At 72.2% G+C, this 56,251-nt stretch carries 49 protein-coding genes and 1 riboswitch (1 of these 50 cut by a window edge); of the genes, 26 read left to right on the top strand and 23 right to left on the bottom strand.

The features are described 5' to 3' along the window. On the bottom strand, positions 1-857 hold the 5' portion of the coding sequence (locus AMY39116_RS0333310) for a threonine synthase (protein ID WP_020421928.1). It extends 364 nt beyond the left edge of the window; only the first 857 of its 1,221 coding nucleotides appear in the window; its start codon is at positions 855-857; its stop codon lies off the left edge, out of view. Between the two features lie 10 nt (positions 858-867). Beyond that, positions 868-2,271 (bottom strand): serine/threonine-protein kinase, encoded by a 1,404-nt coding sequence (locus tag AMY39116_RS0333305; protein ID WP_020421927.1) that lies wholly within the window; start codon positions 2,269-2,271, stop codon positions 868-870. Positions 2,272-3,456: 1,185 nt separating this feature from the next. Between AMY39116_RS0333305 and AMY39116_RS44895 the strand changes: the two genes are divergently transcribed. Next, a complete protein-coding gene (locus AMY39116_RS44895; RefSeq protein WP_051123648.1) occupies positions 3,457-5,232 on the top strand; it encodes a DivIVA domain-containing protein in 1,776 nt (591 codons plus the stop codon). 943 nt (positions 5,233-6,175) lie between these two features. On the opposite strand, the gene AMY39116_RS0333290 is transcribed toward AMY39116_RS44895, so the two are convergent. Then, positions 6,176-6,784 (bottom strand): hypothetical protein, encoded by a 609-nt coding sequence (locus AMY39116_RS0333290; protein ID WP_020421926.1) that lies wholly within the window; start codon positions 6,782-6,784, stop codon positions 6,176-6,178. 110 nt (positions 6,785-6,894) lie between these two features. On the opposite strand from AMY39116_RS0333290, the gene AMY39116_RS0333285 reads away from it, so the two are divergent. The 3 genes from AMY39116_RS0333285 to AMY39116_RS0333275 all read left to right on the top strand — a co-directional run bounded on the left by AMY39116_RS0333285 (position 6,895) and on the right by AMY39116_RS0333275 (position 10,061). Next, entirely contained in the window at positions 6,895-7,332 is a 438-nt protein-coding gene (locus tag AMY39116_RS0333285; protein ID WP_020421925.1) for an Hsp20/alpha crystallin family protein, read from the top strand. 96 nt (positions 7,333-7,428) lie between these two features. Continuing rightward, a complete protein-coding gene (locus AMY39116_RS0333280) occupies positions 7,429-8,793 on the top strand; it encodes an FAD-binding oxidoreductase (protein WP_020421924.1) in 1,365 nt (454 codons plus the stop codon). Positions 8,794-8,798: 5 nt separating this feature from the next. Next, a complete protein-coding gene (locus AMY39116_RS0333275) occupies positions 8,799-10,061 on the top strand; it encodes an aspartate aminotransferase family protein (RefSeq protein WP_027936444.1) in 1,263 nt (420 codons plus the stop codon). Between the two features lie 607 nt (positions 10,062-10,668). Here the strand turns inward: AMY39116_RS0333275 and AMY39116_RS0333270 are convergent. Both AMY39116_RS0333270 and AMY39116_RS0333265 read right to left on the bottom strand, forming a co-directional pair. Continuing rightward, positions 10,669-11,235 (bottom strand): NADPH-dependent FMN reductase, encoded by a 567-nt coding sequence (locus AMY39116_RS0333270; RefSeq protein ID WP_039791897.1) that lies wholly within the window; start codon positions 11,233-11,235, stop codon positions 10,669-10,671. A gap of 518 nt (positions 11,236-11,753) precedes the next feature. Continuing rightward, the gene (locus AMY39116_RS0333265) at positions 11,754-12,374 is read right to left on the bottom strand and encodes an NAD(P)-dependent oxidoreductase (protein ID WP_020421921.1); all 621 of its coding nucleotides are present in this window, start codon (positions 12,372-12,374) and stop codon (positions 11,754-11,756) included. A 56-nt stretch (positions 12,375-12,430) separates the two neighbouring features. On the opposite strand from AMY39116_RS0333265, the gene AMY39116_RS0333260 reads away from it, so the two are divergent. Next, positions 12,431-12,811, top strand: a complete 381-nt coding sequence (locus AMY39116_RS0333260) for a helix-turn-helix domain-containing protein (RefSeq protein ID WP_020421920.1) — start codon at positions 12,431-12,433, stop codon at positions 12,809-12,811. 575 nt (positions 12,812-13,386) lie between these two features. Here the strand turns inward: AMY39116_RS0333260 and AMY39116_RS0333255 are convergent. Continuing rightward, positions 13,387-14,394 carry a Glu/Leu/Phe/Val dehydrogenase dimerization domain-containing protein gene (locus tag AMY39116_RS0333255; protein ID WP_039791896.1) on the bottom strand — a complete coding sequence of 336 codons (1,008 nt, stop codon included), beginning with the start codon at positions 14,392-14,394 and terminating at the stop codon, positions 13,387-13,389. A 79-nt stretch (positions 14,395-14,473) separates the two neighbouring features. On the opposite strand from AMY39116_RS0333255, the gene AMY39116_RS0333250 reads away from it, so the two are divergent. Next, positions 14,474-14,935 (top strand): Lrp/AsnC family transcriptional regulator, encoded by a 462-nt coding sequence (locus AMY39116_RS0333250; RefSeq protein ID WP_020421918.1) that lies wholly within the window; start codon positions 14,474-14,476, stop codon positions 14,933-14,935. On the opposite strand, the gene AMY39116_RS44040 is transcribed toward AMY39116_RS0333250, so the two are convergent. From AMY39116_RS44040 to AMY39116_RS0333230, 4 genes are all read right to left on the bottom strand, one after another. Continuing rightward, positions 14,929-15,543, bottom strand: coding sequence for an SDR family oxidoreductase (locus AMY39116_RS44040; RefSeq protein WP_039791895.1), 615 nt, complete (start codon positions 15,541-15,543; stop codon positions 14,929-14,931). The two genes, AMY39116_RS0333250 and AMY39116_RS44040, sit on opposite strands and share 7 nt — an antisense overlap. Continuing rightward, a complete protein-coding gene (locus tag AMY39116_RS44035) occupies positions 15,540-18,374 on the bottom strand; it encodes a BTAD domain-containing putative transcriptional regulator (RefSeq protein WP_020421917.1) in 2,835 nt (944 codons plus the stop codon). The genes AMY39116_RS44040 and AMY39116_RS44035 overlap by 4 nt, the downstream gene beginning before the upstream one ends. A gap of 86 nt (positions 18,375-18,460) precedes the next feature. Continuing rightward, a complete protein-coding gene (locus AMY39116_RS0333235) occupies positions 18,461-18,904 on the bottom strand; it encodes a DUF6401 family natural product biosynthesis protein (protein WP_020421916.1) in 444 nt (147 codons plus the stop codon). 28 nt (positions 18,905-18,932) lie between these two features. Further along, positions 18,933-21,284, bottom strand: coding sequence for a Tex family protein (locus AMY39116_RS0333230; RefSeq protein WP_020421915.1), 2,352 nt, complete (start codon positions 21,282-21,284; stop codon positions 18,933-18,935). A gap of 156 nt (positions 21,285-21,440) precedes the next feature. Between AMY39116_RS0333230 and AMY39116_RS0333225 the strand changes: the two genes are divergently transcribed. Together AMY39116_RS0333225 and AMY39116_RS44890 are read left to right on the top strand one after the other, a co-directional pair. Continuing rightward, on the top strand, positions 21,441-21,689 hold the full coding sequence (locus AMY39116_RS0333225) for a hypothetical protein (protein WP_020421914.1): 249 nt from the start codon (positions 21,441-21,443) through the stop codon (positions 21,687-21,689). A 45-nt stretch (positions 21,690-21,734) separates the two neighbouring features. Next, positions 21,735-22,688 (top strand): hypothetical protein, encoded by a 954-nt coding sequence (locus tag AMY39116_RS44890; protein ID WP_020421913.1) that lies wholly within the window; start codon positions 21,735-21,737, stop codon positions 22,686-22,688. Between the two features lie 18 nt (positions 22,689-22,706). On the opposite strand, the gene AMY39116_RS0333215 is transcribed toward AMY39116_RS44890, so the two are convergent. Continuing rightward, complete coding sequence (locus AMY39116_RS0333215; RefSeq protein WP_020421912.1) at positions 22,707-23,120, bottom strand: MarR family winged helix-turn-helix transcriptional regulator; 414 nt, start codon at positions 23,118-23,120, stop codon at positions 22,707-22,709. Positions 23,121-23,177: 57 nt separating this feature from the next. Here AMY39116_RS0333215 and AMY39116_RS0333210 point away from each other — a divergent pair, with 57 nt between their 5' ends. From AMY39116_RS0333210 to AMY39116_RS0333195, 4 genes are read left to right on the top strand one after another with little or no spacing between them, the layout of a single operon-like run. Beyond that, positions 23,178-23,744, top strand: a complete 567-nt coding sequence (locus AMY39116_RS0333210) for a non-oxidative hydroxyarylic acid decarboxylases subunit B (protein ID WP_020421911.1) — start codon at positions 23,178-23,180, stop codon at positions 23,742-23,744. Between the two features lie 10 nt (positions 23,745-23,754). Further along, entirely contained in the window at positions 23,755-25,176 is a 1,422-nt protein-coding gene (locus AMY39116_RS0333205) for a non-oxidative hydroxyarylic acid decarboxylases subunit C (RefSeq protein WP_020421910.1), read from the top strand. Between the two features lie 10 nt (positions 25,177-25,186). Further along, positions 25,187-25,411, top strand: a complete 225-nt coding sequence (locus tag AMY39116_RS0333200; protein ID WP_020421909.1) for a non-oxidative hydroxyarylic acid decarboxylases subunit D — start codon at positions 25,187-25,189, stop codon at positions 25,409-25,411. Continuing rightward, entirely contained in the window at positions 25,411-25,635 is a 225-nt protein-coding gene (locus tag AMY39116_RS0333195) for a hypothetical protein (protein WP_020421908.1), read from the top strand. The genes AMY39116_RS0333200 and AMY39116_RS0333195 overlap by 1 nt, the downstream gene beginning before the upstream one ends. A gap of 128 nt (positions 25,636-25,763) precedes the next feature. On the opposite strand, the gene AMY39116_RS0333190 is transcribed toward AMY39116_RS0333195, so the two are convergent. After that, entirely contained in the window at positions 25,764-26,174 is a 411-nt protein-coding gene (locus AMY39116_RS0333190) for a hypothetical protein (RefSeq protein ID WP_020421907.1), read from the bottom strand. An 86-nt stretch (positions 26,175-26,260) separates the two neighbouring features. On the opposite strand from AMY39116_RS0333190, the gene AMY39116_RS0333185 reads away from it, so the two are divergent. Next, positions 26,261-27,007: an alpha/beta fold hydrolase gene (locus tag AMY39116_RS0333185; protein WP_020421906.1), complete on the top strand. Its 747-nt coding sequence runs from the start codon at positions 26,261-26,263 to the stop codon at positions 27,005-27,007. Then, a complete protein-coding gene (locus AMY39116_RS0333180; protein WP_020421905.1) occupies positions 27,007-28,242 on the top strand; it encodes a cytochrome P450 in 1,236 nt (411 codons plus the stop codon). The genes AMY39116_RS0333185 and AMY39116_RS0333180 overlap by 1 nt, the downstream gene beginning before the upstream one ends. On the opposite strand, the gene AMY39116_RS0333175 is transcribed toward AMY39116_RS0333180, so the two are convergent. From AMY39116_RS0333175 to AMY39116_RS0333155, 5 genes are read right to left on the bottom strand one after another with little or no spacing between them, the layout of a single operon-like run. After that, the gene (locus tag AMY39116_RS0333175; RefSeq protein WP_020421904.1) at positions 28,208-28,993 is read right to left on the bottom strand and encodes a LamB/YcsF family protein; all 786 of its coding nucleotides are present in this window, start codon (positions 28,991-28,993) and stop codon (positions 28,208-28,210) included. The genes AMY39116_RS0333180 and AMY39116_RS0333175 overlap by 35 nt on opposite strands. Further along, positions 28,990-32,571 carry a cobaltochelatase subunit CobN gene (locus tag AMY39116_RS0333170; RefSeq protein ID WP_020421903.1) on the bottom strand — a complete coding sequence of 1,194 codons (3,582 nt, stop codon included), beginning with the start codon at positions 32,569-32,571 and terminating at the stop codon, positions 28,990-28,992. Before AMY39116_RS0333170 ends, AMY39116_RS0333175 begins: the two co-directional genes overlap by 4 nt. Before the next feature lie 51 nt (positions 32,572-32,622). Next, positions 32,623-32,862, bottom strand: a complete 240-nt coding sequence (locus tag AMY39116_RS0333165; protein WP_020421902.1) for a helix-turn-helix transcriptional regulator — start codon at positions 32,860-32,862, stop codon at positions 32,623-32,625. Further along, positions 32,859-33,704 carry an ABC transporter permease gene (locus AMY39116_RS0333160; protein ID WP_020421901.1) on the bottom strand — a complete coding sequence of 282 codons (846 nt, stop codon included), beginning with the start codon at positions 33,702-33,704 and terminating at the stop codon, positions 32,859-32,861. The genes AMY39116_RS0333165 and AMY39116_RS0333160 overlap by 4 nt, the downstream gene beginning before the upstream one ends. Further along, the gene (locus AMY39116_RS0333155) at positions 33,701-34,606 is read right to left on the bottom strand and encodes an ATP-binding cassette domain-containing protein (RefSeq protein ID WP_020421900.1); all 906 of its coding nucleotides are present in this window, start codon (positions 34,604-34,606) and stop codon (positions 33,701-33,703) included. Before AMY39116_RS0333155 ends, AMY39116_RS0333160 begins: the two co-directional genes overlap by 4 nt. A 112-nt stretch (positions 34,607-34,718) precedes the next feature. Between AMY39116_RS0333155 and AMY39116_RS0333150 the strand changes: the two genes are divergently transcribed. Genes AMY39116_RS0333150 through AMY39116_RS0333140 form a run of 3 tightly spaced genes read left to right on the top strand, consistent with a single transcriptional unit; the run spans position 34,719 to position 37,872 of the window. Then, positions 34,719-35,765: a nitrite/sulfite reductase gene (locus tag AMY39116_RS0333150; protein WP_020421899.1), complete on the top strand. Its 1,047-nt coding sequence runs from the start codon at positions 34,719-34,721 to the stop codon at positions 35,763-35,765. Continuing rightward, on the top strand, positions 35,762-36,385 hold the full coding sequence (locus AMY39116_RS0333145; RefSeq protein WP_020421898.1) for a precorrin-8X methylmutase: 624 nt from the start codon (positions 35,762-35,764) through the stop codon (positions 36,383-36,385). Before AMY39116_RS0333150 ends, AMY39116_RS0333145 begins: the two co-directional genes overlap by 4 nt. Continuing rightward, a complete protein-coding gene (locus AMY39116_RS0333140; protein WP_020421897.1) occupies positions 36,382-37,872 on the top strand; it encodes a precorrin-2 C(20)-methyltransferase in 1,491 nt (496 codons plus the stop codon). The genes AMY39116_RS0333145 and AMY39116_RS0333140 overlap by 4 nt, the downstream gene beginning before the upstream one ends. Positions 37,873-38,145: 273 nt before the next feature. Here AMY39116_RS0333140 and AMY39116_RS0333135 read toward each other — a convergent pair whose 3' ends face one another. From AMY39116_RS0333135 to AMY39116_RS0333125, 3 genes are read right to left on the bottom strand one after another with little or no spacing between them, the layout of a single operon-like run. Then, entirely contained in the window at positions 38,146-41,316 is a 3,171-nt protein-coding gene (locus AMY39116_RS0333135; RefSeq protein WP_020421896.1) for an arabinosyltransferase domain-containing protein, read from the bottom strand. A gap of 52 nt (positions 41,317-41,368) precedes the next feature. Further along, positions 41,369-42,031 (bottom strand): 5,6-dimethylbenzimidazole synthase, encoded by a 663-nt coding sequence (bluB, locus tag AMY39116_RS0333130; RefSeq protein ID WP_020421895.1) that lies wholly within the window; start codon positions 42,029-42,031, stop codon positions 41,369-41,371. Then, a complete protein-coding gene (locus AMY39116_RS0333125; RefSeq protein ID WP_369794379.1) occupies positions 42,028-42,777 on the bottom strand; it encodes a cobalt-precorrin-6A reductase in 750 nt (249 codons plus the stop codon). The genes bluB and AMY39116_RS0333125 overlap by 4 nt, the downstream gene beginning before the upstream one ends. An 11-nt stretch (positions 42,778-42,788) precedes the next feature. Between AMY39116_RS0333125 and AMY39116_RS0333120 the strand changes: the two genes are divergently transcribed. Continuing rightward, positions 42,789-43,856, top strand: a complete 1,068-nt coding sequence (locus tag AMY39116_RS0333120; protein WP_020421893.1) for a cobalt-precorrin-5B (C(1))-methyltransferase — start codon at positions 42,789-42,791, stop codon at positions 43,854-43,856. A gap of 150 nt (positions 43,857-44,006) precedes the next feature. Here the strand turns inward: AMY39116_RS0333120 and cobM are convergent, their stop codons facing one another. Both cobM and AMY39116_RS0333110 read right to left on the bottom strand, forming a co-directional pair. After that, positions 44,007-44,786 (bottom strand): precorrin-4 C(11)-methyltransferase, encoded by a 780-nt coding sequence (gene cobM / locus AMY39116_RS0333115; protein ID WP_020421892.1) that lies wholly within the window; start codon positions 44,784-44,786, stop codon positions 44,007-44,009. After that, positions 44,783-45,943, bottom strand: coding sequence for a bifunctional cobalt-precorrin-7 (C(5))-methyltransferase/cobalt-precorrin-6B (C(15))-methyltransferase (locus tag AMY39116_RS0333110; RefSeq protein WP_020421891.1), 1,161 nt, complete (start codon positions 45,941-45,943; stop codon positions 44,783-44,785). Before AMY39116_RS0333110 ends, cobM begins: the two co-directional genes overlap by 4 nt. A 61-nt stretch (positions 45,944-46,004) precedes the next feature. Then, a riboswitch (cobalamin riboswitch) is annotated at positions 46,005-46,064 on the top strand. Between the two features lie 78 nt (positions 46,065-46,142). Between AMY39116_RS0333110 and AMY39116_RS0333105 the strand changes: the two genes are divergently transcribed. From AMY39116_RS0333105 to AMY39116_RS0333070, 8 genes are all read left to right on the top strand, one after another. Continuing rightward, positions 46,143-48,089 carry a putative cobaltochelatase gene (locus tag AMY39116_RS0333105; protein WP_020421890.1) on the top strand — a complete coding sequence of 649 codons (1,947 nt, stop codon included), beginning with the start codon at positions 46,143-46,145 and terminating at the stop codon, positions 48,087-48,089. Then, the gene (gene cobO, locus AMY39116_RS0333100; protein ID WP_020421889.1) at positions 48,089-48,703 is read left to right on the top strand and encodes a cob(I)yrinic acid a,c-diamide adenosyltransferase; all 615 of its coding nucleotides are present in this window, start codon (positions 48,089-48,091) and stop codon (positions 48,701-48,703) included. Before AMY39116_RS0333105 ends, cobO begins: the two co-directional genes overlap by 1 nt. Beyond that, positions 48,697-50,031 (top strand): cobyrinate a,c-diamide synthase, encoded by a 1,335-nt coding sequence (locus tag AMY39116_RS0333095; protein WP_020421888.1) that lies wholly within the window; start codon positions 48,697-48,699, stop codon positions 50,029-50,031. The genes cobO and AMY39116_RS0333095 overlap by 7 nt, the downstream gene beginning before the upstream one ends. Further along, positions 50,024-51,043, top strand: coding sequence for an Rv2231c family pyridoxal phosphate-dependent protein CobC (gene cobC, locus AMY39116_RS0333090; protein WP_020421887.1), 1,020 nt, complete (start codon positions 50,024-50,026; stop codon positions 51,041-51,043). The genes AMY39116_RS0333095 and cobC overlap by 8 nt, the downstream gene beginning before the upstream one ends. Positions 51,044-51,091: 48 nt before the next feature. Beyond that, positions 51,092-51,760: a Crp/Fnr family transcriptional regulator gene (locus tag AMY39116_RS0333085; protein WP_027936439.1), complete on the top strand. Its 669-nt coding sequence runs from the start codon at positions 51,092-51,094 to the stop codon at positions 51,758-51,760. 108 nt (positions 51,761-51,868) lie between these two features. Then, positions 51,869-52,702, top strand: coding sequence for a hypothetical protein (locus AMY39116_RS44025; RefSeq protein WP_020421885.1), 834 nt, complete (start codon positions 51,869-51,871; stop codon positions 52,700-52,702). Positions 52,703-52,734: 32 nt separating this feature from the next. Next, the gene (locus tag AMY39116_RS0333075) at positions 52,735-54,609 is read left to right on the top strand and encodes a hypothetical protein (RefSeq protein ID WP_157358778.1); all 1,875 of its coding nucleotides are present in this window, start codon (positions 52,735-52,737) and stop codon (positions 54,607-54,609) included. Further along, complete coding sequence (locus tag AMY39116_RS0333070; RefSeq protein ID WP_157358777.1) at positions 54,606-55,607, top strand: hypothetical protein; 1,002 nt, start codon at positions 54,606-54,608, stop codon at positions 55,605-55,607. The genes AMY39116_RS0333075 and AMY39116_RS0333070 overlap by 4 nt, the downstream gene beginning before the upstream one ends. 13 nt (positions 55,608-55,620) lie before the next feature. Here AMY39116_RS0333070 and AMY39116_RS0333065 read toward each other — a convergent pair. Beyond that, a partial coding sequence (locus AMY39116_RS0333065; protein ID WP_020421882.1) for an adenosylcobinamide-GDP ribazoletransferase occupies positions 55,621-56,251 on the bottom strand: 631 nt, incomplete at its 5' end.

The raw sequence follows: 56,251 nt of genomic DNA, 5'->3' as shown, positions 1-56,251 counted from the left end.
GCGCCGCGCTGGAACGCGTCCACGATCGGCGCGCACCCGGTGGCCTGGACCGCGACCAGCCGCGGCAGCTTGCCGTCCGGGATCCAGCCCAGCTCACGCATCTCCAGCAGCGCCTTGTGGATGCCGATGATGCCGACCCCGCCGCCGGTCGGGTACACGATCACGTCCGGCACGCGCCAGCCGAGCTGCTCGGCGATCTCGTACCCCATCGTCTTCTTGCCCTCGATGCGGTACGGCTCCTTGAGCGTCGAGACGTCCTGGTAGCCGCCGCGTTCGGCGACGGCGTCGCGGATCAGCTTGCCGGCGTCCGAGATCAGGCCGTCGACCAGGTACAGCTCGGCGCCGCTGACCTGGCACTCCGCCCTGGTGATCGCCGGCGCGTCGACCGGCATCGCGATCAGGCTGCGCAGGCCGGCGCGCGCGGCGTAGAGGGCCCAGGCGGCGCCGGCGTTGCCGTTGGTGGGCATCGCTATCCCGGTGACGCCCAGCTCGGCGGCGCGGGACACGCCGACCGCGGCGCCGCGCGCCTTGAACGAGCCGGTCGGGACCAGGCCCTCGTCCTTCATCAGCAGGCCGGGCACGCCGACCTGCGCGCCGTAAGTGGGCAGCAGCAGCAGCGGCGTCACGCCCTCGCCGAGGGAGACCACGTTCGCGGCCGACCGGACCGGCAGGACCTCGTGGTAGCGCCACAGGGTCGGCTCGCGCCCGGCGATCTCGTCCCTGGTCACCGTGGTGGCGGCCAGGTCGTAGCGGGCGAGCAGCGGTGAGCCGCAGGTGCAGAGGCCCTGCACGCGGTCCGCGTCGTGGGTCAGGTGGCAGCGGGGGCAGTCCAGGTGGGAGAGCGCGGAGTAGGCCACGCCTCCCGTTCTACCGGACCAGGGTGTCGGTGTTGATCAGCCACTTGCCGTCGCGCTCGATCATGCCCAGGTGGTGCCGCTCGCGGGAGTGCGAGCCGCCCTTCACGAAATCGACCGTGACCTCGACGGTGCTGGCGTCGATCTGCCGTGGTCCGCCGACGATGGTGACGGAGCTGATGCTGGACCAGAAGTTGACGTAGCGGGTCTTGCCCTGGGCTTGCAGCCCCGGGCCGAGCCGCTCCCAGCCGGCGTCGGTGTTGCCCGGCATCATCGCGTAGTAGTCGCTGACGGCCTGGACCGCGGAGGCGGTGGCCGGGGTCGGGCTCGGGCTGCTGGTCGCCGTCTTGGTCACGGTGGTGACGCTGGTCGACGGCGGGGCCGGGCTGTTCGTCGCGGACGTGGGGGAAGGCGGGGCCGAGGCCTGGTCGGCGGGCGCGTCGTTGTCCCCGGTCGAGGCGGGCAGCAGGATGACGAGCGCGACGACCAGGGCGGCGACGACGGCCAGTGCGGCGCCGGCGTAGGCGAATCTTCGCCGCGACGGTCTCTGCGGCGGCACCGGGTCGACCTTGGTCGTGGCCGTCATCAAGGCGAGTTTGCCCAGCTCAGCGGCCAGTTCGGCCATCGTGGGACGGGCCTTGGGGTCGACGTCGAGCATCCGGGTGAGCACGCCGGTGAGCGGCCCGGCGTGCTCCGGCGGAGCGACGCGGCCGGCGGCGGCCGCGTAGAGCAGCGCCATCTGGTTGTCGGTGTCGCCGTAGGGCATGCGGCCCTCGACCGCGGCGTAGAGAGTGGCGCCGAGAGAGTAGACGTCGGACTCCGGGCCGGGTGTCTCGCCGCGCGCGGCCTCGGGGGAGAGGAACGCGGGGGTGCCGGCGAAGCGGCCGCTGCCGGTCAGGGTGCCGTCGTCGGCGGCCTTGGAGATGCCGAAGTCGGTGATCTTCGCGATGCCGTCCTCGCCGAGCAGGATGTTGCCCGGCTTGACGTCGCGGTGCACGATGCCGGCCGCGTGGGCCGCGGCCAGGGCGGACGCCGCGTGCGCGCCGATGCGGGCGACCTCGCCTGGCGGGAGGCTGCCGCGCTCGGCGAGGACCTCGGCCAGGCTGTGCGAGGGCAGGTACTCCATCACCAGCACGGGCTTGCCGTCGTCGTCGGCCACGTCGAACACGGTGATGGCGTGCGGGTGCTGGAGGCGGGCGGCGAGGCGGGCCTCGCGGAAGGAGCGCTTGCGGGCCTGCTCGGCCTCTTCCGGGGTGAGCCGCGGCGGTAGCAGAAGTTGTTTCACCGCAACGGTCCGGTCGAGTAGCTGATCGTTCGCTTCCCAGACGACGCCCATCGCGCCCCCGCCGATGTGACGCTGCAGCCGGTACCGGCCGGCGATCACGCGCGGGTTGTCCTGCCCCTCGGTCTCCGTCACCCCGGCAAGGCTACGGTGTCGGCTCCACACGCCGCGCGGCAAACACCTCGAAACGGTCCAGGCCACCCGCGCCGGGCGGTTGCGAACTGCCCGAACCCGCTGGCCCGGACCAATCCAGGTCGCTCTGACCTGCACTGATCCCGGCCGCTGCGCCCCGCGCCCACCCGGTCCGCCGACCGGGGAGCCGGTGACGTGCGGGACCCGGGAACCCGCCAACCGCCCGGCATCCGGCCGCCGTGTTCGGCTGCCTGGCCGCCGTGTCCGGCCGTCCGGCCAATCGCCCGGTCAACCGCCTGGCCACCCGACCCATCGCCCAGCCACCACACCCAACCGCCCACGCCCGCCCAACAGTCCAGCCGCCCGGCCAGGCGCCTGGTCAACCGCCCGGCCGTCCGGCCACCACGCCCAGCCGCCCGCCAACCGCCTGGCCACCACGTCGGCCGCCTGGCCACCACGTCTGGCCCTCCGGCCAACCACCACCCCCAGTAGCCCGGCCAACCTTCCAGCCGCGCGGCCACCACGCCCGGCCGCCCGGCCGACCGCCCAGCCGCCCGGCCAACCGCCCAGCTGCCCGCCCAACCGTCCAGCCGCCCGTCCACCACGCCCGGCCAACCGCCCACGCCGCCCGGCCAACCGCCCAGCTGCCCGCCCAACCGTCCAGCCGCCCGTCCACCACGCCCGGCCAACCGCCCACCCCCCCGGTCAACCGCCCGGCCGCCTGGCCACTAAGTCCGGCCTCATGGCCACCACGCTCCCGGCGTCCGGGCTGTTCCGTTGCCGGGAGCTCGTTGGCATGTCGCCGCCGGCTCGTGGCGGGTGGTCCATTCGTCGTTTCGCGCCCGCTTTTGGCTCGACCGGGACTTGAAGGTTCAGTGCTTTTTCCGGAACTCGCCATCGCACACGGTGATCACGGGCGCGAACGCGAAGCATCCGAACGTCGGCCGCGGCACTACCTGCAGGTGAATCAGTTGCCGATGCCGTTGCCGCGCAGGAGATCTGCCCGTGCAGGCGTGCCGCCATCCGGGTTGCGGAGGTGGACCCGAAGGCGAATGCGATGACGTCACACCGGAATTTCCGAACGCGCGGCCCCTGCGGGTGGACGCCGGGCGCGGATGAGAGGATGCTGGGCAGTGGCAGGCTTTCAGCAGCTTTGTCCATTCAGGACAGTCTCTTCGGGAGGTGCGGATGACGGCCGTGGACGCTCGCGAGGACCTGGTGCCACTGCGGACCGATTTCGACCGCACGTGGCGTGGCTACGACGCCCGTCAGGTGCAGGCGTACGTCCGCGCCGTGGAGACCGACCTGCGGATGGTGATCGCCGACCGGGACGCGGCGGCCGCCGCCGTCGAGCGGCTCGCCGCGCAGCTGGAGGACCTGCGCTCGGAGAACGACGCCCTGCGCGAGAAGATCGACCGGATCAGCCGGACGCCCATCGAGGCGGAGGGGCTGACCGAGCGGTTGCTGCGGATGGTGGAGCTGGCCGAGGACGAGGCCGCCGAGGTCACCGAGCGGGCGCGGCTGGCGGCCGAACGGAGCTGGGCGGCGGCCGAACAGGCGGCCGGCCGGCTGCGCGAACGGCACGAACGCCTGGTCGCCGAGCTGGACTTCCGGCGCAGGGAGATGGCTGAGGAGCAGGCCGAGCTGATGCGCCGCACCCAGGCCGAGGTCGACTTGATGACCCGCCAGGCGGCGCAGAGCAGGCGCAAGCTGGACGAACAGGCGGCCCGCCGCCGAGCCGAAATCGAGCGGGACTTCGAAGAGGCGATGTCCGTCCGGCGAGCCACGTCGATGCGAGCACTGGCCGAACGCGAAGCCGAGGCCACCGCAAAGGCCGACGAGCTGGTCAAGAGCGCCCAGACCAAGGCGGATGACCTGCTAAGTTCCGCCCGCGCCGAGGCCGAGAAGACGCTCACCTCGGCCCGCACCGAGGCTGATCCCCTGCTGACCTCGGCCCGCACCGAAGCCGACAAAACTCTCACCTCCGCGCAGGCCGAAGCCGACCGCCTGCTGACCTCCGCCCGCGACGAGGCGAACGAAACGCTGACCTCCGCCCGCGCGGAGGCCGAGAAGACCCTCACCTCCGCCCGCACGGAAGCGGACGAAACGCTCGCGTCCGCCCGCGCCGAGGCCGAAACCACGGTGACTTCGGCGCGGGCGGAAGCTGACAGCCTGGTCGCATCCGCCCGCGCCCAAGCAGATGACCTGCTCTCCTCGGCCCGCGCGGAAGCCGAGAAGACCCTGACCTCCGCGCGCACCGAAGCCGACCAGACAGTGGCCGCAGCACGCGCCGAGGCCGAGTCCCTCCAGGCGAAGGCCACCAAGCAGGAGGCCGACGCCCAGGCCAGGGCCGACGAGCTGGTCACCACCGCCACCACCCGAGCGGAAAAGCTCACCACCGAGGCTCAGGCCAAAGCCGAATCCCTCGTCGCCGACGCCACCGCCCAGGCCGACGCGAAGCTCGCCGACGCGACCTCCCGCGCCGATGCCCTGCTGGCCGACGCGACCAAGCGCGCGGACGCGATGGTCGCGGAGGCCACCGACCGCGCCAGCGCAATGCTCGCCTCGGCGACCGCCCGCGCCGAGGACAAGGTCACCAGAGCCAGCACCCAAGCCGAGAAGCTACTGGCCGAAGCCACCGCCGAGGCGCGCCGCCGCACCGACGAGGCCACCGCCAAGGTCGCCGAACTGGACAAGATCCGAGTCGACACGGCCAGCCGCCTCCGCGCCGTCAACACTCTCCTGGCCGAGGCAACCCCGCTCCTGGCCGAGACGGCCACGACAGAGCCCCCGACAGCCGCCGACGCCCCACCAGCAGCCCCCGTCACCAGCGGGGAGCCGCTCGACCAGCCCAAACCGGCCGCACCCGCCAACGGCAAGCCCCCGTCGGTCCCGCGCGTCGAAATCTCCGTCCCGGAACAGATCTCGGCCACGGAAAAGGCCCCGGTCGAAGTCACCCCCTGAGGGGCGCCACCCGGTCAGCTCGCCCATGCGGCAGGGACAGCACCAGCGCGACAACCTGCCGCCACCCGCCCAGCAGCAGGCTGGTACCTAGTCGCGCGCGGGGCCGCCCTCCGACTCGAGCCTGCCATACGGAGTCGCCAGCGATGCCCACCAGACAACGCCGACGACCCGTGCCCACAGCCGGTTGAAGCTGGTGGCAGCCGCGCCCTCAGCTTCGCGACCGGCTCACTCCGTCAGTTCGCCCCGGGCACTGCGCCGTGTGCCAACCTCCGCGAACGCCCGCCCAAAGACAGGCGGAAGCCACGCCTCCGGGACACGCGGCAACCTACTCGCCGCACTTGGCTGCCCCGGGAGGTCGCCCTCAGATCAGCACTCGGCCGGAACCAAGGCAAGCCACGCCTGGAGGCCGAAGACCCCGCTGACCTCACCAACACGACGCGCCTGGTACCCCGCGCGAAGCCCGAGGCCCGACGCCCCGGGCTACGTCCGCCAGCAACCTAAAGCGCCCCCGGCGCACAAGGACCATCCGCGACTTGCGCCGCGGTCACTTTCGCTGGCGGAAGCCATGCCCTGGACCCCCACTCCGTCAGCTGCCACGAGTGCCCCTGAGAGCACGCCCGTGCGACAAGCTCTCACCCCGGGCACGGCAACCACTCGCGGCTCGCCCCGGCGCGGCTGCCACTCGCGGCTCGCCCCGCGCGGCTGCCACTCGCGGCTCGCCCCGGCGCGGCATCTACTCGCGGCTCGCCCCGGCATGGCAGCCACCCGCGGCTTGCCCCAGCGCGGCAGCCGCTCGCCCGGCGCGGTATCCGCTCGCGCCCGGCAGCAGCGCAGCCCAGGGCCCGCGCCCTGGTCAGTCCCCACCAGGCGCTGATCAAGCACCGTTCGCGGCGCCACCCGCAACTCCTCGCGCGCCGTCCGGTCTGCTCGTGGCGGTGCAGCGTCAGGAACTGCTGCCCGCCCGGGACGACTGCCTCCTTTCCTGGGTCTCCCGGCGCACCCGGTCCATGTGATCGCAAACTAGCGAAACCTCGACCGCCAGCTGGGGGTATGTCTGGTCGAGGTGTTGGCCCACTCCGCTCAGCGGTGTCAGCAGCGCTGCCGCGTCGTCCTCGGCCAGCGCGCGTCGCACCTTTCCCACGCCGGGCACGCCCTTCAGCGCGCTGATCTGCCCGGCCAGCCGGCGCAGCGAGGCGGAGTTCTCGCGCGCCCACTGCATCACCGCCTTCTCCTCGGCGCGGCGGTCTCGCGTCTTCTGCACCCGTTCATCAGCTGTGTGGTCGCTGCCCACGGCATCCCGGAGCCGTAGGTAGCGACGCTCGGCCGCCTGCCTGCTGGCGACGCCGAGCGCCGGCGCCAGCTCCGCCCAGCTGACGCCCGCTTCACGCGCGGCTTCGATGAGCTGCGGCTCCCAGGCCGTCAGCTCTTCCCGTAGCGCCCGCAGCACCTCGAGTGCGGCGAGCACCCTCCTCGAGTCGTAGTCGGCGGTGGCTTCGCCGAGCACTTCCTCAACCAGTTCCAGCGCGTCGTGCAAGTTCTCGTAGGGCGGCACAACGTCATCATGCCGATGACGGACGTACTTGTCAACGGAACGATGACGCGCTATAACTGTGGTGTGCGACGTCAACGTCCGAAGTGAAAGAGACTGAAGGAGGTGGCGAGATGTTGATGCGCACCGATCCCTTCCGCGAACTCGACCGCCTGACCCAGCAGGTGTTCGGCCAGGGGTCGGGAACGTGGTCGCGCCCCGCGGCGATGCCGATGGACGCCTATCGCGCGGGCGACGAGTTCGTGGTGGTGTTCGACCTGCCCGGCGTGAACCCGGACGCGATCGAGCTGGACATCGAACGCAACGTGCTGACCGTCAAGGCGGAGCGTCGTCCCTCCGCGACGGGCGACGACGTCGAGATGCAGGTGGCCGAGCGGCCGCTCGGCGTGTTCTCCCGGCAGCTCTTCCTGGGCGACACGCTCGACACCGACCGCATCAAGGCGAGCTACGAGAGCGGCGTGCTGACGCTGAGGATCCCGGTGGCAGAGGCCGCCAAGCCGCGCAAGATCGCTATCGAGAGTGGTGAGAGCCGCAAGGAGATCACCGCCTGAGACCACTCCAGAGGGGGGTGATGCCCGGATGTCCGCGGGCGAGCGCCCGGGCATCACCCGGTTCTCTCGCCTACCTTCGCCCGATACGGTGAGTTCGTGGGACTCATCGCCGAGCTGGAAGCCGATTTCGTCACGACCAACCCTGATGTGCTGGCCGGTTACCGCTTCGACCAAGCCGGGTTCGGCACCGCCGGCGTGCCGATGGCGCTGGCACGGCCGACCGAGACCGAAGAAGTCGTAAGAATCCTGCGTGTCGCTTCCCGGCACCGGATCCCTGTCGTCCCGCAGGGTGCCCGGACGGGACTGTCAGGCGGAGCGAACGCGGTAGACGGGGCGATCCTGCTCTCGCTGGAGCGGATGACCCGCATCCTGGACATCGACGAAATCAACCACACGGCGACCGTGCAGCCGGGGGTCGTGAACGCGGTCCTGTCCCGAGCGGTCGAGGACAAGGGCCTGTTCTACCCGCCCGACCCCGGCTCGTGGGAGTCGTCGACGATCGGTGGCAACGTCGCCACCAACGCCGGTGGGCTGTGCTGCGTGAAGTACGGAGTCACCAGTGACTTCGTTCGTGAACTGGAAGTGGTGCTCGCCGACGGGCGGGTGCTGCGGACCGGCCGCCGCACCGCCAAGGGCGTCGCCGGGTACGACCTGGTGCGGCTGTTCACCGGCTCGGAGGGAACGCTCGGCGTGATCACCGAGGTCACGGTGGCGCTGCGGCCGGTCGCGGAGGCGCCGTTGACGGCGGTCGCGTTCTTCGCGGCGCCGCCCGCGGCGTGCCGGGCGGTCACGGAGTACCTGAGCAGCGGGCAGCGTCCGTCGGTGCTCGAGCTGATGGACAAGCCGACGATCGACGCGGTCGCGGCGTACCGGGACCTGGGTTTCCCGGACGACGTCGAGGCCGTGTTGATCGCCCAGTCCGATCGGGGGCCGGCGGCGTCGCGTGACCTCGAGGTGTTCGCGGAGGTCGCGCGGTCCTGCGGGGCGACCGAAGTGCTGGTGGCGAGTGACCGCGCCGAGGCGGACATGCTCATCGCAGCACGACGGTTGGCCGGGATCGCAATGGAGCAGCTCGGTGATCGGCTGGTGGACGACGTGTGCGTGCCCCGCTCGAGGCTGGCGGAGTTCTTCGAGGGCGTGACGGCCATCTCCCGCGAGCACGACGTGCTGATTCCGACGTGCGGGCACGCGGGGGACGGCAACATGCACCCCAACGTGGTCTTCGATGCGGCAGACCCGGACTCGGTGCGGCGCGGGCAGGCCGCGTTCGACGCGATCATGGCGCTCGGTCTCCGGCTGGGCGGCACGATCACCGGCGAGCACGGCGTGGGCATGCTGAAACGGGAGTGGCTGGAGACGGAACTGGGAGAGGTGGGCGTGTCCGTCCACCAAGCGGTCAAACAGGCCTTCGACCCGCTGGGAATTCTCAACCCCGGCAAGGTCGTCCGCCCGCTACCGTGAGGGGCATGGACACAGCACTGTGGCATCCGTTCTCGGACATGGCGGTCGTCCGGGAAGACGAGTTCGTCCTCGAGCGCGGCGAGGACGTGTGGGTCTACGACGCGGCAGGCAACCGTTACCTGGATGCCACGGCCAGCCTCTGGTACGCCAACGCGGGCCACGGCCGGGCGGAAATCGCCGACGCCGCCGCCGAGCAGATGCGCAAGCTCGCCGGCTACTCGATCTTCGGCGACTTCACCAACGAACCGGCCCGCGCGCTCGCCGGGCGGCTCGCCGGGCTCGCGCCGATGCCGGATGCCAAGGTCTTCCTCACCACCGGCGGTGGGGAGGCGATCGACAGTGCCGTCAAGATCGCGCGCCGCTACCACGTGGTGCAGGGGCAGCCCGAGCGGGTGCACGTCATCAGCCGGACGAACTCCTACCACGGCACCAACGGCATCGGCACCGGCGTGGCCGGCATCGAAGCCAACCGAACCGGGTTCGGCGAGATCCTGCCGTCCTCGTCGCGCGTCGCCTACGACTCGGTCGACGCGCTGCGTGACGAGATCCGGCGGGTGGGGCCGGAACGCGTCGCGGCGTTCCTGTTCGAGCCGGTCATCGGTGCCGGTGGTGTGCTCGCGCCGCCGGAGGGCTACGTGCAGGGCGTGGTCGACGTGTGCCGGGAGTACGGCGTCCTGGTCATCGCCGACGCGGTGATCTGCGGTTTCGGCCGTCTCGGCACGTGGTTCGGTGTCGAGCGGTGGGGTGTGGAGCCCGACCTGATCACCTTCGCCAAGGGGGTGACCAGCGGGTACCTGCCTCTGGGCGGGGTTGTCGTGCACGGGCGCGTCGCCGAGCCGTTCTGGGACCGGCCGGGCACGACGCTGCGGCACGGCGCCACCTACTCCGGTCATCCGGCCTGCTGCGCCGCGGCGCTGGCGAACATCGACATCCTCGAGCGGGACAACCTGTTCCAGCGGGGACAGCTGCTCGAAGGTGAGCTCGCCGCCGCGCTGCAGCCGCTGGCCGCGCACCCCCTCGTCCGGGAGGTCCGAGCAGGGGTTGGGTTGCTCGCTGCCGTCGAACTGCAGCCCGATCTGTTCGAGCGCCTGCCGTCGGCCGTGTCCGACCTCAGCCTGCTCATCCGGCAGCGCGGCGTGCTGACTCGGACGCTGGCGAAGGCGCTGGCCGTCTCGCCGCCGTTGACCATCCGACGGCCGGAGATCAGCGAGATCGCGCAGGCGTTCGCCGCCGGACTCGACGAGCTGGAGCTGAAGGCCGGGAGCTGACCCGGCGGGACCGGCACGCAGCGATCGCGATGGCAGGGCCGGCGCGGTGATCACTGCTGCGGGATCGGCGTAGGGCGATTCTTGGTAACTGGTGGGCGGGCGCTGATTCCGGTGGTGGGGCCTGCACACCGCGAGCCCAGCGTCGGAGCCTACCGAGGCGGCGTGGTCGGGACCGGCTCGTGGGGAGGTCCGGCGGGCCGAGGCCGAGCCCGGTGCCGGAGCTTGCCGTAGCGGCGTGGTCGGGACCGGCTCGTGGGGGCGGCCGGTGGGCCGAGGTCGAGTCGGCGGGCGGAGGTCGAACCCGGTGGGCGGAGGTCGGGTCGGCGGGCCGAGGTCAAGCCCGGTGGGCCGAGGTCGAGTCGGCGGGCGGAGGTCGAACCCGGTGGGCGGAGGTCGGGTCGGCGGGCCGAGGTCAAGCCCGGTGGGCCGAGGTCGAGTCGGCGGGCCGAGGTCGAGTCGGCGGGCCGAGGTCGAGCCCGGCGGAGCGGGGGTGCCGGCGAGCTGTGGCGACATGGGCCGCCGGGTGTCGGAAGGCCGCCCGGCTGCCGTGGTTGTCGTGAGCGTGACGGGGCGACCCCCAGCCGCCCCCGTCACGACTCGGCCATGGTCAGCTTGCGTATGGGCGGACGCGCCGTGCGTCTCGCAGGGCGTGTGCCCACCATGCGAGCTGGTCGAGCAGCGCCTTCGCTGCTGCCGTCGGGCCGTCGGGGTCGATCAGCTCGCCCTGGTCGTCGAACTGGCTCCAGGCGCCGTGGAAACTCACTGTCTCCCGGATGGTCGCCGCGTGCAGCTCGGCGAAGACGGGGCGCAGGTGCTCCACCGCACGCAATCCGCCGGACAACCCGCCGTACGACACGAACGCCACCGGCTTCGCCTGCCACTGCGTGCCGTGCCAGTCCAGCAGAGTCTTCAGCGATGCCGGGTAGCTGTGGTTGTACTCCGGTGTCACCATGACGAACGCGTCCGCCTTCTCCAAGCGCTCGCTGACCGCCGCCACCTCGGGAGTCGGCCGGCCGGACAGGGCGGCGGGGAGATTCGCGTCGGCCAGGTCGATCACGTCGACCCGGAACTCGCCGTGCTCGGCCGCCTGCCTGGCGAACCACTGCGCCACCACCGGGCCGAACCGGCCGTCCCGGGTGCTTCCGACGATCACCGCAACATCAAGAGGTTCCATGCGGACCAGGATGTAACCTCGACATTACTAGAGGTCAAGAACTTCTGATCAGCGGTTATGTGCGGTCAAACTTCGAGAGTCGGTGGAGTGGTGGTACCGAAGGGGTGCGGGCCACTGACCGTTGGGCGCTGGGGTGGCGGCGCGCGCTGACGGGGGTGCGAGACCACGCCGGCACGCGGCCGAGGGAGCGCCGGTGCTCGGCGGGGTGCTGCCGTGGCGGCTGGCGCGTAGGGAGGGTTGGTTGGGCGCCGGTGATCGTCAGGTGTTGCCGCACCGGCGCGGGAGCCTGTGGAGTGTTGGTTGGGCGTCGGTGGCTGGCGAGTGTTGGCGTGTCGGGACGTGTTCGCGTGGAGTGTCGGCCAGGTGACGGTGGTCGGCACGTCTTGCCGTGCCGGCGTGTGGCTGCGGGGAGCGCCGGTGCTCGGCGGGGTGCTGCCGTGGCGGCTGGCGCGTAGGTGGTTGGGCGCCGGTGGCGGCCGGTGTTGCCTCCACCGGCGCGTGGCCGTGGGGCGCCTTGATCAGGCGCCGGTGATCAGGAGGTGTTGCCGCCGGTGCCGGGGGTTTGATGCCTCGTCCACCAGGGCGATCGCGAAGTCCGCGTAGGACACGCGCGCCTCCGGGTCGCCGGCGGCCGCCACCCGGTATGAGCCGGTGCGGTCGCCCTCGTGGTCGAAGTCTCCCGCGGGGCTCACGTAGAGCCAGTCCAGGTCGCTGGCGCGCAACAGGTCCAGGCCGACGGCGTGCGCTGCGATGAACGGGCGGAACTCTGCCGGGAAACCGGGGGCATCTTTCAGCGGCCGGCCCGCCGCGTCCGGCGCCAGTGACGACAGGCCGACGACGATCACCCGCGCCGCGCCGGACGCGGCCAGTGCGCGTCCCGACGAGGTGAAGAATGCTTGCGGGTCGGTGCCCGCCCCGTAGACCGCGGCCGCTGAGATCACCGCGTCCTGGTCCTTCACCAGCGAGGCCACCGAATTCGCGTCCGTGACGTCGCCGGCCACCAGCTCGACCCCGTCTGGCGCCCGGTGCTTCGCTGGGTCGCGCACCACCGCCGTCACCTCGTGCCCGCGCCGCGCGGCCTCCGCGACCGCCTGCCGTCCCGCGCGCCCGCCGGCGCCGAAAATCACGATTCTGCTCATGGCGAGACCGTAGCCAGCGTCCCGGTTTCCTCTCGGATACCGATTACCGTGGCAGTATGCGCGAACCCCTGCCACCGGACATGTTCGACGAGCTCTGCCCGTCGGGCCTGACGCCGATCCGCTTCGGCGACAAGTGGGCCCCGCTGGTGATCGCGTGCCTCGAGCACGGTCCACGGCGCTTCTCCGAATTGCGGGTGCCCCTGCGACGGGGCACCCCGAAAGGGCTGACGAAATCGCTGCGCCGCCTTGAACGCGACGGGCTCGTCCGCCGCGCCAGCCACCCCGGCACGCCGCCGCGCGTCGAGTACGAGCTCACGGCCCTGGGGCGCAGCATGCTGGAGCCGATGAAGGTGGTGTGCGCCTGGGTCGGCGAGCACTGGGAGGAACTGCTCGACGCGCGCGAGGCCTACGACGATCGGCTGTGCGAGGCGCGGTGAATGTCCGATGTGGACTTACAGGTGGGCGGCAGTTCCGGCGGTGGGGCTGCTGCGGCTGTTGTGGTGATGGGGATTGGCGGGTGGGCGGCGGTTCCGGGGGTGGGTGTTGTGGTGATGGGAATGGCCGGTGGTTGGGCAGGCGGGCGGCGATTCCAGGGGCAGGGGCGCGCGGGCTGTGGTGAAGGGAGCGGTTGGTCAGGGTGGGTGGTGGTTTGTCGGCGGTAGGGCAGCTGTTGGCGTTGTGGTGGATGGAATGGCGGCGGTTGGCCGGGCGTGGTGACGGGGCGGCCGCTTGGGGCTGTTGTGGATGGAGCGGCCAACGGTCGGACAGGTGGGCGGCGATTCCGGGGCAGGAGCGCTGCCGGTGCCGCGGTGGATGGGCAGCGCGGACAACGAGTGGGGCGGCGCTGATCTGCCACGAGACGTGACCGATCGGCGCCGCCATCATCAGACCAGCCGGGCCGCTACCCGGGCGCGTGTCAGGCCAGCCGACCCGCCACCTGGGCGCGTGTCAGGCCAGCCGACCCGCCACCCGGGCGCGTGTCAGACCAGCCGGGTCGTCACCCGGGTGCGTGTCAGGCCAGCCGGGCCGCTACCCGGGCTCGTGCTTCCCGCAGCGGGGTGGTTTCCTTGTCCCGCGCGGAAGCCAGCACCTCGGACACCGTGGTGCCGATCGCCTCCACGCGGGCGGTCGCTTCCTCGTGTGGCAGGCCTTCCACCTCGCGCAGCAGCGTGTCCACCGCGCCGCCCGCGCTGGCGATGAAGTCCGGCACCCACACGATTCCCCGCGCGGCCAGGTCGTCCGCGACCGTCTCGGACGTGAGCTGGTTGTTCGCCGGGCCGACGATCAGCGGCGCGGACAGCTCGGGCACCAGCTCAGCGGACAGCACGCCACCCACCGCGGCCGGCACCACGATGTCCGCGGGCGTGCGCAGCGCCTTCTCCGGATCCACCCACTCGTAGCCGGAAGCGCGCTTCGCCGGGTCCACATCGGACACGACCACCCGCGCGCCCGCCGCCGCCACGTGTTGCGCCACCAGCGCGCCCACCGAGCCCAGCCCGCTGATCACCACGGTGCGGCCGGTCAGTTCGGCGCTGCCGAACACGTGCCGCGCCCCGGCCCGCAGCGCCGCGAACACCCCCAGTGCGGTCGGGATGCTCGACGAACCCGTCCCGCCGTGCTCCGGCGGCAGGCAGAACACCCGCGACGTCGAGCGCCGCACCACCACCATGTCGTCCGGACCCGTCCCGACGTCCGGGCCGCCGAAGTACGTGCCCCCGAACGACTCGATCAGCTCGCCCACGTCGAGCAGCGCCGCCTCCCGCAGCGACGGCGTCAGCTCCGTCCCCGGCCCGAGCGCGATCACCGTCTTCCCACCGCCGAAATCCAGCCCGGCGGCCGCGTTCTTGTCGGTCATCGCCTCGGACAGGCGCAACGCGTCCGCCAGGCCGTCCCGCCAGTCCGGGTACCGGCGCAGCCGGATGCCGCCGGCCGCGGGGCCGAGCGCACGGGAGTGGATCGCGACGACGACCGGCAGCCCCGAGCGGGGACCGCGCCGGACTTTCACCTCTTCATGCTCCATGCGCGAAAAGCTAGGCTGATGCACAACCACGAAGCGCCGCCGCCGAACGATATTCGGCACGACCATCGGAGCTGCGAACATGGATGAACTTGATTCGGCGATCGTGCGGCTTCTGCAGGAGGATGCGCGGCAGTCGAACCGGGACATCGCGCGCAAGGTCGGCATCGCGCCGTCGACCTGTCTGGAACGGATCCGCCTGCTGCGCAAGCGCGGCGTGATCCGCGGCTACCACGCCGACATCGACCTCGGCGCCCTCAACCGCGGCGTGCAGGCGATCGTCGCGGCGCAGATCCGGCCGCTGACGCGGGACGTGGTGGACGCGTTCGAACGCTCGCTCGCCGAGCTGCCCGAGGTCATCTCGGTCTTCACGATCGCGGGCAGCGACGACTTCCTCGTGCACGTCACCGCGCAGGACATCGACCACCTGCACGCGTTCCTGCTCGAGCGGTTCACCAGCCGCAGGGAGATGGTCACGTTCCGGACGTCGATCATCTACCAGCACCACAGCAAGCAGGTGCTGGACCCGCTACCCGGTCACTGATCGGGGTGCAGCGCGGCGAACACCGACGGCCAGTCCGGCCGCGGCGAGTCCTCGTCGTCGTACAGCTCGAACGTCTTGCCCGACGCCGACGGGTCGAACAACGCGGCCACGACGGCGTCGGCCACCGCGTCGCGCGAGACCCGGCCCTCGCCGGTGTCGCCCTGCTCGACGCGCACCCCGGCGGCGGGCAGGTCGTGCAGCCAGCTCGGCCGCACGATCGTGTACTGCGCGCCGCTCTCCCGCAGCGCCTGCTCGCCCCTGGCGCGGGCCTCGATGCGCGCGCTCATCTCCGGGTGCTCCGCCGGCCGCGTCAGGTAGATCTGGGACACCAGCACCACCGGGATGTCCTCGCGCGCCGCGATTTCCGCGATCGCCGAGACGCCGCCGTGCATCGCGGCCTCCGCCGCGTCCGGCTCCTTCGGCGGCTCCGCGACGATCACGACCCCCTCGGCGCCGGCGAAGAGCGCCGGGTCCGGTTTCGCCGTCAGGTCCAGCGGGGGCTCCGAACTCCGGCTCGCCACCACCACCCGGTGACCGCCGCTCGCGAGCCGTTCCCCGATCCGGCGGCCGGTCCGCCCGGCGCCGCCGACCACGACGAAGGTGCTCATGGCTGCCTCCCGGCTCTCTCGGAGGGCACCAGGATGGACCCGCCCGCGATCATGGTCAATGGGTGGTGACTCAACCGTTCCCGCAGCGCGGCCGCCGCTTCTTCGGCGCCGAGCTCCGACCAGATCTCCAGCGATCGCCGGAACAGGCCGTGAGCCTCGCGCACCTGTCCGAGCCGTTCGTGCAACTCGCCAAGCAGCTGCCCCGCTTCGGCCTCGGACCGCCGGTCGCCGTCGCGCCGGTGCACCGACAGCGAGTTCACCAGCAGGAGCTTCGCGTGCGCGAGGTCGCCGCTGCGCAGGCACAGCTCCCCGAGGCTCTGGTGCGCGTAGCCCACGCAGTGGTCGTCGCCCAGCTCGCCGAAGATCGCGATCGCCCGGTCCAGCTCCTCGCGGGCCCGTCCGAGGTTGCCGCGTTGCTGGTGCAGCAACGCCATCCGGTGCCGGGCGTGCGCCTCGCGGTGCCGGTCACCGATCTCGACACACGCCTCACGCGCGTCGGTGAACCAGCGCTCGGCCGTCGCGTGGCAGCCCCGCGCCAGCCACACCGAGCCGATCGCGATCCGCACCACCGCCTCGCCATGCCGGTCGCCACTGCGGATGAACAGCTCCAGCGCGTCGTGGCAGTGCGAAAGTGCCATCTCGTGCTCGCCCGCGACGCGCCGGATCGTGCTCAACCCGGCCAGCGCGACGGCCGCGCCCTGGTCGTCGCCGATGCTCCGGAACAACGCCAGCGACCGCTCGAACGCCTCGCGCGCGGCGGTGTAGTCGTCCTGGTAGACCTCGAGCTGCCCGAGGTTGCGCAGCACCAGCGCCTGCCCGCGCGGCTCGCCCGCCCGCTCGGCCGCGCCCAGCGCCAGTTCGTGCGTGCGGCGCCAGTCCTCGTGGTGCCCGCGCAGGTCGAAGTACGGGGTGAACGCCGCCGCCAGCCGCCACGCCAGCGCGTCGAGACCGTGGGCCACCGCCAGTTCGACGAGCGGCGCCGGTCGCTCGCCCGCGAACCACGCCACCGGATCGTCCAGCTGGTCCGGGCGCCACCAGTCCGCCGACCTCGGCTCCGGCGCGGCGCCGAAGAAGCGGACCGGCATCCGCTCCGCCGCCTCAGTGGCGAGCGAGAGGTACCCCTCGACCACACGGCGGACGCCGTCCGGATCCGGCTCCCCGAGTTCCCGCGCGTAGCAGCGCACCAGGTCGTGCAGCCGGTACCGGGGCTGGTCGCCGACCAGCTCGACCAGGTGCGCGTCGACCAGCACGTCCAGCACGTCGTCCGCGTGCTCCCGCCCGAGCAGCGCCCCGACCACCCAGCCGGGGAACGGCAGCGGCCCGAGCCCGCCCAGCGCGCGGAACGCCCGGGCGCAGCTGCCGGGCAGCTGGTCGTGGCTCAGCGCGAGGCTCGCCCGCACCGCCAGGTCGCCGACCCGCAGCTCGTCCAAGCGACGGCGCTCGTCGGCCAACCGGGCGGCAAGCGCGCGGAGTGTCCATTCGCGATGGTGGGAAAGCCGTGCTCCGGCGATGCGGATCGCCAGTGGCAACCGGCCGCACGCCTCGACGATCCCGGCCGCCGCCTCGGGTTCGGCCGCCACCCGGCCGGCCCCGGCGATCCGGCCCAGCAGCTCCGTGGCCTCCGCGGCCGTCAGCACGCCGACGTCGACGTGCCGGGCGACGGTGAGGTCGGGCAGCCTGCCCCGGCTGGTCACCAGCACCGCGGCCGCGCCCGCGCCGGGCAGCAGCGGCCGCACCTGCGCGGCGCTGCCCGCGTCGTCGAGCACCACGCACACCCGCCGTCCCACCAGCCGCGACCGCAGCAATGCCGACCGCTCGTCGAGCCCGCGCGGGATCCCCGCGTCCGGCACGCCGAGCGCGTGTAGCAGTTCGGCCAGCACGTCCAGCGGCCGCCGCGGCGAGTCCGACGTGCCACGCAGGTCCACGTACAGCTGGCCGTCGGGGTAGCGGTCGCGCACGGCGTGGGCGGCGTGCACGGCCAGCGCCGACTTCCCCGCGCCGGGCGGCCCGGACAGCACCACGACGGCGGGGTGCTCGCCGTCCATCAAGCCGGTCAGCTCCGCGAGCCCCGTCTCGCGGCCGGTGAAGTCGAACAGGTCCAGCGGCAGCTGGCACACCGGCGCCGGCGCGTCCAGTTCGGCCGCCGCCTGCCGCAGCCGCACGCCCGGCTCGGCATCCAGCTCCGCGCGCAGCACGCGCTCGGCTTCGGCGTACGCGGCCAGCGCCTCACCCTGTCGCCCGCTCGCGCCCAGCGCGACGACGAGCAGCCGCCACAGCTCCTCCCGCAACGGCTGTTCGGCCAGCAGGCCACGCAGTTCCACGATCGCCTCGGCGTGCCGCCCGGCCGAGACGTGGAACCGCAACCGTTCCTCCTGCACCGACAACCGCAGCTCGCTCAGCCGCGCGACGGCGGACGACCAGGTGTGGTGGTGCGGCAGGTCTTCCAGCACCTCGCCGCGCCACAGCGCGGCCGCCCGGTCGAGCAGCGACGGCGCCTCTTCGGCACGCGCCCGCGCCACGAGCCGCTCGGCGAGCGTCGCGTCCAGCTCGTCCGGCCCGGCGTGCAGCTGGTACCCGCCCGGGCCGCTTTCGATGCGGTCGCCGAGCACGCGGCGCAGGCCGTGCACATAGGTGCGCAGGTTCGCGGCGGCGGACCGCGGCGCGCGCCCCGGCCACAGCACGTCCGTCAGCGCGTCGGCGGACACCACGACGCCGGGCTGGAGCAGCAGGGCGGCCAGCAGCAGGCGCGGTTTCGGGCCGCCGAGCGGCACGCGACGGCCCCCGGCCTCCGCTTCGAGCGGTCCCAGGATGCGGAAGAACACCAACGGCATCGCCCCCGACCGGAAAAAAGGAAATCCGATACTAGGCAAGCCCGTCAACGATTCACCAGTGCCGTTCGGCGGCTTTTTCCCGAATTTCAGCGGAAGTATTCGCGCCGATTGTTCACTTGTTCACCGGTTCCGGCAGGACGGCTCCGGGCGAATTCCGCGGCCGCGGGCAGCTTCGGGCCGCGCGGCTCGTCGGCCGCGAGGCGGAGGCAGGCGAGCAGGCGCAGCCCCGTCCACTCCCGGTCGGTCCAGTCGCCGGGATCCGCGGGCGGTTGCCAGTCCACCTCCGCCGCCTCGGTCCACACGTCGTGCGCGTGACCGGCCAGCAGGACGAGCCTGCTCACCGGCTCCTGGCGCGGGACCATGTCCTGCTCGCACCGCACCGCGTCGTCGACAGCGGCCAGGTGCCTGCCGAACGCCCGCCACACCGAGGGGTCTCCGGCCAGCGCCTGCCAGCCGGAGTCGAGCCGCCCGGCGATCCCGCGCAGCCAACGCCGCGCGGATCGATCTGCCAGGGAGTCGGCCCACTGCACCCCTCGATGATGAACCCTGAACGGCGTTTTAGCGACCGTAGCCGGCCTTCCGGAGTGCGTCGGCCAGCGCACCGCCGCCGCCGGCGGGCTCGCGCCGCTTCGGCTGACCGCCCTTGCGCGGCTGCCCGCCACGGCGCTCCCCGCCGCCGCCACCAGCGGGTTTGGCGCGGCCGCCGCCGACCTCGTCGTCCAGGCGCAGGGTCAGCGAGATCCGCTTGCGCGGGATGTCCACCTCGAGCACCTTCACCTTGACGATGTCACCCGGCTTGACTACCTCACGCGGGTCCTTGACGAAGTTCTTCGACATCGCCGACACGTGCACCAGGCCGTCCTGGTGCACCCCGATGTCGACGAACGCCCCGAACGCGGCCACGTTCGTCACCACGCCCTCCAGCCGCATGCCCGGCTTGAGGTCGCCGATCTTCTCCACACCCTCGGCGAACGTCGCGGTCTTGAACGCCGGGCGCGGGTCGCGGCCGGGTTTCTCCAGCTCGGCGAGGATGTCGGTGACGGTCGGCAGACCGAAGGTCTCGTCGACGAAGTCCTCCGGGCGCAGCTTGCGCAGCACCCGCTCGTTGCCGATCAGCTCCCGCAGCTCGATGCCGGTCTTCGACAGGATCCGCCGCACGACCGGGTAGGCCTCGGGGTGCACGCTGGAGGAGTCCAGCGGGTCGTCGCCGCCGCGGATCCGCAGGAAGCCGGCGCACTGCTCGAACGCCTTCGGGCCCAGCCGCGCGACGTCCTTCAGCGCCGAGCGCGACCGGAACGGGCCGTGCGTGTCGCGGTGGTTGACGATGTTCTCGGCCAGGCCGGCGGTGATGCCGGAGACCCTGGTCAGCAGCGGAGTCGACGCGGTGTTGACGTCCACGCCGACCGCGTTCACGCAGTCCTCGACCACCGCGTCCAGCGAGCGGGACAGCGCCACCTCGGACACGTCGTGCTGGTACTGCCCGACGCCGATCGACTTGGGGTCGATTTTCACCAGCTCGGCCAGCGGGTCCTGCAGGCGCCGCGCGATCGACACCGCGCCGCGCAGCGAGACGTCCAGCTCGGGCAGCTCCTGCGAGGCGAACGCGGACGCCGAGTAGACCGACGCGCCCGCCTCCGAGACGACGGCCTTGGTCAGCTTCAGCTCGGGGTGCCGCTTGATCAGCTCGATGGCGAGCTTGTCGGTCTCCCGGGACGCGGTGCCGTTGCCGATCGCGATCAGGTCCACCGAGTGGGCGGCGCAGAGCTTGGCCAGCTCGTCGATCGACTGGTCCCAGCGGTTCTGCGGCTGGTGCGGGTAGATCGTGTGGGTGTTGACGACCTTGCCGGTCGCGTCCACGACGGCGACCTTCACGCCGGTGCGGAAACCCGGGTCGAGGCCCATCGTGGCGCGGGTGCCTGCGGGCGCGGCCAGCAGCAGGTCGCGCAGGTTCGCGGCGAACACGTTCACCGCGTCCTCCTCGGCCTTCTGGCGCAGCCGCATCCGCAGGTCGATGCCGAGGTGCAGGAGGATCTTGGTGCGCCAGGCCCACCGCACGGTGTCCTGCAGCCACTTGTCGGCCGGGCGGCCCTCGTTCGTGATGCCGAAGCGCTGCGCGATGCGGCGCTCGTAGTCCGAGGGGCCCACCTTCGGCTCGTCGCTGGGTTCTTCCGGCTCGACGGTGAGGTCGAGAACCTCCTCCTTCTCGCCGCGCAGCATCGCCAGCACCCGGTGCGAGGGCATCTTCGTGAACGGCTCGGCGAAGTCGAAGTAGTCGGCGAACTTCGCGCCCTCGGTCTCCTTGCCCTGGCGGACCTTCGACGAGAAGTAGCCCTCCGACCACATCTTCTCGCGCAGCTCGCCGATCAGGTCGGCGTCCTCGCCGAAGCGCTCGACCAGGATCGCGCGAGCCCCGTCCAGCGCGGCCTGCGCGTCCGCGACGCCCTTCTCGGGGTCGACGAACACGGCCGCGGCGGCCTGCGGGTCGGTGTTCGGGTCGTTCAACAGGCCGTCGGCCAGCGGCTCCAGGCCGGCCTCGCGGGCGATCTGCGCCTTCGTGCGCCGCTTCGGCTTGTAGGGCAGGTAGATGTCCTCCAGCCGGGCTTTGGTGTCCGCGGCGCGGATCGCCTCGGCCAGCTCCTCGGTGAGCTTGCCCTGGCTGTCGATCGATTCGAGGATCGCGGCCCGGCGCTCGTCGAGCTCCCGCAGGTAACGCAGCCGGTCCTCCAGCGTGCGCAGCTGGGCGTCGTCCAGCGCGCCGGTCACCTCCTTGCGGTACCGCGCGATGAACGGCACGGTCGCCCCGCCGTCGAGCAGGTCCACGGCGGCCTTGACCTGCCCTTCGCGGACGCCGAGCTCCTCGGCGATCTTCTGCTCGATCGACTGCACGGCCACTGTCACGATGCTGATCACTCCCTGCTCGCGGTTGCGGGGGCCAATTCTGCCTGCGCCGACCGGGCGCGGCACGGAAGGGGTGCCCGCCGTTGCCGAATCGGGAGGATCGGCGCGGTAACCAACGCGGGCCCGGCCGCGACCTCGGGATACCGGGGTCGAGGTGGGCAGGTGCGGATGGGCGGGAAGCGGCAGGTGCGGGTGGCGATGCACCTCCGGCGGGTCGACGTGGACGGGCCGGACGGCGAGCCGGTGACGTTGTCGTACCCGGGGATGCTGCTGACGGGGTACGAGGACGGCCGCGAGGTGTGCCAGCGCTGGATCCCGCTGGGCAGCGAGCCGAGCGTGGCCGACGACGAACGGCTGATCGCGGCCCTGCACGCGGCGATGCTGTGGCAGAACGACGCGGAGGAGGAGTGCCCCTGAGCGGCCTCAGCGCGATCTCAGTTCCGCGCCGATACGTTCCCGGTCATGGTGACGATGGGGGCCGTTGACGTGCGGCGGAGCGGGCCGGGGCCGGTCCGGCTGGGGATCTGTTGCGCGACGATCGCGGCCTGCGTGCCGTACCTCGCGCTGAAGGTGATGTGGCTGTCCGGGAGCAGCGCCGGTGCCGCCACCGCCGCCGGAGCCGCGGAACTGCTGGAAGCGCGGCACCTGGTGGGGGACGTGATCACCGGGCTGATGGAGCTGGCGGCCATCGCGCTCGTGCTCGCGCTGACCTTCCCGTGGGGCAGGCGGCTGCCGCGGGTGCTGGTGCTGGGGCCGATCTGGGCGGCGACGGGACTGCTCGCGCCGATCGCGCTCGGCCTGCCGGTGGGGCTGGTCGCGCAGGTGGTGCTGGGTGGTTCCCCGGCGCCGGCGGACAACGGGCTGCAGGGCTGGGTCTACGCCGTGGTGTACGGCGGGTTCGTGGCGCAGGCCGTCGGGTTGCTGGCCGCGTTCGTCGGCTACGCGCGGGACCGGTGGCCAGTGGTGTTCCGGATCCGGGTGCCGGAGCTGGCCCCGCGGCGGCCCGGGCGGTTCGTGACACCGGCCGCGGTGGTCGTTCTCGGTTACGCGGCGATGCTCCTCGCGTGGTCGGTGTCCGGGGCGCGCTGGGGCGGGCCGGCCGGGTTCGACACCGCCGGGCAGAAGTCCTTCCTGCTCGCGCAAGGCCTGCTGGTCGCCGGGGGCGCCGTCGCGGTGCTGAGCCTGGTGCGGCGCCGGGGTTCGGGCCGCGTGCTGCCGCGGGTCGCGGTGGCCTGGGCAGGCACCGGGGTGGCGGTCACCTCCGGGCCGACGCACATCGCGCTGAGCAACAACGGTGCCGTGAGCGCACTGTTCGCCGCCGTGTCGCTGGCCGGCGCGGTGTGCGGAATGGTCCTCCTCGTGGCGGGTGCTTCGGCGGTGGCCGCGCCGGCGTCGGACGGGGCAGCGGCGCGCTGACGACGAGGCGGGCGACGGTCACGTCGGCGGTGGGCTGAGCTTCAGCAGGAGCCGGTGCAGTTCGGCGCGCTCCGCGGCGCTCAGTCGGCTCAGCATCGACTCGTCCACCTCGCGCGCGACCGGGTCGGCGTCGCGCAGGGCGGCTTCGCCCGCGCTGGTCAGCCGCAGGATGCGGCGGCGCCGATCGGTGCCGATCGTGCGCGTGATCAGGCCGCGCTGTTCCAGCCGCAGCATCAGGTTCGCCAGTGTCGCCTTGTCGATCGCCGCCTGCTGGCCCGCGCTCGCCTGGTCCACGTCGTCGCCCTCGGCGATCGCCTTCAGGACCGCGTACTGCGGCTTCGTCAGCACGGGCAGCTCCGCCTGCCAGCGCGCGCCGTGTTCCTGCAGAGCACGGCGCATGACGTGGAACACGGCTTCGTCGACAGCTGTCATGAGCGCATGTTAGTGTGCGTACGAAAGGTTCGTATACGAACTAACAGGGAGGGCGCGATGCGGCTGATCGTCGGCATGACCGGGGCGACGGGCGCACCCTTCGGCGTCCGGCTGCTCGAAGCGCTCCGCGACCTGCCCGACGTCGAGACGCACCTGGTGCTCTCCCGCTGGGCGCGCACCACCATCGAGCTGGAAACCCCTTACAGCGCACGGGAAGTCGGCAAGCTCGCCGACGTCGTGCACGGCGCGGGGGACCAGGCCGCGCCGATCTCGTCCGGCTCGTTCCGCACCGACGGCATGGTCGTCGTCCCGTGCAGCATGAAGACCGTCGCCGGGATCCGCGCGGGGTACGCCGACGGGCTGGTCGGCCGCGCGGCCGACGTCGTGCTCAAGGAACGCCGCCAGCTCGTCCTGGTGCCGCGCGAGACGCCGCTGAGCGAGATCCACCTGGAGAACCTGCTCGCGCTGGCGCGGATGGGCGTGCGCGTCGTGCCGCCGATGCCCGCCTTCTACAACCACCCGGACTCCGTGGACGACATCGTCGACCACGTCGTCGCCCGCGTGCTGGACCAGTTCGACCTGCCCGCGCCCCGCGCCCGCCGCTGGTCCGGCCTGCACCGATAGGAGGAAACCCGTGCCCTACGACGACTTCCGCTCGTTCCTGGACACTTTGGACGAACACGGGCAGCTGCTGCGGATCACCGAGGAGGTCGCGCCCGAACCCGACCTCGGCGCCGCCGCCAACGCCGCCCCGCGCCTCGGCGACAAGGCGCCCGCGCTGTACTTCGACAACGTCACCGGCTTCACCGACGCCCGGATCGCGCTCAACGTGCACGGCTCCTGGGCCAACCACGCGCTCGCGATGGGACTGCCGCCGCAGACCGGGATCAAGGACCAGGTCGCCGAGTTCATCCGGCGCTGGGAGGATTTCCCGGTGCCGCCGGAGCGGCGCGCGAACCCGCCGTGGGCGGAGAACGTGCTGGAAGGTGACGACGTCGACCTGTTCCGGGTGCTGCCGCTGTTCCGGCTCAACGACGGCGACGGCGGCTTCTACCTGGACAAGGCCGCGGTCGTGTCCCGCGATCCGGCCGATCCGGACCACTTCGGCAAGCAGAACGTCGGGGTGTACCGGATGCAGGTCAAGGGCCGCGCCAAGCTGGGGCTCCAGCCGGTGCCGATGCACGACATCGCGCTGCACCTGGCCAAGGCCGAGGAGAACGGCGAGGACCTGCCGGTCGCGATCGCGCTGGGCAACGAGCCGGTGATCTCGATCGTCGCGGCCACCCCGATGGCCTACGACCAGAGCGAGTACGAGATGGCCGGCGCCCTGCGCGGCGCGCCTGCCCCGATCGCGACCGCGCCGCTGACCGGGCTCGACGTGCCGTGGGGCTCGGAGGTGGTCCTGGAAGGCGTCATCGAGGGCCGCAAGCGCGAGATCGAGGGGCCGTTCGGCGAGTTCACCGGCCACTACTCGGGCGGCCGGAACATGACGGTGGTGCGAATCGACCGCATTCACCACCGGACGAACCCGGTGTTCGAGTCGCTGTACCTCGGCATGCCGTGGACCGAGATCGACTTTCTGATGGCGGCGAACACCTGCGTGCCGATCTACCAGCAGCTCAAGGAGGCCTTCCCGGAGGTGCAGGCGGTCAACGCCATGTACACGCACGGGCTGCTGGCGATCATCTCGACGAAGAAGCGCTACGGCGGGTTCGCGAAGGCCGTCGGGATGCGGGCGATGACCACGCCGCACGGGCTCGGGTACGTCAAGACGGTGATCATGGTCGACGAGGACGTCGACCCGTTCAACCTGCCGCAGGTGATGTGGGCGCTGTCCACAAAGGTCAACCCGGCGGGCGACCTGGTGAACATCCCGAACCTGCCGGTGCTGGAGCTGGACCCCGGTTCGCAGCCCGCCGGCATCACGAACAAGATGATCATCGACGCGACCACCCCGGTGGCGCCCGACGACCGCGGTCACTACAGCCAGCCCGTGCGCGACCTGCCCGAGGCCGCTGCCTGGCTGACCAAGTTGCAGGGAATGCTGGCGCGGTAAGGAGAATCCGATGTGCCCACGTTGTGAGTTCGAGGTCGAGGAGAAACTGGCGGACTCGCCGGTCGCCGGGGTGTGGGAGGTGCTGCAGTGCCGGCGGTGCCTCTACACGTGGCGGACGACGGAGCCGCCGCGGCGCACGAGCCGGGAGCACTACCCGCAGGAGTTCCGGATGACCCAGGCGGACATCGACAACGCGCCCGAGGTGCCCGCCGTGCCGCCGCTGCGGGTGCGCTGATGGCGGACACGCTGATGTGGGAGGTGCGCGCGGTGCCCGGCGGGCGTGACGCGCTGGCGCGCTGGGTCGTCGAGAACGTGCCCGGGCCGGCCGACGTCTACCTCGGCGGGCGGGACCGGGTGGTGGTGATCGCGCGTGGCAAGGCGCGGCTGCCGGAGCCGCCGGCGGAACTGGTGGCGCGGCCGGTGGCGCAGTGGCCGTTCACGTTCCACCGGTCGGTGTAGTCCGCGATCGGCGACCCTCGTTGCGCTGGAGGGATGGCGGACGAGGCGAAACGCCCGACCGCTACCCCGGCGAGGGGCAGCGCATCGAGGGCTGCCGGAGCCGGGCAGCGGCGGGTCGGCGAGTTCAGTCAGCCGGCGGGGTGGCAGCGTTTGAAGCCGATCAGCGTGCGGTAGCGCTCGCGGGCCGCGAACTGCGTCAGCGTCCACACCGCCGGCGTGCCGATCTCCGCGCAGAGGTGCAGGACGCGGTCGTCGTCCGTCCAGACGCCCAGGTGTGCGCCGAACGGGTCCGCGGTCCGGTTGAACAGCGCCAGGTCCAGCGGCGCCGGCTCGGTCACCGGGCTGGTCGAGGCCGTGTCGTGCCACAGTTCCCGTGACCGCAGGTCCGGCGCGGCGAGCCCGAAGTGGCGGAGCACCGCGTAGGCGTAGACCTGGCAGTTCGCGCCCGCCGCCGGGTCGCCGGGCGCGCCGGGGATCCGGGAGCCCTCGTAGGGGACCGTGGTCAGCCACTCGGGCAGCCGGGTGAGCAGGGAGTTCACGAGATCATTCTGCTGGTCCGTGCCAACCCGCCGCGACTGTGCCAAGCTCCCAACTGCACGGGTCAGCGAGGACTTGGAGGGCGCAGATGGAGCGGGTCGGCACCGGCGAGCACGTCGTTCTCGTGCTGCACGGCTGGTTCGGGTCGTCGAAGGCGTGGGAGGAGCTCACCCCGCACCTCGACGCCGAGCGGTTCAGCTACTACTTCCCCGACTACCGCGGCTACGGCACGCGCAAGGACGAGGCGGGCACGCACACCATCGCGGAGGCGGCCGGGGACGTGCTGCTGCTCGCCGACGAACTGGGCATCGACCGGTTCTCCCTGGTCGGGCACTCGATGGGCGGCAGCGTCATGCAGTACATCCTCGCCGAGGCGCCCGAGCGAGTCCGGTCGCTGTTCGGGATCTCCCCGGTGCCCGCGAGCGGGGTGCCGATGGACGCCGACACCTGGGGCCTGTTCAGCAGCGCGGCCGAGGACCCGTCGAGCCGCCGCGCGATCATCGACTTCACCACCGGCGGCCGCCACCCCGACTCGTGGCTCGACGGCATGGTCCTGCACTCGCTGGAGAACTCCGACAAGGCCGCGTTCGGCGCCTACCTGGAGGCGTGGGCGAAGACCGACTTCTCGGAGCGGATCGCGGGCAACGAGGTGCCGATCAAGGTGGTCGTCGGCGAGCACGACCCGGCGCTGAGCGAAGAGGTCATGCTGGCGACGTTCGGGCAGTGGTACCCGAAGCTGGAGCTGGAGGTGCTGCCCGACGCCGGGCACTACGCGGCCGACGAGGTGCCGGTGACGGTGGCCAACATGATCGAAGTGTTCCTGGACGAGCACTGATGTCCGATGTGGACGTCTTCGACCCGCGGGTGTTCGCCCGCGGCGTGCCGCACGACGAGCTGCGCCGCCTGCGCGACACCGAACCGGTCGCATGGCAAGAGGAACACGAGGTGCTGGACTGGCCGTCCGGGCCCGGCTACTGGGCGGTGACGCGGTACGCCGACGTGAAGCACGTGCTGCGCACGCCGGAGGTGTTCTCGTCCTGGCTCGGGGCGACGCAGATCCGCGACCCCGAGCCGGACGACCTCACGTTCATCCGGCGCATGATCCTCAACATGGACCCGCCGGAGCACAACCGGTTGCGGCGCATCGTGGCCGCGGTGTTCACGCGGCGGCGGCTGGAACGCTCGGCGGAGCAGATCGCCGAGCGGGCCCGCGCGTTGATCGGGGCGGTGGTGCCGCGCGGCCGGTGCGATCTGCCGGTCGAGGTGACCGACGACTTCCCGCTGCTCAACCTGGCCGACCTGATCGGGGTGCCGCCGCGGGACCGTGGGTTGCTGCTGAAGTGGACCAACCGTGTCATCGGCTACCAGGACCCGGAGCACGCCGAGGTCGTGCGCGGCCCGGACGGCAAACCGCTCAACCCGCGCTCGCCCGCGCTGCTGGCCGACATGTTCGACTACGCGCAGGAGCTGGCCGAGGCCAAGCGGCGGGACCCCGCGGAGGACCTGATGACGGCGCTGGTCCAGGCCACTGTGGACGGCCGGTCGCTGGACGACGCCGAGTTGCGGATGTTCTTCTTCCTCATGGTGATCGCCGGGAACGACACGGTGCGCAGCGCGTTGCCCGGCGGGGTGCTGGCGCTGGTGCAGAACCCGGGCGAGTACCGGCGGTTGCGGGCCGACCCGTCGCTGCTGCCGTCCGCGGTGGAGGAAATGCTGCGGTGGCACCCGCCGGTGCTGACGTTCCGCCGCACCGCCGCTGTCGACACGGAGCTGGGCGGGCAGCGGATCGCCGCCGGGGACAAGGTCGTCGTGTACTTCGCGTCGGCGCACTACGACGAGCGGCAGTTCCCGGATCCCTATCGGTTCGATGTCTCGCGCACGCCGAACGACCACCTCGCGTTCGGGCAGGGGCCACACCTGTGCCTGGGCGCGCACTTCGGGCGGCTGCAGATGCGGGTGTTCTTCCGGGAGTTCCTGCGGATGCTGCCCGAGGTCCGGCTGGACGGTGAGGTGCGGCGGCTGACGTCGAACTTCATCAACGGGGTGACGCACCTGCCGCTGCGCTGGTGAACGACCGGACTTCGACTCCGGCGTTCAGCAGGGCCGCGCGTACCTGACGGCCGATCTCGACCGCCCCGGGGGTGTCCCCGTGCAGGCAGATCGACTCCGGCTCCACCTTCACCTCTGAGCCGTCGATCGCCGTGATCACACCCTCGGTCGCCATCCGCACGCATCGCCGGACCACCTCGTCGGCGTCGTGGATCACCGCGCCCGGCTCGCGGCGCGAGACAAGCGTTCCGGACGGCGTGTAGGCCCGGTCGGCGAACGCCTCGCGCACCGGGCGCAGGCCCGCCTTTTCCGCCTGCCGCAACCACTCCGAACCCGGCAACCCCAGCACCGGCAGCGACGGGTCGAACATCCGCACCGCCTCGACCACCGCCGCGGCCTGCTCCGCGTGGTGCACGATCGCGTTGTACAGCGCACCGTGCGGCTTCACGTACGCCACCCGCGTGCCGGCCACCCGAGCGAACGCGTCGAGAGCGCCGATCTGGTACAGCACGTCGTTCGCCAGCTCGTCCGGCGGCACGTCCATGAACCGCCGCCCGAAACCGGCCAGATCCCGGTACGCCACCTGCGCCCCGACAGTCACGCCCCGCGCGGCCGCGGAAGCCGTCACGCGCCGCAGCACGCTCGGGTCCCCCGCGTGGAAACCACACGCCACGTTCGCGCTGGACACGATCTCCAGCAGCGCGTCGTCTTCGGTGAGGTGCCAGATCCCGAACCCCTCACCGAGATCCGCGTTCAGGTCCACCCCGGTCACTCGCCCTCCAGCTCACCTTCGGTCCGCAGGTACACCTCGCGCAACTGCCCCAGCAGCTCCGGGTCCGGGTCCGCCCACAGGCCGCGGTCGGCGGCCTCGGTGAGCCGCTCGATGATGCCGCGCAGCGCCCACGGGTTGGCCTTCGCGAGGAACTCCTGGTTCTGCTGGTCGAGGACGTACGACTGGGACAGCTTTTCGTACATCCAGTCCTGCACGACCCCGGCGGTGGCGTCGAAGCCGAACAGGTAGTCCACCGTGGCCGCGAGCTCGAACGCGCCCTTGTAGCCGTGCTTGCGCATCGCCGCGATCCAGCGCGGGTTGACCACCCTGGCGCGGAACACGCGGGCCGTCTCCTCCGACAGCGACCGCGTTCGCACCGCGTCCGGGCTCGTCGAATCGCCCACGTACGACGCGGGAGCCTTGCCGGTCAGCGCGCGTGTGAACGCGATCATGCCGCCGTGGTACTGGAAGTAGTCGTCCGAGTCGGCGATGTCGTGCTCACGCGTGTCGGTGTTCTTCGCCGCCACCTCGATGCGCCGGTACGCGCTCTCCATGTCCGGCCGCGCCTCGACGCCGTCCAGGCCCCGCCCGTAGGCGTAGCCGCCCCAGGTCGCGTACACCTCGGCCAGGTCGGCGTCGTCCCGCCAGTTGCCCGAGTCCAGCAGCGGCAGGATTCCCGCGCCGTACGCGCCCGGCTTGGAGCCGAAGATCCGCGTCGTGGCCCGGCGCTCATCACCGTGCGCGGCCAGATCGGCCTGCACGTGCGCGCGCACGAAGTTGTCCGACGCGGGCTCGTCCAGCGACGCCGCCAGCCGCACCGCGTCGTCCAGCAGGGCCACCACGTGCGGGAACGCGTCCCGGAAGAACCCGCTGATCCGCACGGTCACGTCGATGCGCGGGCGGCCGAGCTCGGCGAGCGGGATCGGCTCCAGCCCGGTCACCCGGCGGGACGCGTCGTCCCACACCGGCTGCACACCCAGCAGCGCCAGCACTTCCGCCGCGTCGTCGCCGGAGGTCCGCATCGCCGACGTGCCCCACACCGACAGGCCGACCGACTTCGGCCAGTCGCCGGTGTCCTCGCGGTAGCGGCGCAGCAGCGACTCCGCCAGCGCCTGCCCGGTCTCCCACGCCAGGCGGCTCGGGATCGCCTTCGGGTCCACCGTGTAGAAGTTGCGGCCGGTCGGCAGCACGTTGACCAGCCCGCGCAGCGGCGAACCGCTCGGCCCGGCGGCGATGTACCCGCCGTCCAGTGCGTGCAGCACCGAATCGATCTCGGCCGACGTCCCGGCCAGCCGCGGCACGATCTCGGTGGCCGCGAACGTCAGCACCCGCGCGACCTCCGGATCGGAAGCCACCTCCGCGACCGCCGACGGCGCCCAGTCCCGCTTCTCCATCGCCTCGACCAGGGCACGGGCCCACGCCTCGATCGCGTCCACTTCGGACGTCGGCGCGCCGTCGGTGAGCCCCAGCACGGACCGCAGGCCGGGCACCGCACCCGCCTGGCCGCCCCACATCTGCTGCGCCCGCAGCATCGCCAGCACCAGGTTCACCCGCGCCTCACCGGTCGGCGCCGCGCCGAGGATGTGCAGCCCGTCGCGGATCTGCGCGTCCTTGACCTCGCACAGCCAGCCGTCGATGTGCAGCAGGAAGTCGTCGAACTCGGCGTCGTGCGGCCGCTCCGCCACGCCGAGGTCGTGGTCCAGCTTGGCGGCCTGGATCAGCGTCCAGATCTGCTGGCGGATCGCGGGCAGCTTCGCCGGGTCCATCGCCGCGATGTTCGCGTGCTCGTCGAGCAGCTGCTCCAGCCGGGCCAGGTCGCCGTAGCTCTCCGCGCGCGCCATCGGCGGGATCAGGTGGTCGACGATCGTGGCGTGCGCACGCCGCTTCGCCTGCGCGCCCTCGCCCGGGTCGTTGATCAGGAACGGGTAGATCAGCGGCAGGTTGCCCAGCACCGCGTCCGGGCCGCACGCCGCGGACAGCCCGGCGTTCTTGCCCGGCAGCCACTCCAGTGACCCGTGCTTGCCCAGGTGGACCACCGCGTGCGCGCCGAACTCCTCCTCGATCCACCGGTAGCAGGCGAGGTAGTGGTGGCTCGGCGGCAGGTCCGGGTTGTGGTAGATCGCCACCGGGTTCTCGCCGAACCCGCGTGGCGGCTGGATCATCAGCACGACGTTCCCGGCCCGCAGCGAGGCCAGCACGATGTCACCGTCCGGATTGGACGAGCGGTCCACGTACAGGTCGCCCGGCGGCGGGCCCCAGTGCTCCTCGATCTCGGCGCGCAGGTCCTCCGGCAGCGCGGCGAACCACTCGCGGTAGCGCGCGGCCGGCACTCGGATCGGGTTGCCTGACAGCTGCTCCTCGGTCAGCCACTCCGGGTCCTGACCGCCCGCGGCGATCAGCGCGTGGATGAGCGCGTCGCCGTCCGGCTGGTCGGTGCCGGTCGGCTCCACGCCGGGGAACGGCTCGTCGCCGAGGTCGTAGCCCTGCGCGCGCATGCGGCGCAGCAGCTCGATCGCCGAGGCCGGGGTGTCCAGGCCCACCGCGTTGCCGACCCGCGAGTGCTTCGTCGGGTACGCCGACAGCATCAGCACGATCCGGCGCTCCGACGGCGGGGTGTGGCGCAGGCGGGCGTGCGCGAGCGCGATGCCCGCGACCCGCGCGGCGCGCTCCGGGTCCGGCACGTAGTGCGGCAGGCCGTCGTCGTCGATCTCCTTGAACGAGAACGGCACGGTGATCAGGCGGCCGTCGAACTCCGGCACCGCCATCTGGTTGCCCGCGTCCAGCGGGGAGAGGCCGTCGTCGTTGTCCTCCCAGGTCGCGCGGTCGCTGGTCAGGCACAGCGCCTGCAGCGTCGGCACGTCCAGCGCGGCCAGCTCGGCGACGTCCCACGCCTCGTCGTCGCCACCGGCGCCCACCTCGGACGGCCGGGTGCCGCCCGCCGCGAGCACCGTGACCAGCAGCGCGTCGGCCTTGCGCAGCTCGGCCATCATCTCCGGCTCACGGGAGCGCAGCGACGCGCAGTAGATCGGCAGGGCCTGCCCGCCCGCGTCCTCGACCGCCTCGGCCAGCGCCTCGACGAACCGGGTGTTCCCGGACAGGTGGTGGGCGCGGTAGTAGAGGATCGCCACCACCGGGCCGTCGGTACGGCTCGGTGTGCGCTCCAGCACACCCCACGCCGGCTGCTCGGCGGGCGGCTCGAAGCCGTCACCGGTGAGCAGCAGCGTGTCGGAGAGGAACCGGTGCAGCTGGGTGAGGTTGTCCGGCCCGCCCTGCGCGAGGTAGGCGTGCGCCTCGGTGGCGATGCCGGCGGGCACGGTGGACAACGCCATCAGCTCGGCGTCCGGCGTCTGCTCACCGCCCAGGACCACCACGTGCTTCCCGCTCGCCCGGACCGTGTCCAGGCCCTCCTGCCAGGTCCGCGCCGATCCCAGGATGCGGACCACGACGACGTCGGCGTCCGCCAGCAGGCCGGGGAGCTCGGCCAGGTCGAGCCGGGCCGGGTTGGCCAGCGTGTAACCGGCCTCGCTGGTCCGGGCGCTGAGCAGGTCGGTGTCCGAAGTGGACAGCAGCAGGATCACGCGGGTTCCCTCCTAGGTCTCCTCAACACTGTCCGTTGAGCAGGCCCGGAGTCAAGCCGTCCGTTCCTCACGGCCGAGGCGGGGGAAGGGTTGCGTGGAGAAGATCACCTCGACGGGCACCTCGAAGTACTCGGCGATGCGCAGCGCGAGGTACAGGCTCGGGCTGTATTCGCCGCGTTCGAGGTACCCGATCGTCTGGTAGTGCACCCCGACCGCCTCGGCCAGCTGCCGCCGCGAGATGCCGCGCTCGGCGCGCAGCATCGCGATGCGGTTGTAGATCGACTCACTCATCCCGGCATCCGCTGTAGTGCCTTCTCCCGCCGTGCGGCCACGGTCGACCCGGACTCGCGCCGCGCCATCCTACGCAGCACGATCGGCGCCAGCACCAGGCCGGCGACCGCCCACGCGCCGAGCACGCCGAGCGTCTCCCAGGTCCGCCACGACTGCCCGATCTCCACGGCCACCATGCTGTCCGGCAGGAATGCCGAGCGCATGCCGAGGCCGAGCCAGTACAGCGGGAACACCTGCGCGATGCCCTGGACCCAGGACGGCAGCTCGCCGATCGGGTAGAAGATGCCCGACGTGCCGACCAGCGCCATCACCGGCAGCATGATCACGCCCATCGTGCGCGGGTTCTCGAACAGCGACCCGAACACCGCCCCGATCGGCAGCGTCGCGACCAGGCCGAGCACGAGCACCCAGGCCAGTGTCACCCAGGTCATGGCGTCGATCTCCAGGCCGTCGAACATGAACAGGCCGGGCACGATCAGCAGCGCGATGCCGACGATCGTCATGCCGGACACCATCACGATTTTGCCGATCAGGTAGCCGCTCATGCCGTTGGGCAGGGCCTTCGCGCGCAGCAGGGTGCCGTCCTCGCGTTCGACCGTGAGCTGCTGCATCGTGTTGATCAGCCCGCTGAACCCGACGCTCGCGCCGATCAGGCTGGGCAGCGTCATCGAGCCGCGGGAGAACGAGGTGCCCGGGATGACCGAGCCCTTCATCAGGGTCATCACCACCAGGAACACCACGGTCGGGAAGAAGTAGCCCCACAGGTCCTGGACGGTGGTGAAGCTCTGCCGCAGCTCGATCAGGCCGCGCTGGAACCCCGCGCGCAGTGCCGTGGCGTTCACCGGGCGCCTCCTTCGAACTTGCGCAGCAGCGCCATGTAGGTGTCCTCCAGGCTCGCCCGGCGCACCTCCAGGTCCTCGATCTCCTCGTCGTACTGGGCGAACAGCTCACGCACGTACTTCGTCGCGTCCGTGGTCGAGTGCACGTACCGCTGCCCGCCGCGGGTCCAGCGGACCTCGGCGTCGGTGGACATTTCGCGGCCCAGCTGCTCGGCCGACCCGTTCGCGATGATCGTGCCGCCTGCCAGGATCAGGATCCGGTCGGCGAGCTTCTCGGCCTCGTCCAGGTCGTGCGTGGTGAGCAGGATCGTGGTGTCCGACTCGTCGGCCAGCCGGTGCACCAGGTCGTGGAACTCGCGGCGCGCCTCCGGGTCGAAGCCGGCGGTCGGCTCGTCCAGGAACAGCAGGTCGGGGCGGCCGACGATGCCGATCGCGACGTCCAGCCGCCGCCGCTGCCCGCCGGAGAGCCTGCCGACCCGCTTGTGCGCGTGCGGGGTGAGGCCGACCGTGTCGATCAGGTCGTCGACGTCCCACGGCTGCCGGTGGTCGACGTAGTACGAGCCGAGGTGGGCCAGCAGCTCGCGCACCCGCCACTTGCCGTGGTCCCGCCACGACTGCAACACGATGCCCAGCCGCGCGCGCCAGGCCTCGGTCCCCCTGGCCGGGTCGACGCCGAGCACCCGCACGTCGCCCGCCGACCGCATCCGGAAGCCTTCGAGGATCTCGATGGTGGTCGTCTTGCCCGCGCCGTTCGGGCCGAGCAGCGCCAGCACCTCGCCCGGCGCGGCCTGGAAGGTCACGCCCTTGAGCACGTCGTTGGCGCCGTAACGCATGCGGAGGTCGCGCACGTCGAGCGCGGGCTCGTCGCCCGGCGGCTCCGGCGGTCTCGTCGCGACCTGGCTCATCGCTGTCATAGGTGTTCTCCCCAGTGCTACGCCTGTGCGATGGAATGTAGCAGACCTACTACATATGATCCAGGTAATACTTCGCGCCGATCCCGCCGTTTACAGTGAGCGCATGGCCCATCCCGGACGTGTCCGCCCCGACGCCTGTCCGGGTGTCTTCGCCACGCACGACGCCGCCGACGGCGCGCTCGCCCGGATCCGGCTGCCCGGCGGACGGGTGAGCGCCGGGCAGGCCGACGTCCTGGCCTCGTGCGCCGAGGAGCTCGGCGACGGCTCGGTGCACCTGACCTCGCGCGGCAACATCCAGCTGCGCGGCCTGTCGCGGGACACCGGCGAGCTGGCCGCCCGGTTGACGTCGGCCGGTCTGCTGCCCGCGCCCGCGCACGAGCGGGTGCGCAACTACCTGGCCTCGCCGCTGAGCGGGCTCACCGGCGGGCTGGTCGACGTGCGCGATGCGGTGTTCGAGCTGGACCGGGCGGTGTGCGCGCGGCCCGAGCTGGCCGCCCTGCCGGGCCGGTTCCTGTTCGCGCTCGACGACGGCCGCGGCGACGTGTCGGGCGAGGACGCGGACGTGTGCTGGCGGGCGCTGGACTCCTCGACCGGCGCGGTGTTGCTCGCCGGGCGGGACACCGGCGAGCGGGTGCCGTTCGCCGGCGCGGTCGACGCGCTCGTGCGGAAGGCGTTGTGGTTCCTGGAGGTGCGGGGCAGCGCGTGGCGGGTGCGGGAGCTGGACTTGCCGCTCGGCGAGCGGCTGCCCACGTCACCGGGGGTGCAGATCGGGCCGTTCACCCGCGACGACGGGCGCGCCGGGGTCGTCGCCGCGCCGGTGCTGGGGCAGCTCGCGGCCGCGGATCTGCGGGCGCTGGGCGAGGTCGTGGTGACGCCGTGGCGGTCGGTCGTGGTGCCGCTCGGCCTGGACGCGCCGGGCCTGGTGACCGACACGGACGCGCCGGGGCTGGGGATCAGCGCGTGCATCGGACGGCCGGGCTGCGCGAAGTCGCGCGCCGACGTGCGGGCGGACGCGCGGGCCGTGATGCGCCGCGTGCCCGCCGGGGTGCGGATGCACTTCTCCGGATGCGAACGGCGGTGCGGGCGACCGCACGAGCCGCACGTCGACATGCTCGCGGGCACTGAGGAATACCAGAAGGGAACAGCGTGATCGACTACATCCGCGACGGGGCGGAGATCTACCGCCACTCGTTCGCCACGATCCGCGAGGAGGCCGACCTCGCGATCCTGCCGGAGGACCTGGAGCCGGTCGCGGTCCGCATGATCCACTCGTGCGGGATGGTCGACCTCGTCGACGACCTGGCCTACTCGCTCGACCTCGTCGAGTCGGCCCGCGCCGCGCTGCGCGCCGGGGCGCCGGTGCTGTGCGACGCGCAGATGATCGCCAGCGGCGTGACCCGCAAGCGCTTGCCCGCCGCCAACGAGATCCTGTGCACGCTGTCCGACGAGCGCGTGCCCGCGCTGGCCGAGCGGATGGGCACCACCCGTTCGGCGGCCGCGCTGGAGCTGTGGCGGGACAAGCTCGCGGGCTCGGTGGTGGCGATCGGCAACGCGCCGACCGCGTTGTTCCGGCTGCTGGAGATGATCGAGGAGGGCGCCGGGGTGCCCGCCGCGATCATCGGGGTGCCGGTCGGGTTCGTCGGCGCCGCCGAGTCGAAGGAAGAGCTGGTCAAGCGCGCGCCCGCGCCCTACCTGGTGGTGCACGGGCGGCGCGGCGGCAGCGCCATGGCGGTCTCCGCGGTCAACGCGCTCGCGAGCGAGGTCGAATGAAGACGGGCAAGCTGTGGGGTGTCGGACTCGGCCCCGGCGATCCGGAGCTGATGACGGTCAAGGCCGCGCGCCTGATCAGCGAGGCCGACGTGATCGCCTACCACTGCGCGCGGCACGGCCGCAGCATCGCGCGGTCGGTGGCCGAGCCGTACCTGAGTGAGGGTCAGATCGAGGAACGGCTGATGTACCCGGTCACGACCGAGGGCACCGACCACCCCGGCGGGTACGAGGGCGCGATCGCCGAGTTCTACGAGCTGAGCGCGAAGCGGCTGGCCGAGCACCTGGACGCCGGGCGCGACGTGGTGGTGCTGTGCGAGGGCGACCCGTTCTTCTTCGGCTCCTACATGTACATGCACGAGCGGCTGTGCGACCGGTACGAGGCCGAGGCGGTGCCCGGGGTGACGTCGGTGTCGGCGGCGTCGGCGGTGCTCGGCAAGCCGCTGGTGCAGCGCGACGAGGTGCTGACGATCCTGCCTGGCACGCTGCCCGCGCCGGAACTCGCGCGGCGGCTGGCGGACACGCAGGCCGCCGCGGTGATGAAGCTGGGCCGCACGTTCGGCTCGGTGCGGGAGGCGCTGGCCGAGTCCGGACGGCTGGACGAGGCCTACTACGTCGAGCGGGCCACGTGGTCCAACCAGCGGGTCGAGCCGTTCGCCGACGTGGACCCGTCGACGGTGCCGTACTTCTCGCTGGCGCTGGTGCCGAGTCCGGCTTACGCGTCGCGGAAGGAGCCGGCCGCCGAACCGGCGGCGGTTCCCGCTGAGGGCGGCGAGGTCGTGGTCGTCGGGCTGGGGCCGGCCGGGCCGGAGTGGCTGACGCCGGAGGCTTCGTCCGCGTTGGCCGAGGCCGAGCACATCGTCGGGTACGGGCCGTATGTGGCGAAGGTGCCGCAGCGGGCCGGGCAGGTGCGGCACGCGTCCGGCAACCGGGTCGAGGCGGATCGGGCCCGGCACGCGCTTTCGCTGGCCGCGTCCGGTGCTCGGGTGGCGGTGGTGTCCTCGGGTGATCCCGGTGTGTTCGCGATGGCCTCGGCGGTGCTGGAGCAGGCGGCTTCGTTGGAAGATCCGGTGCGGGTGCGGGTGATCCCGGGCGTAACGGCTGCGTCCGCCGCGGCTGCCCGGGTTGGGGCGCCGTTGGGGCATGACTACTGCGTCTTGTCGTTGTCGGATCGGTTGAAGCCCTGGGAGGTCATCGAGCGGCGGCTGGAGGCTGCTGGAGTGGCTGATCTCGTGGTGGCTCTTTACAACCCGGCATCGCGGACGCGGACTGAGCAGTTGGTGCGGGCTCGGGATGTGTTGTTGCGGCATCGGGCTGTGGAGACGCCGGTCGTGGTGGCTCGGGATGTTGGGGGTCCTGAGGAGTCGGTGATGGTGACTTCCTTGGGGGAGTTTGATCCTTCGGTGGTTGATATGCGGTGTTTGGTGATTGTTGGCTCGTCGCGGACTCGCGTTGATCACGGGTTTGTGTGGACGCCGCGGTCCTATTGATTGCGTAGCCGCTACGCGGGTTGTTAGAGCGCCGGCTTCGCTTCGCTACGCCCGGATTGGACCCGCCGCCCCGATTTTTCATTGTTTCTACGCCCGAGCAGGGGTTGTCAAGGCTGGAAAGAGTACCTTGACAACCCCTGGTCGGGCGCAGAACTGGGCTGTGGATCGGGGTGCGGGGGTGGGGTGGGCGGTCTGTGTGTTCGGTTATTGCTGCCGGGTGGCGGTTTGTTGGTTGTGAAAGAAGAAAGCCCCCGCTGTTGGCGGGGGCTTTTCTTAGCGGGTTGGCGTTGAGCCGTTTGGTTGTTGGGGGCCTGGGCCTGGGCTTTGCCAGCCCCACATCGTTTCGGTTCCGTGTTCCACCTGGGGTGCCACGCCGTCGGTGTACGGCTCGATCTGCAGCAGGCGTCCCCACGAGCGGCCGGACTGGTCGCCCTCCAGATAGCTCGGCACCTCGGGCTGGTTGGCCAGCTCCTCGATCCACCCGTTCGGCCCGCCGCCGATGTTGTCCGCTACGCCGGCCTCCGCGGCCAGGTCACCGGCGGTGATGCGGTACGCCGGGATCTGCGAGATGCCGTCGTGCGAGGCGACCGGGTTCATGCATGGGTACACGAACGCCGCGGGCCAGTCCATGTAGACCGGCGCGCTGCCGACCCGCTGCGTGAGCGTGGTGAACGTCGGCACGCGCGGGGCGCTCACCGCGACCCAGCCGTCGCCTGTGATGTCGTCGTCCTTGGCCACCACGCGCACCCGGTTGACGTCCGCGGGCAGATCGCCGATGTCGAGCCGCTCGTCGGCCCACTTCGTCTCGTCCGCCGACGCCCCGGTGCCCACGTTCTGCGCCAGCACCGTCGTCGACCGGACCACCTCGACGCCCGCCGGCGTCTCCCGGCCGAACTCCAGCGCCACGCTCGTCGCCTTGCCAGGGGGCGCGGCGGCGGCGATCGTCACCTGCGCGCCTGCGTGCTGGTCCGGCAGCGCGTACCAGTCGGTGCGCAGCCGGCCCGTCGCGGAGCCCTCGTGGTAGCTGCTCCACATCGGCACGGTCGCCGTGGTGAAACCGTGCGGCGGCGAGTTAAGCGGGTCGTCGTCGCCGTTGCCGTCGGTGTGGAAACCCGCCGACGACTTCTCGTTGCCCTCGTCCTCGGGGCGCGGCAGCGTCGAGTTCTCCGGCGTCGCGGTCTCCGGCACGGTCACCGCCGACACCGGTTTGAGCATGCTCGACACCGGGTCCTGCTCGACCATCACGTGATCGGACAGGTTGCAGCTCTTGCCGAACAGGTGGTCCACGTTCGCCGCGGCCAGGCTGTAACTGCCCGTCGACATCTGCTTCTGGATGCCCTTCGCCATGCTGGCGACCTCGAACACCACGACCGCGCCGCACACCACGACCAGCGACGTCGCGCCCAGCCGCAGCGCCCGGCCACGCCGCTCCTGCACCGGCGGCGGCGCCCCCGGCCGCTGCATGCGCACGTTCTCCACGAACGCGAACACCGCCGCCACCGCCGCGGCCAGCAGCAGCGCCGTGGACAGGTGGTAGCCCTTGATCGACGGCGCCTTGTCCCACCACGGCACACCGAGGCTGGACACGAACCAGTACGCGTTCGGGCCCGTCGCGGCCAGCGCGGACACCACCAGCAGCCCGGCGGTGAACGCCGCCCGGTTGCGCCGCGACCGCAGCACCGTCGAACTGGTCGCCAATGCGGTCAGCGCCGCCATCGCCGCCCCCACACCGGCGAACGCGCCGAAGTGGTGCGTCCACTTGGTCGGGGTCAGCGCCAGCAGCAGGAAGAACAGCGCCACGGTGCCGATCAGGCGACGAGCCGGGCCCAGCGCCGCGCCTTGGATGCGGCCGCGGCGCAGCAGCACCACCAGGCAGGTGCCGGTGCACAGGATCAGCAGCAGCACCGGGAACCGGCGGGTCAGCGCGCCGTCCGCGCTGTTCTCGAACAGCAGCTCGTACCGCGACAGCTCCTCGTACCAGGACTTGTTCGGGCCGACCGAGCCACGCAGGCGGGTCGCCTCCATCACCGTCGAGAACGTCTGGTCGGCGAAGACCACGATCAGCACGATGAACCCGGCCGCCGCGATCGGCGCCAGCACCGCGGCCCAGCCCGAATCACGGGCCCGGCTGCGCAGCAGGTGGAACAACGGCTTCGCGGCGACCAGGAACGGCGCCACCGCGATCAGCGCGGTCGGCGTCGCGGCCAGCGCGAACGCGGCCCCGATCAGGCCGAGGCACAGCGGCAGCAGGCGCCGCGTGACCAGCGAGCGCTCCACGGCGCACAGCGCGATCAGCGAGCCCAGCGCGGCCCACGGCTCCGGGCGGACACCGTTGTTGAACGGCAGCCACCACACCAGGAACACCACGGCCGCGGCCCAGCCCGCCGCCGGGCTGATCCGGACCTCCTTGCCCAGCCGCGGCAGCACCTCACGGCTGATCAGCAGCCAGCTCAGCACGCCGAGCAGGAACGACGGCAACCGGATCCACGGCGGCACCGTGGACACCGTCGCCATCAGCTCGTAGATGTGGTCGTTCCACCCGAACGGCGCCTCCGCGACGCCGAACCACCGGTGGTAGTTGGTCAGGTAGCCGACCTGGTCGGCGACTCTGGCCATCGTCAGGATGTAACCGTCGTCCGAGGTCACCGGGCCGATGAACACCCACGCGCCGAGCACGCCGAAGACGGTCACGTCCCGCTTGGTGAGCTTCCACCAGCCGATCGGCGCCCACCGCGGCGCGCGCCGCGCGGTGCCCGAGTCCAGCCGGTTGACCGCGATCAGGCAGCCGATCAGCGACAGCACGCCGAACACGCCGATGCCGACCTTCAGCCCGGTGGGGGACGACTGGTAGCGGGTGTCCGGGGTGATGCCGACCGACAGGCCGGCGATCGGGTCCCGCGCCGACGAGATGTCGGTGTAGATGCCCAGCACGCGCGGCCGGACGTCGCCCGCCGAGTCGTAGACCGGGGTGCCCGCCACCGACAGCGTGGTGTGCGTCGCGGTCGAGCTGACCCGCACGTCGCACCCCGCGGCCGGCAGCGGCTGACGCGCGACCTGCTGGCCGCGGCTGGTCGCGGTGAGCACGCCGTCCTGGACGTTGAGCTGCATACCGGCGCCGTTGCCCGCGCGGGCGGGCGGCACGGTCGAGAACAGCAGCCCCGCGCCCGCGGTGCGCGCGTCGAGCGACTGGATCGTCGCGCACGGCACGCCGACCTGCAGGTCCTGCGCCCAGTAGCCGACGAGCGGGGCGTTGACCGGGCGCGTGTCGCTGCCGGCCGGCCACACGATCTTCGCCGTGTCCTGGACGACCGGCAGCAACGGGAAGGCGACCGCGCAGCCCGCGGCGAACAGGCCCAGTACGACGGCGAGCAGCCGCCACAAGAACGTGTGAGGTCGCTCCGCCGAGGTGCGTGCCGAAGTGCCCGGCTGGTCCGGGTCGGTCACCTCATCCGGTGCGACAGTAGGTGTCCTGCTGGCCATCCACATTGGCAGAACGCTATCGCGATGCTTCCTCGCGCTCGCTACGGGATGGGGGTGTGCGGAACCGCTCACGGTGCGTCGCCGCCGACAACGGCCGCCGCTCGCGCCACCCGTGGCGCTCCAGGTCCGGAATGTCCTGCAGACGGCTCACCGGGCCGAGGCAGAGCCACGCCACCGGCCGCACCCCGGCCGGGATCCCGAGCAGGTCGCGCAGGAAATCCTCGCGGTAGAAGCTCACCCAGCCGACGCCGAGGCCCTCCGCGGTGGCGGCCAGCCAGAGGTTCTGGATGGCCAGGCACACCGAGTAAAGGCCGGCGTCGGCGATCGCGTGGCGGCCGAGCACGTCCGGGGCGCCGCGGCTCTCGTCGTAGGTCACGACGACACCGAGCGAGGACGACAGGATGCCCTCGATCTTGATCGGCGCGAAGGTCTCCCGGCGCTCCGGCGGCAGCGACGCGGCGAACACCTCGCGCTCGGCGAGCACGTGGTCGCGGAACGCGGTACGCGTCCGGGTGCTCTCGACGAGCACGAAATCCCACGGCTGGGTGAGTCCGACGCTCGGCGCGGAGTGCGCGGCCTCCAGCACTCGGGTCAGCACCTCGTCGTCGATGGGCTCGCCGGTGAACTCCGCGCGCACGTCCCGCCGTCGCCGCAGGACCTCGTAGAACTCCTCGATCATGCGTCCAGGATCGCCGACACCCAGCGCAGCGCGGCGTCCACGTCCGCGACGGTGTGCGCCGGCGGACGCGGCGGGCGCCGCACGACGACCACCGGCACGCCCTCCTGGCGGGCCGCGACGAGCTTCGCGGTGGTCATGTCGCCGCCGCTGTCCTTGGTGACCAGCACGTCGATGCGGTGCTCGCGCAGCAGCGCGGTCTCGCCCTCGACGGTGTACGGGCCGCGGTCGAGGAGGACGTCCAGGCGCGGCGGCAGCGGCGGCTCCGGCGGGTCGACGCAGCGGGCCAGGAAGTGCGCCCGCGTGCAGCGCGCGAAGGTGGACAGGCCCTGGCGGCCGCTGGTGAGGAAGATCCGGTCGCCGAGGCGTTCCACCAGGTCCGCGGCCTCGTCGAGGGTGTCCACCCAGTGCCAGTCGTCGCCGGGTCCCTGCTGCCAGCCGGGGCGCTGCAGCCGCAGCAGGGGCACGCCCGCCTTGCTCGTGGCCGTTGCCGCGGACGCTCCGATGCGCTCGGCGAACGGGTGTGTGGCGTCCACCACGGCGGCGGTGCCGTGTTCGGTCAGCCAACGCGCGAGGCCGTCCGGCCCGCCGAAGCCGCCGATCCGCACTTCGCCGACCGGCAGGCGGGGGTTGGCGACCCGCCCGGCCAGCGACGACGTGACCGCGACGCCGCGTCGCACGAGCCCGGCGGCCAGCGCGCGGGCCTCACCGGTGCCTCCGAGCACGAGTACTTCCGTCACGCCAGCCATACTGCCTGGTGATGAGGTACGGGTGGACCACCGGAGCGTGTGCGACCGCGGCCACCACGGCCGCGTACACCGCGCTGCTCACCGGCGAGTTCCCCGACCCGGTCGAGGTGGAGCTGCCGCAGGGGCGCCGCCCGGCGTTCGCGCTGGCCACCGAGCGGCTGGACGCGGATTCGGCGACCGCAGGGGTGATCAAGGACGCCGGTGACGACCCGGACGTGACGCACGGCGCGCTGATCCTGTCCACGGTCCGGCGTGGCGAGCCGGGCAGCGGCGTGACGTTCCGCGCGGGCGTCGGGGTGGGGACGATTACCCTGCCCGGGCTGCCGCTGCCGGTCGGCGAGCCGGCGATCAACCCGGTGCCGCGGCGGCTGATGACCGAGGCGGTGCGCCGGGTGGCGGCCGCGTTCGGCGATTCCGGGGACGTCGTGGTCGAGATCTCCGTGCCCGAGGGTGAGGAGCTGGCGCGGCAGACGTGGAACCCGCGGCTCGGCATCCTCGGCGGGCTGTCGATCCTCGGCACGACCGGCGTGGTGGTGCCGTACTCGTGCTCGGCGTGGATCGACAGCATCCGGCGCGGGGTGGACGTCGCGCGGGCGCTGGGGCACGAACACGTGGCCGGTGCGACGGGAAGCACGTCGGAGCGGGCGGTCGCCGAGCGGTACGGGCTGCCGGAGACGGCGTTGCTCGACATGGGCGACTTCGCGGGCGCGGTGCTCAAGTACGTGAAGCGCCACCCGGTGCCGCGGCTGACGATCGCGGGCGGGTTCGCGAAGATGTCGAAGCTCGCTGCCGGGCACCTGGACCTGCACTCGAAGCGGTCGCAAGTGGACCTCGCGCTGCTGGCGTCGCTCGCGCCCGAGCCGCTGGCCGCGCGCATCCTCGAGGCGAACACGGCGTTGCACGCGCTGCAGCTGTCGCAGGAAGCGGGCTTCCCGATCGGTGAGGCGGTGGCGGACCGGGCGCGGGCGTTCGCGGCGTCGGTGCTGGACCCGGCGCCGGTCGCGGTGGACGTGCTGGTGATCGACCGGGCGGGGAACGTGGTCGGGGTCAGCGAACCGCCGAGCGGCGCGGGTACCTGACGCCCGGCGGCCAGGCCGGGCCATTCAGCGGCCAGCCGGCGCGGTGCACCGGCGCCGTCGGTCAAAACGTCCTGCGCGACCAGGTCGAGGATCGAACCGCCGGCGAGGCGTTTCGCGCGGGGCGGCGGAATTCACCGCCGGCGTTTCCGATCAATCGCCCGCCGGGTCCGGGACGATCCGGATCTTTTCCGACCGGTCCCGCGCCGCGGAGTACAGGTAGCTGTCCGGGAACTTCTCCGCCGCCAGCACGCGGCCCACGAAGATCACCGCCGCGCGGTCGATTCCCGCGGCGCGCACTTCGGGCGCGATCCGCGACAGGACGCCGCGCAGAATCCGCTGCCCCGGCTGGCTCGCGCAGTGCACCACGGCCACCGGGCAGTCCGCGCCGTAGTGCGGCAGCAGCTCCTCGACCACCTGCTCGATCCGGTTGATCGCCAGGTGCACGGCCAGCGTCGTGCCGGTCGCGGCGAAGTTCGCCAGCGTCTCGCCTGTCGGCATGGCCGTCGAGCGGGCCTGGACGCGCGTGATGACCAGGCTCTGCCCGACCGTCGGCACCGTCAGTTCGCGCCCGAGTTCCGCTGCCGCCGCGGCGAACGCCGGCACGCCGGGCACCACCTGGTAGGGCACGCCCGCGGCGTCGAGGCGGCGCATCTGCTCGGCCACCGCGCTGTAGATCGACGGGTCGCCCGAGCACAGCCGCGCCACGTCGTGGCCCGCGCGGTCGGCCGCCACCAGCTCGCCGACGATCTGCTCCAGCGACAGGTCCGCCGTGTCGATCTTGCGCGCGTCCGCCGGGCAGTGGGCGAGCAGATCGGGCGGCGTGAGGCTGCCGGGGTACAGGCACACCCCGCAACGCGCCAGCAGGTCCCGCCCGCGCACGGTGATCAGGTCCGCGGCGCCGGGCCCGGCGCCGATGAAGAACACGGTCATTTCAGGAAACTCCATTGCGTCACGGTCCGGGCCGGGGTCCAGCCGGTGAATCCGCCGAGCGGCGCGGCGTGCTCGACGGCGATCCGGGTCAGCTCGCCGCCGTGCCGCTGGTACGCGCTCGCCAGCACTTGCTCCGAATCGAGCGTCACCGCGTGGGCGACGAGCCGCCCGCCGGGCCGCAGCGCGTCGAGGCAGACGTCCAGCGACGCCAGCCCGCCGCCGACGAACACCGCGTCGGGCGTGGGCAGGTCCGCCAGCACCTCCGGCGCGGCACCCGTCACGACCCGCAGTTCGGGCACCCCCAGCCGGTCCGCGTTGCGCCGGATCCGCGCGGCCCGTTCCGCACTGCGCTCGACGGCGATCGCGCGGTTCGCCGGATGCGCCCGCGACCACTCGATCCCGACGCTTCCGGCCCCGGCGCCGACGTCCCACAGCAGCTCACCGGCCACCGGCGCGAGCCGGGCCAGCGCGCTCGCCCGCAGGTCCCGTTTGGTGATCTGCCCGTCGTGCTCGAAGGCGTCGTCGGGCAGGCCGGGCAGGGTCGGCAACCTCGGGCCCGCGCACTCGACGGCGACGACGTTCAACGGATCACCCGCGGGGTGTGACCAGTCTCGCGCGAAGCCTTCGACGCGGCGCTCGGCCGGACCGCCGAGCTGCTCCAGCACCGTGAGTTTGCTCTCGCCGAAACCCCTTGCCACCAGCACTTCGGCGAGTTCCGCGGGCGTGCGGCCGTCGGAGCTGAGCACCACCAGCCGGGCCCCCGGCGCGAGCGCCCGGCTCACCCGGTGCACGCTGCGCCCGACGACGCTGACCACCTCGGTCTCCTCCGCGGACCAGCCCATCCTGGCCCTGGCCAGCGCGACCGACGACACCGCGGGCACGATCCGCACGTGCTCCGCGCCGAACCGCCTGACCAGCGTCGTCCCGATGCCGGACAGCAGCGGATCGCCGCTGGCCAGCACGACGATCCGGCGTCCGGCGTGCTCGGCGAACAGGCCGTCCAGCGCGGGCAGCAGCGGGCTCGGCCACGCCACCTTCGGCACGTCCACCGGCACCAGGTCGAGCTGGCGGCGGCCGCCGAACAGCACCTCGGCCGCCGCGATCTCGGCGCGCACGGGCTCGGCCAGCCCGGCCCACCCGTCTGCCGGGACACCCACAACGACGATCCTCACGGGGGGAGACCGTATGCGATGATCCTGGGGACGGTCGCCGCAGGAACCCGGTGCGACTCCGGGGCGGTCCCGCCACTGTGACCGGCCGAGCGTGCCGGGAGCCAGAGCTTCGGCGGCCGTTACGTGCCCGGCACGTGCCCTGTTCAGGCGGGCGAGGACACCCGCGCGTGGCGAAGGAGTTCGCTTGAGGCCGTATCCGTTCACCGCCGTCGTCGGGATGCCGGACCTCCGGCTCGGACTGGTGCTCTCGGCGATCTCCCCGGCCATCGGCGGGGTGCTGGTGCGTGGCGAGAAGGGCACCGCGAAGTCGACGATGGTGCGCGCGCTGGCCGGCCTGCTGCCCGAGGTCGACGTCGTCGAGGGCTGTCGGTTCTCCTGCGACCCCGCCGCGCCCGACCCGGACTGCCCCGACGCGCCGCACGACACCCGTGCGCTGCGCCGTCCCGCCCGGCTGGTCGAGCTGCCGGTCGGCGCGGCCGAGGACCGCGTGATCGGCTCGCTCAACCTGGAACGCGCGCTCACCGAGGGCGTCACCGACTTCCAGCCCGGCCTGCTCGCCGCCGCGCACCGCGGCCTGCTCTACGTCGACGAGGTCAACCTGCTGCACGACCACCTGGTCGACACGCTGCTCGACGCGGCGGCGATGGGCCGCGCGACCGTCGAGCGCGAGGGCGTCTCGGTGTCGCACGCGGCGCGGTTCGTGTTGATCGGCACCATGAACCCGGAGGAGGGCGAGCTGCGGCCGCAGCTGCTCGACCGGTTCGGGCTGACCGTCGAGGTCGCCGCGAGCCGCGATCCGGAGCAGCGCGCCGAGGTGATCCGTCGTCGGCTCGCCTACGAGGCGGATCCGGACTCGTTCGCCGCGCGGTACGAGGACACCGACGCCCAGCTCGCGGCCGAGATCGCGGCGGCGCAGAAGCTCCTGCCGTCGGTCGAGCTGAGCGACGACGCGTTGCGGCAGATCGCCGAGGTGTGCGCGGCGTTCGAGGTGGACGGGATGCGCGCGGACATCGTCACCGCGCGCACCGCGGTCGCCCACGCCGCGTGGAGCGGGCGCACCGAGGTGTCCACTGAGGACATCCGCGTCGCGGCGCGGCTCGCGTTGCCGCACCGGCGCCGCCGCAACCCGTTCGACGCGCCCGGGATCGACGAGGAGCAGCTCGAACAGGCATTGCGCGACGCCGAGCCGCCGGAGGACCCCGGCCCGCCGGACGACGACGGCCCCGGCTCGGGTTCCGACGCCCCGGCCGAAACCCCGCAGGGACAGCAGCAGCCGGAGACCGGTGGCGAACCGGGCGGCGGCGGGAGCGAGCAGCAGTCCGTCGGCGCCGGAAAGCCGTACCGGGCGAGGATGTTCAGCGTCGCCGGTCTCGGTGAGGGCGCGCACGGCAAGCGGTCCCGCGCGGTGACCGACGCCGGCCGGACCATCGGCGTCCGGCCCCCCGGCACGCGCGAGGGACGGCCGCACCTGGTGGCGACCGTGCGGGCGGCCGCGCCGCACCAGCGCTCCCGCGGCCGCGACGGCGCCGGCCTGGTGCTGCGGCCCAGCGACCTGCGGTTCGCGTTGCGTGAGGGGCGCGAGGGCAACCTCGTGTTGTTCTGCGTCGACGCGTCCGGCTCGATGGGCGCGAAGTCGCGGATGCGGGAGGTGAAGGCCGCCGTCCTGTCCCTGCTGCTGGACGCCTACCAGCGGCGGGACAAGGTCGGGCTGGTGACGTTCCGGGCCGGCGCCGCCGAGCTGGCGCTGCCGCCGACGATCAGTGTCGAGGCCGCCGCCGCGCGCCTGGAGGGCTTGCCGACGGGCGGGCGGACGCCGCTCGCGGAAGGACTTCTGGAGGCCGCGCGTGTGCTGCGGGTCGAGGCGGTGCGGGACCCGCGCCGTCGTCCGCTGCTGGTGGTGGTCACCGACGGCAGGGCCACCAGTGGCGCGGACGCGGTCGCGCGCTCGCAGCAGGCCGCGGAAATGCTGGCCGGGGCGGGCGTCGCGTCCGTGGTGATGGACTGCGAGACCGGGCGCATGCGGCTGGGGCTTGCGGCGGAACTGGCCGCGCGGCTGGGCGGCGAACACGTGCCGCTGGGCGAGGTCGCCGCCGACACGCTGGCCACCGAGGTGCGCAGGAGGGCTGCCTGATGCCGCAGGGGAAACCGCTGGTCGTGCCGGACGACGGCCTCACCACCCGCCAGCGCCGCAACCGGCCGCTGCTCGCCGTGCACACCGGCGAGATGAAGGGCAAGTCCACCGCCGCGTTCGGGATGGCGCTGCGCGCGTGGAACCAGGGCTGGTCGATCGGCGTGTTCCAGTTCGTCAAGTCGGCGAAGTGGAAGGTGGGCGAGGAGAACGCCTTCCGCGCGCTGGGCGCCCTGCACGAGAGCAGCGGCCAGGGCGGGCCGGTCGAGTGGCACAAGATGGGCGAGGGCTGGAGCTGGTCACGCAAGCAGGGGTCGGACGAGGACCACGCCGCCAACGCGCGTGAGGGCTGGGCGGAGATCAAGCGCCGCCTCGCCGAGGAGCGCCACGACTTCTACGTGCTGGACGAGTTCACCTACCCGCTGCACTGGGGCTGGATCGACACCGCCGAGGTGGTCGCCGCGCTGCGCGACCGGCCGGGCCGCCAGCACGTGGTGATCACCGGCCGCAACGCGCCGGAGGAGCTGATCGAGGCCGCCGACCTGGTGACGCACATGACGAAGGTCAAACACCCGATGGACGCCGGGCAAAAGGGCCAGCGGGGCATCGAATGGTGAACCGCGTCGTCATCGCCGCGCCCGCGTCCGGGCACGGCAAGACGACGATCGCGACCGGGCTGATGGCCGCGTTGCGGGCGCGCGGGCTGGCGGTGTCCGGGCACAAGGTCGGGCCGGACTTCATCGACCCCGGCTACCACTCGCTGGCGACGGGACGGCCGCCACGCAACCTCGATCCGTTCCTGCAGGGCGAATCCCTGCTCGTGCCGTTGCTGCGGCACGGTTCCGCGGGCGCGGACATCGCGGTGATCGAAGGCGTGATGGGCCTGTTCGACGGGCAGCTCGGCACCGAGGGCTACGCGTCGACGGCGCACGTCGCGCGGCTGCTGGGCGCGCCGGTGGTGCTCGTGGTGGACGCGTCGGCGGCGAGCCGCAGCGTCGCGGCGATGGTGCTCGGGTTCGCGCGGTACGAGCCGGGCGTCGAGATCGCGGGCGTCATCCTCAACAAGCTGGGGTCGCCGCGGCACGAGGAGGAGATCCGGGCGGCCCTGGTGCGCACCGGGATTCCCGTGCTGGGCGCGTTGCGGCGCAGCGACGACATCCACGCGCCGAGCAGGCACCTCGGTCTGGTGCCTGCCGCGGAACGGGACGCCGAGTCGCGTGAGCTGCTGCCGAAGCTGGCCGCGTGGGTGGCCGACGGCGTCGACCTGGAAGCGATCGTGCGGGTGGCGCGGTCGGCTCCGGCTCTGACCGCCCCGGCGTGGGAGCCGAGCGGGTCGTATTCGGGGCCGCGCCGGGTGGTGGCGGCGGCCGCGGGGCCTGCGTTCACGTTCCGGTACACCGAGACGGTGGAGTTGCTCGCGGCGTCCGGTGTGGACGTCGTCGACCTGGATCCGTTGCACGACAAGACGCTTCCCGAGGGGTGCGCCGGGTTGTACTTCGGGGGCGGGTTCCCCGAGGTGCACGTCGAGGACCTGTCGGCGAACGCGCCGCTGCGCGAGGAGCTGGCCGCGGCGATCCGGAGCGGGATGCCGGTGGTGGCCGAGTGCGCCGGGTTGCTGTACCTGTGCCGGGAGCTGGACGGGCTGCCGATGGTGGGGGCGCTGGACGCGTCGGCGGTGATGACCAAGCGGGGCGCGCTGGGGTACCGGACGGCATCAGCGCCGGTCGATCATCTGCTGGCTCGCGCCGGGGAGCGGGTGACGGGGCACGAGTTCCACCGGACCGTGGTGACGCCGCGGGCGGGCGCGGTGCCGGCGTGGGAGTGGGACGGTGTCGCCGAGGGTTTCGCCTCGTCCACGCTGCACGCGTCGTACCTGCACGTCCACTGGGCCGGGCACCCCGCGCTGGCGCACCGGTTCGCGGCGGCGGTGCACGCGCGTGGCTGACTACGACCTGCACCACCACGGGGATCGCGAGGTCGGGGACGGCCTGGTGGACCTGGCGGTGAACGTCCGGCTGCCGTCGCCGCCGGCGTGGCTGCGGGCGGAGCTGGCCGCGGCGCTGGACGACCTGGCCGCGTATCCCTCGGTGGACGCGGCTGCCGAGGCGGTCGCGGCGCGGCACGGCCGGGACGTGTCGGACGTGCTGGTGACGGCGGGTGCGGCGGAGGCGTTCACGTTGCTGGCCAACGCGTTGCGGCCGCGGCACGCGGTGGTGGTGCACCCGCAATTCACCGAGCCGGAGGCGGCCCTGCGCGCGGCGGGCCACGAGGTGGACCGGGTCGTGCAGTCCGCTTCGGACGGTTTCACCCTGGGACCGGTGCCCGCGGACGCGGATCTGGTGTTCGTCGGCAACCCCACCAACCCGACGTCCGTGCTGCACCCGGCCGCGGCGTTGCGTGCGCTGGTGCGCCCGGGCCGGGTGCTGGTGGTCGACGAGGCCTTTTTGGACGCGGTGCCGGGCGAGCCGGAAAGCCTGGCGGGGGAACGACTTCCAGGTGTGGTGGTGATCCGCAGCCTGACGAAGACGTGGGGGATCGCGGGCCTGCGCGCGGGTTACGTCCTGGCCGAACCGTCGCTTGTGGACGCCCTGCGGGCCGTGCAGCCGCCGTGGTCGGTGTCGACGCTCGCCGCGCGCGCCGTGGTGGCCTGCATGCGACCGTCGGCGCTGGACGAGGCGGACAAGCTGGCGGTGCGGGCGGAGCAGGACCGGGACTACCTGGTCGCCGGTCTGCGCTCCCTGGGAGTCGAAGTGGCCGGCGAGCCACGCGGCCCGTTCGTGCTGGTGCGCATCCCGGACGCGGCGAACCTGCGGCTGCGCCTGAGAGCGGCCGGATACGCCGTCCGCCGGGGCGACACATTCCCCGGCTTGGACGGAGATTGGCTGCGGATCGCAGTGCGGGACCGCGAGGTGACCGATTCCTTCCTGGAGGCCCTACGGTCTCGGCTGAACGGGTGAACTCTGTTCAACATGCGCTGACGGCGGCCGGCGAAGCGGTAGGTACGGGTGGTGCTATCGCCGAACGTCCGGCGGGGCTTCCGGGCTCTGATCGGAGAACAACTCTGGGGCGGTCTCGTCGCCCATGGCGTCACCCGCAGCTACCCGGCCGGATCCTTCCTGCTGCGCCAGGGTGATCCAGGAGGATGGGTGCTGGTCCTCCTGCGGGGACGTGTGAAGGTCACCGGGCACGACGAGGAGGGGGCGGAACTCCTCGTCTCGCTACGTGCGGCTGGTGACCTGGTCGGCGAGATTGCCGGTGTTCCACAGGTCGCGAGGACGGCGAGCGTGCAGGCGATCGACCGCTGCACCGTGCAAGTCCTCACCGCCGAGGTGTTCCGCGAGTTCCTCCGCCGGAACTGCGCGGACAGCCAATTCACCGATTACCTGCTGGCCAAACTGTCCGAAACGGTCCCCTACCAGATGCAGTTGGTGCACTTCAGCGCCCAGCGCCGTCTGGCAAGGCTCATCCTGGAACTGGTCGCGCTGGCCGATCCAGGTGATCCGGAGCGGATGCAGGTGCCGTTCTCGCAGGAGGCGCTCGCTCGTGCGCTCGGGCTGTCCCGAAGCACCGTGGCCGAACAGATCTCGGTCCTCCGCGCATCCGGGGCTCTCGGTCTCGGTCGGCGGCTCCTGGTGGCAGATCTCGACAAACTGGCGGACAGTGCTGGACTGTGACGGCAGTCACTACGGAGTTTGTCTGCCATCGGACAATTCCCGGACCGCGCCTCGCGGATCGTCTTGCCAGTGCCTCGCACCAGGAGCGCAGGCAGGAAGGCGATCACGATGGACAAGCACGATCACGTCGAAGCACTACCTCCGTACCGGGCTCTGCTGGTGGTCGACATCAAGAACTTCAGTGGCAGGCGCGGCAGGTTCCACGCCGAGCTGACCGAGGCCGTGCCGGAAATCCTCGAGCAGGCGTTCCAGCGGGCCGGGTTGTCCGGGCTGTGGCAGGAGCACAAGTACCGATCGACGACGGGCGACGGTTACGTCGCGGGCTTCCGCGCCGAGATGCTGCCGTTCCTGCTCAACCCGTTCCTGCCCGCGCTGCAGGAGGAGCTGGAGTACCGCAACACGGTCGGTTGGCGTCCGGCTGGCGAAGAGCCGCTGCGGATGCGCGTCAGCGTCAACGTGGGCCCGATGACGGACTCGGGCCGCGGTATCTCCGATGGGAGCGGGGAGTCGCGGGTGGAGAACCACCGGCTGCTCGACTCGGAGCCGGTCCGCGACCTGCTGAGTCGTTCGGGCAAACCGACCTGCGTGGCGGCGATCGTCTCGGAGCGAGCGTTCGCCGACGCGGTCGCGACCGGCTACACGGGGGAGGACGAGGCTTTGTACGTCCGGGTTCCGGTCAGTCAGAAGACCTACCGCGGTGCCGCCTACCTGCGCGTGCCCAAGCCGTCCGGCGACCTCCTCGACCGCGGTTTCCGGAACGAGGTCGAGGCGGCCGAGGACCCGGACGGCCGGCAGGAGACCGCGACGAACTCGACGGTGATCCACCACGCGAGCGGTCCGTTGCACAGCGGCTCCGGCAACCAGTTCAACGGGGAAACGCAGAACATCGTCGGCCGCAACACCGGCGGGATCCACCAGTCCTTCGACAGGCGTGACCGGTGAGCACCCCCACGAACCGGACCGAGATCGCCGACGTGGCCGGCCCGGTGCACACCGGCAGCGGGGACCAGATCCACCACTACTACCAATTGCTCGGGCAGGTGCGGGAGGACCCGGTACCGGCCACACGCAGGCCGGTCACCGCCGATGACCTCCACTGGTTGCGGAGCAGGTTCGAGCCGCCTCCCGGGTTCGACAGGGCGGTGCCTGTCGCGGACGGCGGCCTCGTCGTCGTGAGCGGGCGGGCGGGCTCGGGCAGGGAAACCGCGGCCCGGATGCTCTTGTGTCCCGAGGGCGATGTGGTGCGAGAGATCCAGGAGGTGGAGACAGAGGCGGGGATCGACGTTCCACTCGGCGACGTCGAAACCGGGGACCGGCTCCTGGTCAACTTCTCCGCCCTGCACCGCTGGGAGTTCTCCGCTGGTGAGGGTGAGCTGCGGTCGCTGGCCGATGCGGTGGTGCGGAACCGGGCTCGACTGGCGTTGGTGATCGGCCGGGAGCAGGAGGACTGGCTCCACGACGATCTGCGGCGGCGGGTCGTGCGGCTGGAGCGACCGGACGCCCTGCGGGTCGTGCTCAAGCACCTTGCACAAGCCGGGATCCAGCTCCGAGCCGAACAGGTCGACGGCCCGCTCCGGGAGGTTCTCGAGGGAGCCTCGATGAGCGAGCTGATGCGTGTGGGACAGCTGGTCGTCGAGGAGAGCGAACAGGACCAGGGCGGTCCGCGGGTCTGGCTGGCCGCCGCGGTCGAAGCGATTCGAGGTTACCCGGGAGAACTGGAACGGCTTCTGGAGAAGCAACCGGAAGGACGACAGCGTGCGTTGTTGCTTGCCGCCGCCGCTATGGCGGAGGCGCGGATCGACGCGGTGGCGTCGGCCGAGCGCAGGCTGCTCGAGCTGGTCGAGTTCCCGGCCGCCGAACAGCACTGGCTCGAGTCGGACGGCGTGGTTGCGCGACTCGGCCGCATCGGGGCCGAGGTGGACGACCGGCGAGTGGTGTTCGCGCGGATCGGTTACGCCGAGGCGGTGCTCGGCCGGTTGTGGGACGAATACGCCGGCCTTCACCAGGACCTCGGACGGTGGCTGTCGGAAGTCGCCGTCTCGCCGGACCTGACCGAGACGGAACGGGGGCTGATCGGTGACCGGCTCGGCGATCAGTTGCTGCGCAGTCACGACGTGCGGGCGCTCCTCGCAACGGCGCGAGCCTGGGCCACCCAGCCAAGGAACGAAGTACGGGTACTGGCTTACCGGCTGCTCGCCCGTGCAGTCGTGGATCGGCACTGCGGACGAGAGGCGCGCAAGCAACTGCGCGAGTGGGCGCTGGATCCCTCCTTGCCCGCGCGGCTCGCGCACGTGGTGCTCGCGGTGTGCGAGCAGGTGCTGGTGCACACCCAGCCGGACATGGCGGTGGTGCGGCTGAGGCTGCTGACCCTGCATCCCGCTCCGGCCGTCTCGGCCACCGCTCGCGAGGTCCTGATCCGTCTCGCGAACGACGGGCGGATGTATCGGCGGATCCTGGCCGTTCTGGCCAGGACGAACAAGATCGACCACGACCTCTTCGCCGTTCTGTGCGCGCCCGGCCGAGCCGACGGGAACCGGTGGACGCACGCCCGTCTGAGCGACTGCTGGCGCGCGATCCTGGACGAACGCGATGCCCGAGGGTGGTCCCACCTGGCCGAGCCGTGGCTGGCCGAGGCGGCCTTCGGTGGGCGTCCGGAGTTGCTGGACATCCTCACCGCTGCCGCCGGCGCGGACCCGGTGCGAGCGAGCCGGCTGTTCGTCGTCGTCCGGGAGTGGGCTTCCCGTCACGAAGGTGGGATGCCGGTGCTCACCAGGCTTCGACGTGGCCTCGACGAACAACAGGGTGTGACTGATTTGTGGGACGACGAGCCGATTTCGGAGGCGAAGTGATGAACAACCGGACAGTGGTGGCGAGCGGACTCGGGATCGCGGCGGCCCTGATCGTGTCCGCACTGGTCGGCGGGTGGGTCGCGCTCGTCGTGGTCGTGGTGCTTTTCGTCATCGTCGGGGCCGCGATCGCCGCGACTCGACCGCGACCGCAGCCGCAGTTCGCGCCGCCCGTGCCGCCGCAGCCGATCAACGGCGAGTGCCCGGTGAGCGGAGAACGACTCCGATCAGCCGACCGGGACTACTGCTTCTTCTTCTCAGCTCAGGTGCACTACCAGTTCGTCCCTGGCACGGGCGGACCGGACGTCGCGAGCTGGGCGGTCCAGAACGTGCGTGACCGTGCGAGCGAACTGGCCGGGCGTTATCAACCGGACGATCTGGCCCAAGCGCAACAGGACCTCGCCGCCGCACTGGCGCAGGCAGCGGGCGACTCGGGGTCACGCTGGGCGTGGGCAGCGCAAGTGACGCTGGTGCTGTCCGACGCGGATCGCCAGCTCGTGGACCGCCGCGTCGAACTGAGGAAGAAGGTCCGGCAGTGGGAGGACGAGCTCGCGCTGGAAAAGGCGTTGCGGGCCTACTTGCGCGACGACGCTCTCGCGACCCCCAGCAACGCCCTGATCTGGTGGCTGGCGCAGCACAAGGACCGCGTCGAGGAGGCTGTACGACTTCGGGGGACGTTCGCGCTGTTGTCCTCCGCAGCTCACGAATCCACGGTGTCTCCGTTCTTCGCGTCCTACGCGGCGGACGCGGAACCGGCGGTTTCGGAAGCCGTGCAGCGGCACTTCGCCGCCGAACCGGCGGATCGTCCCAGCTCGCCGGTCGAGCTCGCCGACCGGTTCGTCCAGGCGGTGTATCCCTCGGCCGACGACGAGCCGCAGCGTGAGTTGCTCAAGGATCGGCTAGCGCGTCTGCTCGTCACGTCGGGGAGGACGGACCTTGGCGATGCGTTGCGGCAGAACGACGATGACGGCGGCCAAGACAATGTCACCTCGTTGTGGTGATCATGGTTCCGCGCTACGGCGCGAGCGCTAGCCAGGCCGCGGCGGCCGCGATCTCCACGCACGCGCCGAGCACGTCGCCGGTGATGCCGCCCAGCCGGGCGGTGCAGCGCCACAACACGGCCCCGGCCGCGGCGAAGGCGACGGTGACCGCTAGCGGGCCGCGCCACCAGTCCATTCCGGGAGCGAGGGTGGCGAGACCGGCGGCGGCGCACAGGGTTGCGACCGTCCACAGCGGATGGATGCTGCCCGCGACGGTGGCGCCGAGTCCCTCGGGCCGGGCCGAGGGGATGCCGCGGGTGCAGCACAGGGCGAGCACCCAGCGGCTCACGAGCGTGCCGGCGGCGGCGGCCGTGACCCCGTGCCCGGCGGAGATCGCGCCGCTGAGTGCTCCACACTGGACGATCAGCACGAGGACCAGCGTGGCGACCCCGGTGGGTCCGGAATCGCCGCGGCGCATGATTTCCAGGGCGCGCTCGCGGTCGAAGGACGCGCCGAGGCCGTCCGCGGTGTCGGCGAGGCCGTCGAGGTGCAGCCCCCGGCTGGCGAGGCCGACCGCGCCGACCGCGAGTCCCGCCACGGCGATCGCGGGCAGCCCGAGCGCACCCCCCGCGAGGACGACGAGCCCGGCCAGCACGGCGAGCGGC

This window comes from Amycolatopsis sp. ATCC 39116, from assembly GCF_000231075.2.
Lineage (GTDB): Bacteria > Actinomycetota > Actinomycetes > Mycobacteriales > Pseudonocardiaceae > Amycolatopsis_E > Amycolatopsis_E tucumanensis.
This window is presented reverse-complemented; position numbering and strand designations above follow the sequence as displayed.

Excerpts from the sequence above, each read along its gene's own strand:
- AMY39116_RS44895 (WP_051123648.1), top strand. The coding sequence starts at position 3,457 with ATGACGGCCGTGGACGCTCGCGAGGACCTGGTGCCACTGCGGACCGAT.
- AMY39116_RS0333285 (WP_020421925.1), top strand. The coding sequence starts at position 6,895 with ATGTTGATGCGCACCGATCCCTTCCGCGAACTCGACCGCCTGACCCAG.
- AMY39116_RS0333275 (WP_027936444.1), top strand. The coding sequence starts at position 8,799 with ATGGACACAGCACTGTGGCATCCGTTCTCGGACATGGCGGTCGTCCGG.
- AMY39116_RS0333270 (WP_039791897.1), bottom strand. The coding sequence starts at position 11,235 with ATGGAACCTCTTGATGTTGCGGTGATCGTCGGAAGCACCCGGGACGGC.
- AMY39116_RS0333265 (WP_020421921.1), bottom strand. The coding sequence starts at position 12,374 with ATGAGCAGAATCGTGATTTTCGGCGCCGGCGGGCGCGCGGGACGGCAG.
- AMY39116_RS0333260 (WP_020421920.1), top strand. The coding sequence starts at position 12,431 with ATGCGCGAACCCCTGCCACCGGACATGTTCGACGAGCTCTGCCCGTCG.
- AMY39116_RS0333255 (WP_039791896.1), bottom strand. The coding sequence starts at position 14,394 with ATGGAGCATGAAGAGGTGAAAGTCCGGCGCGGTCCCCGCTCGGGGCTG.
- AMY39116_RS0333250 (WP_020421918.1), top strand. The coding sequence starts at position 14,474 with ATGGATGAACTTGATTCGGCGATCGTGCGGCTTCTGCAGGAGGATGCG.
- AMY39116_RS44040 (WP_039791895.1), bottom strand. The coding sequence starts at position 15,543 with ATGAGCACCTTCGTCGTGGTCGGCGGCGCCGGGCGGACCGGCCGCCGG.
- AMY39116_RS44035 (WP_020421917.1), bottom strand. The coding sequence starts at position 18,374 with ATGCCGTTGGTGTTCTTCCGCATCCTGGGACCGCTCGAAGCGGAGGCC.
- AMY39116_RS0333225 (WP_020421914.1), top strand. The coding sequence starts at position 21,441 with ATGGGCGGGAAGCGGCAGGTGCGGGTGGCGATGCACCTCCGGCGGGTC.
- AMY39116_RS44890 (WP_020421913.1), top strand. The coding sequence starts at position 21,735 with ATGGTGACGATGGGGGCCGTTGACGTGCGGCGGAGCGGGCCGGGGCCG.
- AMY39116_RS0333215 (WP_020421912.1), bottom strand. The coding sequence starts at position 23,120 with ATGACAGCTGTCGACGAAGCCGTGTTCCACGTCATGCGCCGTGCTCTG.
- AMY39116_RS0333210 (WP_020421911.1), top strand. The coding sequence starts at position 23,178 with ATGCGGCTGATCGTCGGCATGACCGGGGCGACGGGCGCACCCTTCGGC.
- AMY39116_RS0333200 (WP_020421909.1), top strand. The coding sequence starts at position 25,187 with ATGTGCCCACGTTGTGAGTTCGAGGTCGAGGAGAAACTGGCGGACTCG.
- AMY39116_RS0333195 (WP_020421908.1), top strand. The coding sequence starts at position 25,411 with ATGGCGGACACGCTGATGTGGGAGGTGCGCGCGGTGCCCGGCGGGCGT.
- AMY39116_RS0333185 (WP_020421906.1), top strand. The coding sequence starts at position 26,261 with ATGGAGCGGGTCGGCACCGGCGAGCACGTCGTTCTCGTGCTGCACGGC.
- AMY39116_RS0333180 (WP_020421905.1), top strand. The coding sequence starts at position 27,007 with ATGTCCGATGTGGACGTCTTCGACCCGCGGGTGTTCGCCCGCGGCGTG.
- AMY39116_RS0333165 (WP_020421902.1), bottom strand. The coding sequence starts at position 32,862 with ATGAGTGAGTCGATCTACAACCGCATCGCGATGCTGCGCGCCGAGCGC.
- AMY39116_RS0333155 (WP_020421900.1), bottom strand. The coding sequence starts at position 34,606 with ATGAGCCAGGTCGCGACGAGACCGCCGGAGCCGCCGGGCGACGAGCCC.
- AMY39116_RS0333150 (WP_020421899.1), top strand. The coding sequence starts at position 34,719 with ATGGCCCATCCCGGACGTGTCCGCCCCGACGCCTGTCCGGGTGTCTTC.
- AMY39116_RS0333140 (WP_020421897.1), top strand. The coding sequence starts at position 36,382 with ATGAAGACGGGCAAGCTGTGGGGTGTCGGACTCGGCCCCGGCGATCCG.
- bluB (WP_020421895.1), bottom strand. The coding sequence starts at position 42,031 with ATGATCGAGGAGTTCTACGAGGTCCTGCGGCGACGGCGGGACGTGCGC.
- AMY39116_RS0333125 (WP_369794379.1), bottom strand. The coding sequence starts at position 42,777 with ATGGCTGGCGTGACGGAAGTACTCGTGCTCGGAGGCACCGGTGAGGCC.
- AMY39116_RS0333120 (WP_020421893.1), top strand. The coding sequence starts at position 42,789 with ATGAGGTACGGGTGGACCACCGGAGCGTGTGCGACCGCGGCCACCACG.
- cobM (WP_020421892.1), bottom strand. The coding sequence starts at position 44,786 with ATGACCGTGTTCTTCATCGGCGCCGGGCCCGGCGCCGCGGACCTGATC.
- cobO (WP_020421889.1), top strand. The coding sequence starts at position 48,089 with ATGCCGCAGGGGAAACCGCTGGTCGTGCCGGACGACGGCCTCACCACC.
- AMY39116_RS0333095 (WP_020421888.1), top strand. The coding sequence starts at position 48,697 with ATGGTGAACCGCGTCGTCATCGCCGCGCCCGCGTCCGGGCACGGCAAG.
- AMY39116_RS44025 (WP_020421885.1), top strand. The coding sequence starts at position 51,869 with ATGGACAAGCACGATCACGTCGAAGCACTACCTCCGTACCGGGCTCTG.